Annotated in this window: 50 protein-coding genes and 1 pseudogene (2 of these 51 cut by a window edge); 23 read left to right on the top strand and 28 right to left on the bottom strand. The window is 67.7% G+C overall.

Going from position 1 to position 57291, the window contains the following annotated elements; translation table 11 throughout:
- The 4 genes from AVE30378_RS02690 to AVE30378_RS02675 form a co-directional block, all read right to left on the bottom strand.
- Nucleotides 1-1155 carry the 5' portion of a TonB-dependent siderophore receptor gene (locus AVE30378_RS02690; RefSeq protein ID WP_244234947.1) on the bottom strand. The gene continues 1170 nt to the left of window position 1, outside the view, so 1155 of the gene's 2325 nt are visible here — the first part of the coding sequence; the start codon lies at nt 1153-1155; the stop codon falls past the left edge of the window.
- Nucleotides 1156-1452: 297 nt separating this feature from the next.
- The gene (locus AVE30378_RS02685) at nt 1453-2436 is read right to left on the bottom strand and encodes a FecR domain-containing protein (protein ID WP_129239228.1); all 984 of its coding nucleotides are present in this window, start codon (nt 2434-2436) and stop codon (nt 1453-1455) included.
- On the bottom strand, nt 2433-2945 hold the full coding sequence (locus AVE30378_RS02680) for a sigma-70 family RNA polymerase sigma factor (protein ID WP_129239227.1): 513 nt from the start codon (nt 2943-2945) through the stop codon (nt 2433-2435). The genes AVE30378_RS02685 and AVE30378_RS02680 overlap by 4 nt, the downstream gene beginning before the upstream one ends.
- A gap of 215 nt (nt 2946-3160) precedes the next feature.
- Nucleotides 3161-3865 carry a GntR family transcriptional regulator gene (locus tag AVE30378_RS02675; RefSeq protein WP_129239226.1) on the bottom strand — a complete coding sequence of 235 codons (705 nt, stop codon included), beginning with the start codon at nt 3863-3865 and terminating at the stop codon, nt 3161-3163.
- Between the two features lie 316 nt (nt 3866-4181).
- Here AVE30378_RS02675 and AVE30378_RS02670 point away from each other — a divergent pair, with 316 nt between their 5' ends.
- The 11 genes from AVE30378_RS02670 (at nt 4182) to AVE30378_RS02620 (ending at nt 17685) form a co-directional block, all read left to right on the top strand.
- The gene (locus AVE30378_RS02670) at nt 4182-5285 is read left to right on the top strand and encodes a phosphotransferase (RefSeq protein ID WP_129239225.1); all 1104 of its coding nucleotides are present in this window, start codon (nt 4182-4184) and stop codon (nt 5283-5285) included.
- A gap of 56 nt (nt 5286-5341) precedes the next feature.
- A complete protein-coding gene (locus tag AVE30378_RS02665; RefSeq protein ID WP_129239291.1) occupies nt 5342-6622 on the top strand; it encodes an aspartate aminotransferase family protein in 1281 nt (426 codons plus the stop codon).
- A gap of 80 nt (nt 6623-6702) precedes the next feature.
- Nucleotides 6703-8295, top strand: coding sequence for an ABC transporter substrate-binding protein (locus AVE30378_RS02660; protein WP_129239224.1), 1593 nt, complete (start codon nt 6703-6705; stop codon nt 8293-8295).
- 15 nt (nt 8296-8310) lie between these two features.
- Entirely contained in the window at nt 8311-9282 is a 972-nt protein-coding gene (locus AVE30378_RS02655) for an ABC transporter permease (protein WP_425265772.1), read from the top strand.
- A 2-nt stretch (nt 9283-9284) separates the two neighbouring features.
- A complete protein-coding gene (locus AVE30378_RS02650; protein ID WP_129239222.1) occupies nt 9285-10121 on the top strand; it encodes an ABC transporter permease in 837 nt (278 codons plus the stop codon).
- A gap of 3 nt (nt 10122-10124) precedes the next feature.
- Nucleotides 10125-11723 (top strand): ABC transporter ATP-binding protein, encoded by a 1599-nt coding sequence (locus tag AVE30378_RS02645; RefSeq protein WP_129239221.1) that lies wholly within the window; start codon nt 10125-10127, stop codon nt 11721-11723.
- 31 nt (nt 11724-11754) lie between these two features.
- On the top strand, nt 11755-12804 hold the full coding sequence (locus AVE30378_RS02640; RefSeq protein WP_129239220.1) for a histone deacetylase family protein: 1050 nt from the start codon (nt 11755-11757) through the stop codon (nt 12802-12804).
- Complete coding sequence (locus AVE30378_RS02635) at nt 12801-13523, top strand: SDR family NAD(P)-dependent oxidoreductase (protein WP_129239219.1); 723 nt, start codon at nt 12801-12803, stop codon at nt 13521-13523. The genes AVE30378_RS02640 and AVE30378_RS02635 overlap by 4 nt, the downstream gene beginning before the upstream one ends.
- 165 nt (nt 13524-13688) lie before the next feature.
- The gene (locus AVE30378_RS02630) at nt 13689-14204 is read left to right on the top strand and encodes a sigma-70 family RNA polymerase sigma factor (RefSeq protein ID WP_129239218.1); all 516 of its coding nucleotides are present in this window, start codon (nt 13689-13691) and stop codon (nt 14202-14204) included.
- Nucleotides 14201-15169: a FecR family protein gene (locus AVE30378_RS02625; RefSeq protein ID WP_129239217.1), complete on the top strand. Its 969-nt coding sequence runs from the start codon at nt 14201-14203 to the stop codon at nt 15167-15169. The genes AVE30378_RS02630 and AVE30378_RS02625 overlap by 4 nt, the downstream gene beginning before the upstream one ends.
- 86 nt (nt 15170-15255) lie before the next feature.
- Complete coding sequence (locus AVE30378_RS02620; RefSeq protein WP_129239216.1) at nt 15256-17685, top strand: TonB-dependent siderophore receptor; 2430 nt, start codon at nt 15256-15258, stop codon at nt 17683-17685.
- A 27-nt stretch (nt 17686-17712) separates the two neighbouring features.
- Here AVE30378_RS02620 and AVE30378_RS02615 read toward each other — a convergent pair whose 3' ends face one another.
- Nucleotides 17713-18903, bottom strand: coding sequence for an FKBP-type peptidyl-prolyl cis-trans isomerase N-terminal domain-containing protein (locus AVE30378_RS02615; protein ID WP_129239215.1), 1191 nt, complete (start codon nt 18901-18903; stop codon nt 17713-17715).
- On the bottom strand, nt 18831-19406 hold the full coding sequence (locus AVE30378_RS02610; RefSeq protein ID WP_129239214.1) for a hypothetical protein: 576 nt from the start codon (nt 19404-19406) through the stop codon (nt 18831-18833). The genes AVE30378_RS02615 and AVE30378_RS02610 overlap by 73 nt, the downstream gene beginning before the upstream one ends.
- A 156-nt stretch (nt 19407-19562) precedes the next feature.
- Here AVE30378_RS02610 and AVE30378_RS02605 point away from each other — a divergent pair, with 156 nt between their 5' ends.
- The 3 genes from AVE30378_RS02605 to AVE30378_RS02595 all read left to right on the top strand — a co-directional run bounded on the left by AVE30378_RS02605 (nt 19563) and on the right by AVE30378_RS02595 (nt 21485).
- Nucleotides 19563-20219 (top strand): HAD family hydrolase, encoded by a 657-nt coding sequence (locus AVE30378_RS02605; RefSeq protein WP_129239213.1) that lies wholly within the window; start codon nt 19563-19565, stop codon nt 20217-20219.
- Nucleotides 20220-20343: 124 nt separating this feature from the next.
- Nucleotides 20344-20991, top strand: a complete 648-nt coding sequence (locus AVE30378_RS02600; protein ID WP_129239212.1) for a YiaD family glycine zipper/OmpA-like lipoprotein — start codon at nt 20344-20346, stop codon at nt 20989-20991.
- 167 nt (nt 20992-21158) lie between these two features.
- Nucleotides 21159-21485, top strand: coding sequence for a 4a-hydroxytetrahydrobiopterin dehydratase (locus tag AVE30378_RS02595; RefSeq protein WP_129239211.1), 327 nt, complete (start codon nt 21159-21161; stop codon nt 21483-21485).
- Nucleotides 21486-21489: 4 nt separating this feature from the next.
- Here the strand turns inward: AVE30378_RS02595 and AVE30378_RS02590 are convergent, their stop codons facing one another.
- The 6 genes from AVE30378_RS02590 to AVE30378_RS02565 form a co-directional block, all read right to left on the bottom strand.
- The gene (locus AVE30378_RS02590; protein ID WP_129239210.1) at nt 21490-21945 is read right to left on the bottom strand and encodes a MarR family winged helix-turn-helix transcriptional regulator; all 456 of its coding nucleotides are present in this window, start codon (nt 21943-21945) and stop codon (nt 21490-21492) included.
- Entirely contained in the window at nt 21942-22169 is a 228-nt protein-coding gene (locus AVE30378_RS02585; protein ID WP_129239209.1) for a hypothetical protein, read from the bottom strand. The genes AVE30378_RS02590 and AVE30378_RS02585 overlap by 4 nt, the downstream gene beginning before the upstream one ends.
- Before the next feature lie 11 nt (nt 22170-22180).
- Nucleotides 22181-23809: an FAD-dependent oxidoreductase gene (locus AVE30378_RS02580; RefSeq protein WP_279636173.1), complete on the bottom strand. Its 1629-nt coding sequence runs from the start codon at nt 23807-23809 to the stop codon at nt 22181-22183.
- A gap of 108 nt (nt 23810-23917) precedes the next feature.
- On the bottom strand, nt 23918-24616 hold the full coding sequence (locus AVE30378_RS02575; protein ID WP_129239207.1) for a DUF6776 family protein: 699 nt from the start codon (nt 24614-24616) through the stop codon (nt 23918-23920).
- 148 nt (nt 24617-24764) lie between these two features.
- Nucleotides 24765-25451 carry an N-acetylmuramate alpha-1-phosphate uridylyltransferase MurU gene (gene murU / locus AVE30378_RS02570; RefSeq protein WP_129239206.1) on the bottom strand — a complete coding sequence of 229 codons (687 nt, stop codon included), beginning with the start codon at nt 25449-25451 and terminating at the stop codon, nt 24765-24767.
- Complete coding sequence (locus AVE30378_RS02565; protein WP_129239205.1) at nt 25451-26491, bottom strand: aminoglycoside phosphotransferase family protein; 1041 nt, start codon at nt 26489-26491, stop codon at nt 25451-25453. Before AVE30378_RS02565 ends, murU begins: the two co-directional genes overlap by 1 nt.
- A 168-nt stretch (nt 26492-26659) precedes the next feature.
- On the opposite strand from AVE30378_RS02565, the gene AVE30378_RS02560 reads away from it, so the two are divergent.
- The 3 genes from AVE30378_RS02560 to rsmA are packed head-to-tail and all read left to right on the top strand — an operon-like array spanning nt 26660 to nt 31464.
- Nucleotides 26660-29053: an LPS-assembly protein LptD gene (locus AVE30378_RS02560; protein ID WP_129239204.1), complete on the top strand. Its 2394-nt coding sequence runs from the start codon at nt 26660-26662 to the stop codon at nt 29051-29053.
- A complete protein-coding gene (locus tag AVE30378_RS02555) occupies nt 29050-30654 on the top strand; it encodes a peptidylprolyl isomerase (RefSeq protein ID WP_129239203.1) in 1605 nt (534 codons plus the stop codon). Before AVE30378_RS02560 ends, AVE30378_RS02555 begins: the two co-directional genes overlap by 4 nt.
- An 18-nt stretch (nt 30655-30672) precedes the next feature.
- Nucleotides 30673-31464, top strand: coding sequence for a 16S rRNA (adenine(1518)-N(6)/adenine(1519)-N(6))-dimethyltransferase RsmA (gene rsmA / locus AVE30378_RS02550; RefSeq protein WP_129239202.1), 792 nt, complete (start codon nt 30673-30675; stop codon nt 31462-31464).
- A gap of 33 nt (nt 31465-31497) precedes the next feature.
- On the opposite strand, the gene AVE30378_RS02545 is transcribed toward rsmA, so the two are convergent.
- Nucleotides 31498-32640: a glycerate kinase gene (locus tag AVE30378_RS02545; RefSeq protein ID WP_129239201.1), complete on the bottom strand. Its 1143-nt coding sequence runs from the start codon at nt 32638-32640 to the stop codon at nt 31498-31500.
- Between the two features lie 106 nt (nt 32641-32746).
- Here AVE30378_RS02545 and pyk point away from each other — a divergent pair, with 106 nt between their 5' ends.
- Nucleotides 32747-34189, top strand: a complete 1443-nt coding sequence (gene pyk / locus AVE30378_RS02540) for a pyruvate kinase (protein ID WP_129239200.1) — start codon at nt 32747-32749, stop codon at nt 34187-34189.
- A gap of 39 nt (nt 34190-34228) precedes the next feature.
- On the opposite strand, the gene AVE30378_RS02535 is transcribed toward pyk, so the two are convergent.
- Entirely contained in the window at nt 34229-35458 is a 1230-nt protein-coding gene (locus AVE30378_RS02535; RefSeq protein ID WP_129239199.1) for a nucleoside recognition domain-containing protein, read from the bottom strand.
- A 144-nt stretch (nt 35459-35602) separates the two neighbouring features.
- Here AVE30378_RS02535 and AVE30378_RS02530 point away from each other — a divergent pair.
- Nucleotides 35603-37866, top strand: a pseudogene (locus AVE30378_RS02530) (acyl-CoA dehydrogenase).
- A 38-nt stretch (nt 37867-37904) separates the two neighbouring features.
- Here AVE30378_RS02530 and def read toward each other — a convergent pair.
- The 8 genes from def to glyQ form a co-directional block, all read right to left on the bottom strand.
- Nucleotides 37905-38438, bottom strand: coding sequence for a peptide deformylase (def, locus tag AVE30378_RS02525; RefSeq protein WP_129239198.1), 534 nt, complete (start codon nt 38436-38438; stop codon nt 37905-37907).
- A 392-nt stretch (nt 38439-38830) separates the two neighbouring features.
- A complete protein-coding gene (gene gloA, locus AVE30378_RS02520) occupies nt 38831-39226 on the bottom strand; it encodes a lactoylglutathione lyase (RefSeq protein ID WP_129239197.1) in 396 nt (131 codons plus the stop codon).
- Nucleotides 39227-39237: 11 nt separating this feature from the next.
- Nucleotides 39238-40380: a 2-aminoethylphosphonate--pyruvate transaminase gene (locus AVE30378_RS02515; RefSeq protein ID WP_129239196.1), complete on the bottom strand. Its 1143-nt coding sequence runs from the start codon at nt 40378-40380 to the stop codon at nt 39238-39240.
- A 50-nt stretch (nt 40381-40430) separates the two neighbouring features.
- Nucleotides 40431-41408, bottom strand: coding sequence for a M48 family metallopeptidase (locus AVE30378_RS02510; protein ID WP_129239195.1), 978 nt, complete (start codon nt 41406-41408; stop codon nt 40431-40433).
- A complete protein-coding gene (locus AVE30378_RS02505; protein ID WP_129239194.1) occupies nt 41395-42123 on the bottom strand; it encodes a lysophospholipid acyltransferase family protein in 729 nt (242 codons plus the stop codon). The genes AVE30378_RS02510 and AVE30378_RS02505 overlap by 14 nt, the downstream gene beginning before the upstream one ends.
- A gap of 4 nt (nt 42124-42127) precedes the next feature.
- The gene (gene gmhB, locus AVE30378_RS02500) at nt 42128-42667 is read right to left on the bottom strand and encodes a D-glycero-beta-D-manno-heptose 1,7-bisphosphate 7-phosphatase (RefSeq protein ID WP_129239193.1); all 540 of its coding nucleotides are present in this window, start codon (nt 42665-42667) and stop codon (nt 42128-42130) included.
- Nucleotides 42664-44802 carry a glycine--tRNA ligase subunit beta gene (glyS, locus tag AVE30378_RS02495; RefSeq protein WP_129239192.1) on the bottom strand — a complete coding sequence of 713 codons (2139 nt, stop codon included), beginning with the start codon at nt 44800-44802 and terminating at the stop codon, nt 42664-42666. The genes gmhB and glyS overlap by 4 nt, the downstream gene beginning before the upstream one ends.
- Complete coding sequence (gene glyQ, locus AVE30378_RS02490; protein WP_129239191.1) at nt 44803-45714, bottom strand: glycine--tRNA ligase subunit alpha; 912 nt, start codon at nt 45712-45714, stop codon at nt 44803-44805.
- Between the two features lie 292 nt (nt 45715-46006).
- Here glyQ and AVE30378_RS02485 point away from each other — a divergent pair, with 292 nt between their 5' ends.
- Together AVE30378_RS02485 and AVE30378_RS02480 are read left to right on the top strand one after the other, a co-directional pair.
- Nucleotides 46007-46774, top strand: coding sequence for a crotonase/enoyl-CoA hydratase family protein (locus AVE30378_RS02485; RefSeq protein ID WP_129239190.1), 768 nt, complete (start codon nt 46007-46009; stop codon nt 46772-46774).
- 96 nt (nt 46775-46870) lie between these two features.
- Entirely contained in the window at nt 46871-48394 is a 1524-nt protein-coding gene (locus AVE30378_RS02480) for a fumarate hydratase (protein ID WP_129239189.1), read from the top strand.
- A 93-nt stretch (nt 48395-48487) separates the two neighbouring features.
- On the opposite strand, the gene AVE30378_RS02475 is transcribed toward AVE30378_RS02480, so the two are convergent.
- The 3 genes from AVE30378_RS02475 to AVE30378_RS02465 are packed head-to-tail and all read right to left on the bottom strand — an operon-like array spanning nt 48488 to nt 51517.
- Entirely contained in the window at nt 48488-49738 is a 1251-nt protein-coding gene (locus AVE30378_RS02475; protein WP_129239188.1) for a CaiB/BaiF CoA transferase family protein, read from the bottom strand.
- Nucleotides 49735-50595 carry a MaoC/PaaZ C-terminal domain-containing protein gene (locus AVE30378_RS02470; protein ID WP_129239187.1) on the bottom strand — a complete coding sequence of 287 codons (861 nt, stop codon included), beginning with the start codon at nt 50593-50595 and terminating at the stop codon, nt 49735-49737. Before AVE30378_RS02470 ends, AVE30378_RS02475 begins: the two co-directional genes overlap by 4 nt.
- A gap of 7 nt (nt 50596-50602) precedes the next feature.
- On the bottom strand, nt 50603-51517 hold the full coding sequence (locus tag AVE30378_RS02465) for an SDR family NAD(P)-dependent oxidoreductase (protein ID WP_129239186.1): 915 nt from the start codon (nt 51515-51517) through the stop codon (nt 50603-50605).
- 147 nt (nt 51518-51664) lie between these two features.
- Between AVE30378_RS02465 and AVE30378_RS02460 the strand changes: the two genes are divergently transcribed.
- A complete protein-coding gene (locus tag AVE30378_RS02460; RefSeq protein WP_129239185.1) occupies nt 51665-52564 on the top strand; it encodes a LysR family transcriptional regulator in 900 nt (299 codons plus the stop codon).
- A gap of 187 nt (nt 52565-52751) precedes the next feature.
- Complete coding sequence (locus tag AVE30378_RS02455) at nt 52752-53735, top strand: Bug family tripartite tricarboxylate transporter substrate binding protein (RefSeq protein ID WP_129239184.1); 984 nt, start codon at nt 52752-52754, stop codon at nt 53733-53735.
- 141 nt (nt 53736-53876) lie between these two features.
- Here the strand turns inward: AVE30378_RS02455 and AVE30378_RS02450 are convergent, their stop codons facing one another.
- The 3 genes in view from AVE30378_RS02450 to AVE30378_RS02440 are tightly spaced (at most 54 nt apart) and all read right to left on the bottom strand, a layout consistent with a single transcriptional unit that may run on beyond the window.
- Nucleotides 53877-54860 carry an NAD(P)H-dependent flavin oxidoreductase gene (locus AVE30378_RS02450; RefSeq protein WP_129239183.1) on the bottom strand — a complete coding sequence of 328 codons (984 nt, stop codon included), beginning with the start codon at nt 54858-54860 and terminating at the stop codon, nt 53877-53879.
- A gap of 16 nt (nt 54861-54876) precedes the next feature.
- The gene (locus AVE30378_RS02445) at nt 54877-55854 is read right to left on the bottom strand and encodes a Bug family tripartite tricarboxylate transporter substrate binding protein (protein WP_129239182.1); all 978 of its coding nucleotides are present in this window, start codon (nt 55852-55854) and stop codon (nt 54877-54879) included.
- Nucleotides 55855-55908: 54 nt separating this feature from the next.
- Nucleotides 55909-57291, bottom strand: the 3' portion of a protein-coding gene (locus AVE30378_RS02440; RefSeq protein WP_129239181.1) for a class I adenylate-forming enzyme family protein. 138 nt of this gene lie beyond the right edge of the window; 1383 of the gene's 1521 nt are visible here — the last part of the coding sequence; its start codon lies beyond the right edge, outside the window — the gene reads right to left on this strand; it ends in the stop codon at nt 55909-55911.

The raw sequence follows: 57291 nt of genomic DNA, 5'->3' as shown, positions 1-57291 counted from the left end.
CACGGCGCCGTCGGAGAATGCGTACTTCGAATCGTTGGATTCCTGCGTGGACGTGGCGGTCAATCTGGCCGACCAGTCTTTGTTGAACCGGTGCGCCAATTCGGCGAAGACCGTGGTCTGCTTGCCGTTCCAACGGTTCCAGTCCTGCCCCAGCGAGGTGGACCGCTTCAGCCCCAGGTCGTCGCCGTTGGAATAGTGCGGCAGGCCGTGGAAGAACGGCGTGGACCGTAGTTCCTCGTAGCTGACGCCTGCGGTCAGCGTAGTGTCCGGCCCGAAGTCGTACGACAGCACGCCATACAGCACGCCCGTGCGGCTCTTGGCCTCGTCGTAGAAATATTCGCGGTCGTTATAGCTGGCCACGGCGCGTCCGCGCAACGATCCCGACTCGTTCAACGGACCGGTGGCGTCGATATCGGCGCGGTAGTTGTTCCAGGACCCGCCGCTGGCCATCATCTGCACCTGGCTTTCGGCGAGCGGGCGCTTGCGCACCAAGTTGACCGCCGCGCTGGGCGAGCCCGCGCCTTGCAGCAGCCCCGTGGCGCCGCGAATGATTTCCACGCGGTCCAGGATCACCGTATTGCTGGTGAAGTTGTTGGCCTGCGGATAGTAGAAGGCGCGGTTGACGCCGTCGAACTGATAACTGTCGACCCGGAAACCGCGCGAGAACACGTAGTTGCCGCCCATCGGGCTCTTGTAGAGCGTCATGCCGGTGCTGTTGGCCAGCACATCGTCCAACGTGTTGGAGTTCTGGTCATCCATGCGCTGGCGCGTGACGACCGTGACCGACTGCGGAATCTCTTTGAGCGTCTGCTGGCCCTTGCCGATGGTCACCATGCGGCTGGTGTAGCTGCCGGAGCCTTCGGTCACGGCGCTATCGGCCAGGCCGGTGACCGTGACGGGCGCCAGCGTGGACACGCCTGGCGCGTCTTGCGGGATGCGCCGCAACTGGTAGCCTTCGCCATTGGCGTTGGCGACGGCCTGCAGACCCGTGCCGGCCAGCAATTGCGCCAGCCCCTGCTCGGCCGTATAGCGCCCCGACAAGCCCTGGGTCCTGACGCCGCGCGTCAGGGCGGGGGACGCCACCACGGTGACCTGCGCGGCCACGCCGAACTGGCCCAGCGCCTCGTCCAGCGGCGCCGCGGAAATGGAAAACACGACGCCCTCCGCGGAAGCGGCCTGGGCCCACGACGCGGCGGGCGCGGCCAACGGGACAACTGCCGTCAATGCCAGATGGACGGCAAGCCGCAGGCGGGCGGGCCGCGCCCCCGGCGGTCTGGGCGCGGCGATAGGCGAAGAAGACTGGCGTGGTGCCATGAGAGATTTCCTGGTTCGTCGAATGGATCGGGCAGGTCCGGGATGCCTCGGAGCCTGTCTCTATGTCTAACGAACCAGAATCGATAATCTTCGGCGTGGTTACAACTTTGTTTGCGATGCGCCTTCAGGCAGGGCGGGTCAAGCGCGCCCCACGCTGACCCAATAGCGCGTGCGGTAGCGCAGCGACAAGTGCAGCGCGCTGGCCAGCACTTCCAAGGCGCGGTCGGTGTCGTCGATGCGGAACGCGCCGGTGACCTCGCGATCGGCCACGTCGGCATCGCAATGCAGGAATCCAGGGCGGTAGCGGCCCAGCTCTTCCAGAAACCGGTCGAGCCGCATGCGGTTGGCGACCAGCATGCCTTGCTTCCAGGCGGGTGCGGTGCCTTCCACCGGCACAGCGGGCGACAAGGTGCGGGCATCAAAATCGGCCTGCTCTCCGGCGTGCAGCACCCGCGATGCCTCCACAGATCCCGCGGGATCGATACGCACCGCGCCCTCATGCACGGCGACGCGCGTAGCGCGGCGGGCGTCGTCCAACTGGCGCACGACAAAACGCGTGCCGAGCGGCGTCAGGATGCCGTTGCGCGTCTTCACGCTGAACGGACGCCCGGCCGGATCGCTGGACGTGGCGATCAGGATTTCACCGTCGCGCAGCTCGATCCGGCGTTGCCGCTCGTCAAAATGCAGCGCCACGGCGGAATCCGTATTCAGGGTCAACTGGGTGCCGTCGGGCAAGGTCAGGACGCGCTGTTCGCCCGTCGCCGTGCGGTACACCGTGGCGCCGTCCCACAATCCTTCCCTCATCCCGGCCAACCCCAGCGCGCCCAGGCCGATGCCGCCGGCCATCCACTTCAACGCGTTGCGGCGCGATCGCTGGTCGCAGTAGCGCAGGATGGTCTGCCCCGCCGTGGCCGCAGGCAGGTGCGCGCCGGTCGTGGCGGCGAAGTCCTGGTTGATGCCTTGCAGGCGCTGCCAGGCCAGTTCGTGGCGTGCATCGGCCTGGCGCCATCGCGCACAGGCGGCCTGGGTGTCGGCGTCGGGCGCGTCCGCGGTCCGCATCATCCATTGCGCGGCCTGCTTGATGATGTCGGGATGCAGGCGTTCGGTCTCGTGCGCGCTCATGCGTACAACACGGCGTAGCAATGCTGCCAGGCCTTGACCATGTCGCGCTGCACGGCGGCCACCGAGATGTCCAGTTGCCGCGCGATCTCCAGATACGGATGCCCCTGCACCTGGGCCAGCACGAATACGCGGCGCACGCGCGGCGGCAGTTGTTCCAGCATCTGGCAAACGGCATTCAGCGCTTCCAGCACCAGGGCGTGCGTCTCGGGACTGGGCTCGGTGGCCTCGCTGCGCAACGCCAGGGTCTCCAGATAGGCTTGTTCGATCGCGCGGCGGCGCGATTGGTCGATGAGCAGGCGCTTGGCGATCGTGGTGAGAAAGCCGCGCGGTTCGGCCAAGGCCGCGCGGGACTCGCTGCGCATGACGCGCTCGAACGTGTCGTGCGCCAGGTCCGCGGCGTTGTCGATGTTGCCGCTGAGCCTGCGGCGCAGCATCTGGACAAGCCAGCCATGATGCTCTCGATACAGGCTGACGAATTCGTCAGAGGACGCAAAGTCGACAGGACGCACGCGGGCCTTCCGTTCAAACGATAATGGGAATGATTGTTAATTGTAAACGATCCATTCCCGGCCGATGGCCAGCCTGTGTCGCCGCCGTCCGAAGGCCCGCGGTCTTGCGCTGATCAATCTTGGCATCGGAGGCACACTCATCCGACTGGCATGCGCGGTCGGCGTTCCCGTAGCGTCCGGCTGGCGTCAGCGTGACCGGTCGTTATCGCATCGCCTTACGCCGATGGCCTTGCCGTCGGGGCTGCCGCTGCATCCGCGGCGTCGGCATTTTCGGCGGCCTTGGCCGAGCGTCTCTTGAGTTCCAGGATGACCTGCCCGCCGGAGAGGATGTCGGTCTGGACGGCGATCCGGGCCGCCTGGCTGTCGCGGTTGCGCATCGCGGTCAGCAGGGAGTAGTGGCCGTCGATCATGTCTCGTCCGCCCGCCGTATAGCACTGGGCGATCAACGGGCCCATCTTCAGCCACAGCCGCTCCAGGATGCTCAATAGCACCGGCATGTTGGCGATGCGGCAGTATTCAAAATGGAAGTGCTGGTTCAGGCTGATGGCGCCCAATACGTCGCCGGCAGCCAGCGCCTGTTCGTTCTGCTCGATCAGCGCTTCCATGCGCGCGATGTCTTCGGCCGTGGCGACTTCGGCTGCCCGCGCGGCCGCCATGCCTTCCAGTTCCAGCCGGATGTCGCGGATTTCCAGGTACTCGGGCAGGGCGACTTCGGCTACCCGGATGTCCCGGGCGCTGCGCATGACCAGCGCACCATCCTGCACGAGGCGCAGCACGCCGTCGCGCACGGGGGTGATGCTGGTGCCCAATTCCGCGGCCAGCTCCCGGATACGCAGCCGGTCTCCTGGCCGGAGCTGGCCTTCCATCAGCGCGCTGCAGATTCTGGTGTAGACCCGGTTGCCCATGCTTTCGTACTGCATGGCTGAAAAACGGGCCTCTGCCTGCGGCGGCTGCGCCGACGGCGCGAGAGGTTCAGCAACAGGGCGGGGAGGAGGGCTTGCGCTCGGATGATGCATCAAAGTACGTGCCAAGAGTCATAAGTGCGCCACAGGTGGGTCTGCCCGGGCGGGCGGATGGCGGGCTCGCGGCCCATGCCCTACTTTATCAGTCTTATAGATAAAACCAGCGGCCGAGAGCGGCTTTGCGGGATTTCCCTGTCTCCGGGATTACACCAATGTTGTGATTCCCAGACATTGATGCATGATGCATCAAATATTTTAATCGGGATGTCTAGTGATGCTGTCCGACGCCGCCACCGGCATGGAAGAACCGGTGGACGCCCTGCTGGTCAATTCGCCTCCGCCGATCCGGCTGGAGGATGCCGAGCGCCTGGCCAGAGCCTGCTACCCCGGTTACGCGCAATGCGTTCCGCTGTCGGGTGAGCGCGATATGAATTTCCGGATCAGCCGGGCGGACGGCGGGTCGCTGACGCTGAAGTTCATCAACGGCGCGGAAAGCCTGGATGAAACGCGCATGCAGATTGCGGTGCTGAAGCATCTGGAAGCGCGCCAGGGCGGCCTGGGCACGGTGCGGGCGCCGCATCACCAGCCTGCCGACACCGCGGGCTTGGCGGCGGATTCGGGTATCGGGCCGGGTTGCGACGATGGCGCGGCAACGCAGGATTGGCTGAGCTTTCGCATATCGGAGGTTGCGGGGCCGGTGCGGGTGCGCGCCTATGGCTTCCTGCCGGGCAGGGTAGGAACGGCCATGTCGGCCGGGCCGCAGTCCTGGCGCGCGGTGGGCAGGGCGGCGGGCCAGTTGGACGCGCAGCTTGCCGACTTCGAGCATCCGGCGGCGCATCGCCTGTTTCTGTGGGATGCCTGCCAGGTGGCGCGGGTGCGGCCGATGCTGGAGGCGGTGGAGTCGCTGGACGAACGGGCGCGCATTGCCGCCTATCTGGACGCGTTCGAGCAGGATGTCGTGCCGGCGCTGGCGGCGCTGCCCAGCCAGATCATCCACAACGATCTGTCGCCCAGCAACATCCTGGCGGACGAGGCCGGCACGGACTTGGTGGGCATCCTGGACTTCGGCGACATGGTCCATGCGCCGCGCATCGCCGAGATCGCCATCGCCGCGTCCTACCAGATGATGGTTCCCGGCAATCCCCTGGACGTACTGTCGGCCGTGGTGGCGGGTTACGAGTCAGTGTTGCCGCTGGCGCCGCGGGAGCGGCGCCATGTGCTGGATCTGGTGCTGGCCCGGCTGGTGCAGCGCATGGTGATCCCGTCCTGGCGCGCCTTGCGCTTTCCAGGCAATGGCGCCTACATCCTGCGCAGCCGGGCGGCGGCGACGGCGCTGTTCAACGAGCTGTACGACGAATGGAACCGGGGCGCGCGTTGAGCGCGTCCTCAGTGGAACTGCGCGAGGCTGCGCAAGAATCGACCGAAGGACATGCGATGACGGTGAACCGCAACGATATGCAGCAGGACCTGCTGGCGCGGCGCAAGGCGCTGGGGCCGGCCTACCGGTTGTTCTACGAGGAGCCGGTGGAATTGGTGCGCGGCGAGGGCGTGTGGCTGTACGACGCGTCGGGACGGCGCTACCTGGATGCCTACAACAACGTGCCGGTGGTCGGGCATGCCAATCCCGCCGTGGTGGAAGCGCTGTCGCGCCAGGCATCGGTGCTCAATACGCATACGCGTTATCTCCACGATGGCGTGGTGCGTTATGCCGAGCGCTTGCTGGCGCTGTTTCCGGACGCGCTCGATACCGCCATGTTCACCTGCACGGGCAGCGAGGCCAATGACCTGGCGCTGCGCATCGCCTTCGAGGCGACGGGGCGGCGGGGTGTGATCGTCACCAGCAATGCCTATCACGGCGTGACGATGGCGCTGGCCGACGTGTCGCCGTCGCTGCGTCCCGTCGGCGCGCATGTCCGCACGATACCGGCGCCTTGCCTTCTGGAGGGCACGCCGCGGGAGGTCGCGGCCCAGTTTGCCGCCAGTGTGGATGCGGCGGCCGCCGAGCTGGAAGCCGCCGGCACGCCGGTGGCCGCGCTCATGGTCGATACCGTGTTCGCCAGCGATGGCCTGTACGCCGATCCCGGTGAAGCGCTGACCCTGGCGGCCGAGCGCGTGCGCGCCCGGGGCGGACTGTTCATCGCCGACGAAGTACAGGGCGGCTTTGCGCGGATGGGCGGCAACTGGTGGGCCTTCCAGCGCGACAGCGTGATCCCGGACATGGTGTCCATGGGCAAGCCCATGGGCAACGGACATCCGATAGGCGGCCTGGTGGCGCAGTCGCGCCTGGTCGAGGCCTTCGGCCGCGAGTGCCGCTATTTCAATACTTTCGGCGGCAACACCGTGTCGTCGGCCGTCGGCCTGGCCGTGCTGGACGAGTTGGCGCGTATGGATGCGCCGGCCCATGTCGAGCGCGCCGGCCAGGCCATGGCGCAAGCGCTGGGCGATCTGGCGCGGCGCCACGATTGTCTGGGCGCGGTGCGCGGACACGGCCTGTATTGGGGAGTCGACATCGTCGCGCCCGATGGCGATGCGGCGCATGCCGCCCGCCTGGCCCAGCGCATCGTCAATGGCCTGCGCCAGTCCGGCGTGCTGCTCGGCACGGCCGGCCGCAATGCCTCCACGCTCAAGATCCGTCCGCCGCTGGTGTTCCGGCCCGAGCATGCCGCCATCCTGGCCGCGGCCCTGGACGAGCAGTGCCGCGCGGCGATGCGCTGAGCGGCAGCCAACAAGATAACAAGACGCTACACAAGAAGACCGGTCCCACTCCACCACGTCGAATACGCAAGGGAATCATCATGCGCAACACTAAGTTCTTCAGGAAAACCGCACTGAATGTCCTGCTGGCGGGCGCAGCCGCCATCGGGGCGGGCGCGTCTGCCATGGCGCAGACGCATGGCGGCACGCTCAATGTGATCCTGAACCCCGAGCCGCCCATCCTGATGCTGGGCCTGAACCAGCAGACGCCCACGCAGATAGTCGGCGGCAAGATCTACGAGAGCCTGCTGACCTACGATTTCAAGCTTAATCCCCAGGCCAGCCTGGCCAAGTCGTGGAACGTGTCCGCCGACGGCCTGACCTATACCTTCGAGCTGCAGGAAGGCGTGACCTGGCACGACGGCAAACCGTTCAGCGCCGATGACGTGCTGTTCTCGCTCAAGGAATACCTGCCCGAGGTGCATGCGCGCGCCCGCAACAACCTCAGCCATGTGGCCAGCATCGAGAAGACCGGTCCGCTGACCGTCGTCATCACGCTCAAGGAACCGTACTCGCCTTTCATCAACGCCTTTGAAGTGTCGTCCGCGCCCATCGTGCCGGCCCACATCTACCAGGGCACGGACTTCCGCAACAACCCGGCCAACCAGACGCCCATCGGCACCGGGCCGTTCAAGTTCAAGGAATGGCAACGCGGCCGCTTCGTGCTGCTGGAGCGCAACGACAAGTATTGGCGTCCCAACCTGCCGTACCTGGACAAGATCTACTTCCAGGTGATTCCGGACGCCAATTCGCGCCTGGTGGCGCTGGAAAGCGGTTCGGTGCAGGTGGCCAGCTTTGGCGACATCGACTTTGCCTTCCTGCCGCAGATCAAGGCCAATCCCCAACTGGAGGTCACGACCCAGGGCTACGAGTTCACCGGCTCGCACGCCGCGATCGAACTCAACCATCGCGCCAAGCCGCTGGACGACGCGCGCTTCCGCCAGGCCATCCAGTACGCCATCGACCGCAAGTTCCTCGCCGACCGCATTTTCTTCGGCGCCGCGCGTCCGGCCACGGGTCCGGTGTCGTCGGTGACGCGCTTCTACGACGACAAGCTGCCGCGCTATGACTACGATCCGAAGAAAGCCATCGCGCTGCTCGACGAAATGGGCCTGAAGCCCGATGCCGGCGGCAAGCGCGCCAGCATCAAGCTGCTGGGCTTGCCGTATGGCGACACCTGGAACAAGGTGTCCGAATACGTCAAGAATTCGCTCTCCAAGGTGGGTGTCGAAGTGGTGCTGGAAAACACCGATGCCGGCAGTTGGGCGCGCCGCTACTCCAATTGGGAGTTCGACTCGGTGGTCGAATACCTGTACCAATACTCGGATCCGGCGCTGGGCGTGGATCGCACCTATCGTTCGGACAACATCCACAAGGGCGGCTACGGCACCAACACGTCGGGCTATGTGAACAAGGACGTGGACGCCGCGCTGATCGCCGCCGCGAAGGAAGTCGATCCCGCCAAGCGCCAGCAGCTTTATTCGCAGGCTTACGGCCAAGTCGCCAAGGACGCGCCGACCGCCTGGCTGGTGGAACTGGCCTTTCCCACGATCACCAACAAGAAGGTCAAGAATGTGACGACGTCCGCCATCGGCGTGGCGGAAACCTTCGCGACGACCTACATCGAGAAGTAAGCGGAGGAACGGATGATGAGGTGGCTGCGGCCCTTACTTTCCGTGCTGGGCAAATCGGTCACGGTGCTGATCGCAGTCGCCGTCATCAACTTTGCCCTGGTGCACATGGCGCCCGGCGACCCGGTCAGCGTGCTGGCCGGCGAAGCCGGGTCATCCGACGCGAAGTTCCTGGAGCAGTTGCGCCAGGAGTTCAAGCTCGACCAACCCCTCGCGGTGCAGTTGGGGAGCTATCTGCAATCCATCGCCACGCTGGATCTGGGCTACAGCTATCGGCAGCAGCGTCCCGTCTGGGACATGATCGCCGACCGCCTGCCCGCCACGCTGGTGCTGGCGATCCCGGCATTCCTCATTGCCCTGCTGGGAGGAATCCTGATGGGGGCGCTGGCCAGCCGCTACCGGGGATCGTGGCTGGATTCAGCCATCACCGCGGCGTCGCTGGCCTTTTACGCCACGCCCATCTTCTGGGTCGGGCTGCTGCTGGTGCTGGGGTTCTCGGTCAGCCTGGGCTGGCTGCCGGCTTTCGGCTACGAGACCATGGGGTCGTCGCTGACCGGCATTCCGCGAATGCTGGACATCGCCAAGCATGCCTTGTTGCCCATCGTCACCCTGGCGGGCTTCAACCTGGCGGTCTATACCCGCCTGGCGCGCGCCTCCATGAACGAGATCCAGGGCGCCGATTTCGTCAAGACGGCCTGGGCCAAGGGCCTGTCGTCCGGGCGGGTGGTGTGGGTGCACCAGTTGCGCAATGCCGTGCTGCCGGTCATCACCCTGGCCGGCATGCAGGCGGGCCAACTGATCGGCGGCTCGGTGCTGGTCGAAACCGTGTTCGCCTGGCCAGGCATCGGCCGGCTGGCCTTCGATGCCTTGCAGCAGCGCGATTATCCCGTCCTGTTGGGAGTGTTCTTCTGCACTTCGGTGGTGGTGGTGGCGTTCAACCTGCTTACCGATCTGATCTACCGCCTCGTCGATCCCCGCATGCAGAGTTAATCATGAAGACATTGATCAAGCGATATTTCAGCAATGCCGGCGCGGTGGTCGGACTGGCCTGCCTGGCCGCCATCGTGCTGATGGCCCTGAGCGCCCAGTGGCTCTATCCCGTCAATCCCTGGGACACCACCGAAGCGCCATTCCTGCGGCCGTTCGAAGAGGCCAGCGCCTGGCTGGGGGCGGACTCCATGGGCCGCAATATCGCGGCGGGCATCGTGCATGGCGCGCAGGCTTCGCTGCTGGTGGGCGTGGTGGCGACCGTGGTGGCGGTGTTCATCGGCATGCTGGTGGGGGTGCCCGCCGGTTATCTGGGAGGCCGCTGGGATGAATTGCTGATGCGCCTGACCGAGATATTCCAGACCATTCCCAGCTTTCTGTTCGCGATTGTGCTGGTGGCGATTTTCCAGCCGTCGTTCGGTTCGGTCATAACCGCCGTGGCGCTGGTGAGCTGGCCGCCGATCGCGCGGCTGGTACGCGCCGAATTCATGCGGGTCAAGTCCAGCGAGTTCGTGGAAGCCGCCACGGTGCAGGGCTATTCGCGCGCCCACATTGTGTTTGCCGAGATCCTGCCCAACTGCGTCTCGCCGCTGATCGTGATGGCTTCGCTGATGGTGGCCAACGCCATCTTGCTGGAAAGTGCCATCAGCTTTCTGGGCCTGGGCGATCCCAATCTGATGACCTGGGGCTACATGGTGGGCGCGTCGCGCACTTTCCTGCGCCTGGCCTGGTGGATGTGCCTGTTCCCGGGCGTCGCGATCTTCGTCACCGTGCTGGCGGTCAACCTGATGGGAGAGGGGCTCAACGATGCGCTCAATCCTCGTCTTCATCGCAAGGGGTGAGCCGTGACGCCGTTGCTTCAGATTGAAAACCTGTCGATCTCGCTACCGGCGGGCGGCGACCGCAAGTTGGCGGTGGATGGCGTCAGCCTGACCTTGAATCCGCACGAAATCGTGTGCGTGGTGGGCGAGTCCGGGTCAGGCAAGTCCACGCTGGCGCATGCCGTGCTGGGCCTGCTGCCGCGCGGCCTGCGGATCGCCGGCGGCGATATCCGGCTGGGCGACCTGCAACTGGCCGGCATGCCCTTGGGCGAGTTGCGCAAGGTGCGCGGCAAGCGCATTGCCATGGTGTTCCAGGAGCCGCTCAGCGCGCTCAATCCGCTGATGCGTTGCGGCCGCCAGATCGGCGAGATGCTGCGCACGCATGGCATGCGCGACGCCGGCCAGGTGAATGCGCGCGTGGCCGAGCTGCTGGCCTCGGTCGGTCTGCCGGACCATGCCCGCATCGCCGATTCCTACCCCTACCAGTTGTCGGGCGGACAACGCCAGCGCGTCATGATCGCCATGGCTCTGGCGCTGGAGCCCGATATCCTGATCGCCGACGAACCGACCACGGCGCTGGACGTCACCACGCAGGCGCAGATCCTGGCGTTGATCAAGGACATCCAGCAGCGCAAGGGGCTGGCTGTGCTGTTCATCACGCACGACTTCGGCGTGGTGTCTGAAATCGCCGACCGCATCGTCGTGATGCAAGGCGGGCGCGTGATCGAATCCGGCACCGCGCAGCAGGTGCTGAACGATCCCCAGGCGGCGTATACGCAGTCGCTGCTGGCCGCCGTGCCGTCGTTCCGGCCGCCGCCTGCCGGCAAGTTCCCGCCCGATGCCTTGCTGACGGTAAAGGACCTGCGCAAGACGTATCTGCGCAAGGGCAAGTGGTTCGGCCCAGCCCAGCAGTTTCCGGCCGTCAAGGGCGTTTCGTTCGATATCCGGCGCGGCGAGACGGTGGGACTGGTGGGCGAGTCGGGTTCGGGCAAGTCGACCATCGGCCGCATGCTTGCGGGCCTGGTTTCCGTCGATGGCGGCGAGTTGCGGCTGCGCGGCGCCGACCTGCTGGCCGAAGGCGCGTTCGCCGATCCGGCGCGGCGCCGTTCGGTGCAGATGATCTTTCAGGATCCGTATGGCTCGCTGAACCCTCGCCATACCGTGGCCCGCATCCTGACCGGCGGTATGCGCCGTCACGGCATGTCGGCCGGCGCGGCCATGGACAGGGCGCGCGAATTGATGCGACTGGTGAAGCTGGATCCGTCCGCGCTGGATCGCTATCCGCATGAGTTCTCGGGCGGCCAGCGCCAGCGCCTGGGCTTCGCCCGCGCCATCGCCGTGACGCCGGAGCTGATCGTGGCGGACGAACCGGTGTCGGCGCTGGACGTTTCGGTGCAGGACCAGGTGCTGGCCATGCTGCGGCAACTGAAGCAGGAGCTGCATCTGTCCATGCTCTTTATCACGCATGACCTGCGCGTGGCGTCCCAGTTGTGCGATCGCGTCATCGTGCTCAAGCATGGCGAGATCGTCGAGCAGGGTCCGACCGCCCAGGTCCTGGAGAATCCGCAGCACGCGTATACCCGCGAACTGATCGCCGCGGTGCCCGGAAGAAGCTGGAAGTAAACATACCCACACGCCCTTATAGGATCGCGCAGTGAAAGCCTTCATCTCTCCGACCCATGACGTGCCCTGGCCGGGCAATGCCATGATCCGTGGCTTGCTCAAGCAGCACCACGACCGCGCCGAACGCAGCGTCGAAATCCTTGCCGCGCTGAAGGATGACCTTCGCCTGGATTGCCAGTTCGTCGAGCGCGCGGCCGAACGCCCGATCGAATTGTTCGAAGTTCACGCGCCGGACTATCTGCGCTATCTGGAAACCGCCTGGGACGAATGGTCCAAGGCGCCGGACGCGTCGTTCGAGGTGCGGCCGTACCTTACGACCAATCGTTATTTTCCGACGCTGCGCACGCGCATCCCGGTGACGCTGGCCGGCCAATACCTGGGCGACGGCGGTTCGCCGCTGGTCCAGGATGCCTGGGCCAACATGAACGGCAGCGTGGATGCCGCGGTGGCGGCGGCCGACGCGCTTATCGGCGGCGAGCGCAGCGCGTACGCGCTGCTGCGTCCCGCCGGCCATCACGCCATGCGCGACCTGGCGATGGGCGGCTGCCACATCGCCAATACGGCGATCGCCACGCAACGCCTGGCCAAGCGCTTTGGCCGCGTGGCGGTGCTGGACATCGACGTGCACCATGGCAACGGCACGCAGCAGATCTTCTATGACCGCGACGACGTGCTGACGGTGTCGTTGCACGGCAAGCCGGAAACGCTGTTTCCGTTCATCTGCGGCTATGCCGACGAGGCTGGGACCGGCGCGGGCGAGGGCTACAACCTCAACCTGCCCATCGAAGGCGGCACGGAGATTGGCGGCTACCTTGGCTACTTCGACCAGGCGCTCGAACGGATCAAGGATTTTGCGCCCGGCGTGCTGGTGGTGGCAGCGGGCTACGACACGTTCCGCCACGATCCGTTCGGCAACCTCTGCATCGATACGGCCGACTATGCGGTGCTGGGCGACCGCATCGGCCAGCTTGGCTTGCCGACCTTGTTCGTGCAGGAGGGGGGCTACAAGGTGGATACGCTGCGCGCCAACGTCAATTCGCTGGTCGAAGGCTATCTGAAGCGCCAGGGAGCCCAGGCATGACGGCTGCCGCATGCGAGGCCGGCGCCGGCCGTGTCGCGTTGATCAGCGGCGCCAGCCGGGGCATCGGGCTGGCCATCGCGCGCGAATTGCTGGCGCATGGCTGGCGGGTGTCCGCGGGGACGCGCCAGCCCGTGGCGGCGCTGGCGGAATATGGGGCGGATCGTTGTCATTGGTCGCCTTTCGATGCGCGCGACCCGGCGAGCGAAGCCGCCTGGGTGGCGGCCGCGCACGGCCATTTCGGAGGCATCGACGCCATCGTGCACAACGCGGGCATCCTGAGCGACAAGTCCGTGATCGAGGCCAGCGACCAGGACTTCGACGATATCTTCGCCGTCAACGTCAAGTCGCCCATGCGCCTGACACGGCTGGTGTGGCCGCATTTGCGGGCCGCGCCGGAAGGCAAGGTGCTGGTCATCGCCTCGCTGGCCGGCAAGCGCGTGCGCGCGGCGGAAGGCGGGCTGTATTCCATGAGCAAGGCGGCCGCGCTGATGCTGGCCCATGGCATCCGCCATGCCGGCGATCCGGATCGCATTCGTTGCACCGCGATTTGCCCGGGTTTCGTGGCCACCGACATGGCCGATGGCGTGGACGAGTCCATCAAGTCGCAACTGACCCAGCCCCAGGAAGTGGCGCGGATCGCCCGGCTGGCGCTGGAGCTTCCCGCCACGGCCAGCGTGGCGGAAATCCCGGTGAGTTGGCGGGTGGAAACGGCGTTCTGACGCCGGGCAACCCCTCGGCGCAGGCATGGCATGGGTGTTGACCGCGCCGACGGATCGGCGCCTTTTTTTTGTAAACAGCCAGCGTGGCACTGGCAGCCTGGAACGTGGCGTTCTTTGCTATTATTGCTAATCATTCTTATTTCCAGCCATTCCAGCGCGCGCGCCATGTCTCCGCCCGATACCGCCCGTCATGCGGCCTTGTTGACCTGGTACAGCGATCATCATGGCTGGCTGGTCGGCTGGCTGCGCCGCAAGCTGGGTTCCGCCTGCGACGCGGCCGATTTCGCGCAGGACACGTTCCTGCGGCTGCTCGGCCGCGATGACCTGGCCGCCATCCGCACGCCGCGCGCCTATCTCACGACCACGGCGACCCGCCTGCTGATCGACGACGCCAGGCGGCGCAAGCTCGAGGCGGCGTGCCTGGAAAGCTGGGCCATTCTGCACGGCGGCGAGGCGGCGCCCGCGCCGGAACAGCTACTTGAAACCATCGAGGCCCTGGCGGGGCTGGCGCGCATGCTCGATACGCTGCCCGCGAAGCCGCGCAGCGCGTTCCTGCTGCATCGGCTCGATGGCTGGAGCTATGGCGAGATCGCCGCGGAACTGGGCGTGTCCACCAGCATGGTGAAGCAGTACGTCGCGCGCGCGCTTGCCCATTGCTATCTGGCGATGGAGGCGGCGTGACGGCCGCGGCGGCTCCTTCCGTGCTGGCGCACGCCGCCCAATGGATGGCCACGCTGCGCGACGAAAGCGCCAGCGATGCCGACCGCGAGGCCTGTCTGCGCTGGCGCGCCGCCGATCCGGAGCACGAGCGGGTGTACCGGCGGCTCGAGGCCCTCTGGGGCGATTTCGACCGCGCCGCGGCCTTCGATTCGCCGGCCGCGGCCAGGCGCATCCTGGAACAGGCGGTGCGCAAGCGCCGGACGAGCCGCCGCGCGTTGGGCGCCAGCGCGCTCGCGCTGCTGATCTGCGGGGTGGGCCTGTGGCGCATGGCGCCGCCCGCCTGGCTTCTGGCCGATCACCATACCCGCGTCGGCGAGTGGCGCGTCATCGAACTGGACGACCACAGCCGCATCACCTTGAATACCGATTCCGCGATCGACGTGCGCTTCGATTCCCGCCGGCGCCTCATTACCTTGCGGCAGGGCGAAATCCTGGTGGACGTGGCGCACGAGGCGGCGGGGCGGCCGTTCGTGGTGGAGACGCCGGACGGCACCGCGCAGGCGCTGGGCACGCGCTATGCCGTGCGGCGCGGCGACGGCCATACCGACGTCACCGTGGCGGAATCCCGCGTGCGCGCCTGCGCCCGGGCGCCCGAACCGGTTTGCGCCGACCTGGCCGCGGGACAGCGCGCGCGCCTGGCGGGCGGCCGGGTCGGCGGGACCGAGGCCGTCGACGCCGAACAGGCGCTGGCCTGGACCCGGCGCAGCCTGGTGGTGGACAACCAGCCGCTGGCCGACGTGCTGGCCGAACTGGGCCGCTACCGTGCCGGACGTCTGCAATACGACGCGGGCGCCCTGGCCGGCCTGCGGGTGTCGGGGGTCTTCCCGCTGGAAGCGCCCGACCAGGCGCTGGCTTCGCTGGCGGCCAGCCTGCCAATCGCGGTCAGCCGGTATACGCCATGGCTGGTCATTGTGCGGCGGCGCTGAAAAAAAACCTGTCTCCGCTGTCCCTTTCGCGGTTTGCTTCGTCATCACTCATGAGAAGTCGTCAAACTGGAGAGGATCGTCCGCTCATGAGTCATTCCCACACCACCGCGCGCGCATTGCGCGCGCTGTCCCTCGCGGCCGCGCTGGCCGCCGTCCATCCCGTCTGGGCCCAGCCCTCGGGGGCGCCCGCCGCCGCCGCGCGCGCCGTCGAGGTTCCGGCGGGCCCGCTCACGTCGGCACTGAACCGCTACGCCGAACAGGCGGGGCTGACCTTGTCCTTCGACCCGGCGCTGACGGCCGGGCTGCAAAGCGCGGGCCTGTCGGGCACGCTCACGCCCAGGCAGGCCTTCGCGGGCCTGCTGGCCGGCACCGGGCTGGAAGCGGTCGCGCGCGGCGGGGCCGGCTACACGCTCCGGCGCGCGCCCGGCGTCCCGGCTAGCACGCTGGATCCGATCACCGTGCACGGCAGCGGCGAACAGGCCTGGGGGCCGGTCGACGGCTACGTGGCGCGCCGGAGCGCCACGGCCACCAAGACCGATACTCCGCTCATCGAGACGCCGCAGTCCATCAGCGTCATCACGCAGGCGCAAATGGCGGCGCAGGGCGCCAACCGCGTGGACGAGGCCCTGCGCTACAGCGCCGGGGTGCGCACCGAGCCCATCTACGACACGCGCCGCGGCACCTACTATGTGCGCGGTTTCAACGTCGCCAACAATGGCCAGTACCTCGACGGCCTGAAACTGGCCTACTCGGGCGGCTACGGCGGCTGGGAGGTCGATCCCTATACGCTTGAACGCCTGGAAGTCCTGCGCGGCCCTTCGTCGGTGCTGTACGGCCAGACCGTGCCCGGCGGCCTCGTCAACCAGGTCAGCAAGCGTCCGCTGGACACGCGCAGCGGCGAGCTGGCGGTGCAGTACGGCAGCTTCGACCGCAAGCAGATCTCCGGCGACTTCACCGGCCCCCTGGACGAAGACGGCCGCTGGCTCTACCGCCTGACCGCGGTGGGGCGCGAGGGCGGCACGCAGACCGATCACGTCGACGACGACCGCGTGTTGCTCGCGCCGTCGCTCGCGTGGCGGCCGAGCGCCGATACGTCGATCACGCTGCTGGCGCAGTATCAGCGCGACCGCACCGGCAATACCGCCAACTTCCTGCCGGCCGCGGGCACGCTCTGGTCCGTCGCCAACGGCCATATTCCTGTGGACTTCTTCACGGGCGATCCGTCCTTCGACAAGACCGACCGGCGCAAGGCGCAGATCGGCTACCTGGCCGAGTATCGGGTCAGCGACCAACTGACCCTGCGCCAGAATCTGCGCTATTCGACGCTGGACGTCGACTACCGCAGCCTGGGCGCGAACGGCGGCTGGGTGCAGACGCGCGAGCCCTACACGGACCTGCGCCGCATCTCGCTGGTCAGCAAGGAAGGCTTCCACCTGTTCTCGGTCGACAACCAGGCCCAGTTCAACCTGAAGCACGGGCAGGTGGCGCACACGCTGCTGCTGGGCGCCGACTACCAGGAGTCGCGCTTCGACCGGCTCTACGGCTTGCGCACCGCCGCGGTGGACCCGATCGACGCCTGGGATCCGGCTTACGGGCGCCCGTTCCCCGGCGCAACGCCGCAGGCGTCCAACGACACCGACCAGGTGCGCCGGCAGTTCGGTCTTTATGCGCAGGACCAGATCAAGTTCTACGACAAATGGGTCCTGCAACTGGCCGGCCGCTACGATTGGGCGCGTTCCACCACGGGCGAGACCATTCTGCGCACCGGCGCGGAGACGACGACGCGCACGGACGATGAACAGTTCAGCGGCAAGGTCGGCCTGGTCTACCTGGCCGACAACGGCCTGGCGCCCTACGCCTCGTACACCGAGTCGTTCGAGCCGGTCGCGGGCGCGGGCTACGGCGGCACGCCGTTCGAGCCCACGCGCGGCAAGCAGTACGAGATCGGCCTGAAGTACCAGCCGAACGGCGCCCGCAGCTTTGCTCAGATCTCGCTCTTCGACTTGCGGCAGACCAACGTTTCGACGGCGGACCTGGACCATCCCGGTTTCAGCGTGCAGACCGGCGAAATCCGTTCGCGGGGCATCGAGCTGGAGGGTACCTGGGAGGTCACGCCCCAGTTGAACCTCCTTGCGTCCTATACGTACACCGACGTGAAGGTCACCAAGGCCGCGGAAACCGCGGTCAACCGGGGCAAGCGTCCGCCCTACATTCCCGACCACATGGCGTCGCTGTGGGCCGATTACCGCCTGTCGGCGACCGGACCGCTGGCTGGCCTGTGGTTCGGCGCGGGCGTGCGCTACATGGGGTCGACCAACGACATTCCCGACGCCGTGCGCGTGCCCGCCTACACGCTGGTCGACGCCGCGCTGCGCTACGACATGGGGCGCTACCAGTTCTCGCTGAACGCCAGCAACCTGTTCGACAAGCGTTATGTGGCGGCTTGCGACAGCGTGACCAACTGCTATTACGGCCTGGAGCGGACCGTCATGGCGCGGGTGGCGTATCGGTGGTAGCGCCTGGCCTCGGGCGGGAGGGGCGCCTTACTTGATTCCGACGATCTTGATCGTCATGATCGAGATCGCTCCGGGCGGAATGCCGCTGTTGCCCGAGCCGCCGTCAATCAGCTTCGCCGGGATGTGGAATTTCGCGGAGCCGCCCAGCCCTAGCTGAATGACGGCTGCCTGGAATGCCGGCGGCAGATCCGCGACCTTGCTGGTGGCCTCTTCCCGGGTGGAAAGCACTTCGCCGGAGCTCAGCTTTTCTTCCAGTTCGAAGAGGATTTCGGTTTGGGCGGTCACCATGGGCGGCTTGCCCTTCTTCAGGATGCGATACACGGTGCCGTCCGGCATCTTGACGGCGTCTTTTTCTTTCGCGGCCTCCGCCAGCAGGGTCTTGCTCAGCTTTTCGTTCTTGGACAGCATGGCGGCATCCAACTGCTGGCCCACGCTGGCAAGCTCGGCGGAAACCTTGTCCTGCGGCAACTGCATGCTGTTGGCGACCCTGTCGTTGAATCCCTGCGCGAACGCGGGCAGGTCCAGCTTCCTGCCGATGGATAGCAGCTTTTGTGTTTCCTGCGGCGCGCTGTCTCCGTACCAGGCGCCCAGCGCGTAGCTGATGCGGACATCCTTCGGGGCTGCGTTGTCGATGGTGACACGCCTTGCCGGGCCCGGGCTTTCTCCCTTTGCTTGGCCGGCCTGTTGCGAGGCCAGCTTTTCGCCGGCCTGCTGGTTGGCCTTGCGCAAGTCCGCCAGCGCCCGTTCCTGTTCCTCGCGCTGCTGCGCCAGGATCTGGTTTTGCGCGAGCAGCTCGGCGACCTGCTTGTTCAGGCCGATGATTTCCTTCCCGGCCGCGTCGGATCCCTCTTCGGATGCGTAATGGGCGGGGCGGTTGTCAGCCGCCGCCCGCAAGGCGGCAAGTTCGTTCTCGAGCGCGTGCTTTTGCGCCAGCGCGTCGTTCAATTGCTGGGTCAATTCGCCGATTTGCCCGGCCGCCTGCTGCGGCGCGGGCGCGGGGACAGGCGCTGGGATCGAGCGGCGATGGGAATCGCTGCCGATGATTCTCTCTTCCACCAACCTATCCAGCAGGCTGGTTTCGGAAGCGGATGCCTTTGCACCGGAAAACACGAGCGCGCAGCACAGCGCGGTGCCGATAGGTTTTCTCATAGCTGGTTGTGCAGGCCCTGCGCACGCTGCATCATGTTGGAATAGATGGCGTTGTTGATGCGGAAGCACACCAGGGAAAGCACCCTGTCGATTTCGGTCTGCATGACTTCGGCCGCCTTGCCGTCGATTGCCGAAGCGTTGGATTTGTAGAGAACGTAGTTTTCGTTGATGGCGGCGAGCTGGGCCCTGTAGGTTTCGTAGGCGTCCGGGTTCAACTGCCTCAGCGCGGAAAATTCCTGGTAGCACTGCTGGTTCTTGTCGATGGCATCGCTGTTCTTGGCGACGACGGCGGTGGGGCGGGCGCTACAGCCTGCCAGGGCTAACGCGGCAGACAGAATGGCTGCACCGGCTGGGAGAAATTTCATGAATGCTGGTCCACGGATGAGTGCGAAACCGCCTGCCGAACTGGCGGACTGCTGATCGCGCCGCGGCGGCGATGGCAATCGCATCGATTCGCGGGGTATCGAGGTTTTGACCAGCAATAGACCACAGATGCCTGCGCGCTGAATATCGGACTCGTCTGATTTTGTGGGCTCGATTCCTGCGGCTTGCCTGGACGCAACCCTGTTCATTCGAGGCGCTTGCAGCCCGGTACGATGGAAGGGAACGCCGGCTGCGCCGAGCGTGGCGTATTAAGGTGCGGCTTAAGTATGGGTAAACGGGCCGTGAATCACGGCGGGCGCGGGACTATTTATAGTGGCCCCATCGTCATTCCGAGAGAGCGCCGAATGTCCAGCCCCGCCGTTACTTCCGCCTACCCCCGCGCCGTGCTGTTCGATCTGCTTACCGCCTTGCTCGATTCCTGGACGGTCTGGAACCGCGCGGCGGGCTCCGAGGCCGCCGGCCGGGCCTGGCGCGCGGATTACCTGCGCCGCACCTACGGTTGCGGCGCCTATCGGCCCTACGAGCAATTGATGCAGGAGGCCGCGTCGGCGGTGGGCTTGCCCGGCTCGGCGCCGGCGGCGCTGGAGGCCCTGTGGGACGAACTGCCGGCCTGGGATGGGGCGCACGAGTTGCTGCAGGCGCTGCGTCCGCATTGCCGATTGGGCGTGGTGACCAACTGTTCGGACCGGCTGGGGCGCCGCGCGGCCCGCCTGCTGGGCGTGGACTGGGACGTGGTGGTGACGTCCGAGGAAGCCGGCTACTACAAGCCGGATCCGCGTCCCTATGCGCTGGCCCTGGCGCGCCTGCAGGCGGAAGCGTCGCAGGCCGCCTTCATCGCCGGGTCCGGCTACGACATGTTCGGCACCGGCAAGGTGGGGCTGCGCACCTATTGGCACAACCGGGCCGGGCTGTCCCTGCCGGACGGGGCGGCGCGGCCGGAACGGGAGTCCCCCCGGCTCGAGGACGCGCTGCCCTGGCTGGCCCGGTTCAACGCGGGTTGACCGGATTGCGCCGCCGCGAACCCCGGCCCGGGCAGTACAAAATGTTGCGGGTCGCCGCGCCAGCGCTTGCTAGCATGGGCTGGCCGGAATATTCCGGCATACCGACGGGATAGTGGAGGTTGCCATGCGTTCAAGAACAATATTCAACCGTATCGCAATTGTCGCGGCATCGGGGGCGTTGCTGGCGGGGTGCGCCACGCAGCAGCAGACCAATACCGCCGTGGGAACGGGCGCCGGAGCGGCAATCGGCGCGGGGCTCGGCGCCTTGATCGGCCACGGCACGGGCGCGGCCATCGGCGCCGGCATCGGCGCGGTGGCGGGCGGGCTGGTCGGTTACAACTGGAAGGTCGTCAAGGAAGACGTGCAGAATTCGGGCGCGTCTTCGCTGGGGATCGACGTGGTGGAAATGCCGGACGGCAGCCTGAAGGTCAATATTCCCAGCGGCGTGTCGTTCGATACCGACAAGACGCAGCTCAAGCCCGCCCTGCTGCCCGTGCTGGACAGCGTGGCGCGTTCGCTCAACCAGCACCCCGAACTGCGGGCGAAGGTCGTCGGGCATACCGACAGCACGGGCGCGCTGGCGCACAACCAGACGCTTTCCGTCAACCGGGCCAAGAGCGTGACCGACTACCTGAGCAAGCAGGGCGTGGCCGCCGGCCGCCTGTCCGTGGAAGGGCGCGGCCCGAACGACCCCATCGGCGATAATGCGACCGCCGAAGGCCGCGCGCTGAACCGGCGGGTGGAGATCTACCTTTACGCGGTGAAGCAGTAATCCAGGTCCTGGTCCCCGTGTTCAAGGCGGCTGGCGCATCGCGCCGCCGTCTTCTCGGCGAGGGGGGACTTTTTGTCGCCGGGCCGCCCCAAGACAAAAACGCCCCCTTGGGGGGCAGCAAGCACGCGTAGCGTGTGCGGCGTGGGGGCATTTTTTTGGAGTCCGCCATGAGCATGTTTCCTCCCGCCCGTGTCGGCACCGATACCGCCGTGGCCGCATTGTCCGGCTGGCAGGCGGTGGCGATGCGCGACGCCATCGAGAAGCGCTTCCGCTTCGCCAATTTCAACGCCGCTTTCGGTTTCATGGCGCGCGTGGCGATGTTCGCGGAAAAACTGAACCACCACCCCGAATGGACCAATGTCTACAACCGCGTGGACGTGGTCTTGACCACCCATGACGCGGGCGGCGTGACCGAATTGGACGTGCGCATGGCGCAGTTCATGGACGAGGCCGCCGCGCAACTGGGCGCGACCGCGCCGAAGGCCGGGGCCTGACGGTTCAGTCTTCCTCGTGGTCCGTACCGGCCTGCAGGTGCCCGATCAGACGGTCCAGCATGCCGCCCAGGAGCCGCTGCTCGTCCGCGCTCAGGCAGCCGAAGATTTCCTCGTTGCGGCGGGCGATCAGGCCGATGATGCGCTGGTACTGGGCAATGCCCGCCTGGGTCGGCGCCAGCACCACGCCGCGCCCGTCCGACGCGGAATGGCTTTTCTCGACCAGGCCGCGTTCGACCAGCGCCTGTGCCGAGCGGCTGGCCTGGCCCTTGTTCAGGTTGGCCGCGCGCGCCAGGTCGTTGACGGACAAGGGGGCATAGCGGCCGATGGCCGCCAGGCAGCGCGCTTCGCCCAGCGGGATGCCGCAGTCGGCCAGGTAGGCGCGATTCGTGTCCCGATCCGTGATCTTGTTGAGCGCGTGCAGGCGATAGGTCAGGAATCGTTCGAGGGCGGGCTGGGTCACGTCGGGCTGGCGGGGGTGGCGGCGGGATAGTTTGCCACAGGGCCGTTGGCCAGGCAGGCGGCCTCGGCCTGCGCCAGCAGGGCGGCGGCTTCCTTCGCGTCCGACAGCCGGGCGAGCAGCGACAGGCTCAGGATGGACAGGAGAAGCGGCGCCTGCGCTTCGCCGACGCGCGAGAGAGCCTGCGCCATGCCGGTGTAAGCCTGGTCCAGTTCGTCGTTGTTCATGTTGGGTCTTCCTAGTGGGCGTTCAGGTCGATCGAGGGATAGTAGGGTTTCAGCGCCGCCCGCAGGGCGGAGGCCTCGGGCGTGGTCCAGCGGCCCAGCACGTAGCCGTCCGGACGCATCAGGTAGACGGTGCCGGCGTCGCCGCCAAACCGCTGGCGCAATTGTCCGTGGGTGTCGCGCAGGCCGCCTTCGCCCGCGTCGACGCGCAGCACGCGCAGAGGATGGGGGGCGCCCTGGGTGGACGCGGCCAATGCATCCAGTTCCGCCGCCTGCGCGGCGTCGGGCGAGAACGCCAGCGCCACGAAGCCGGCGCCGAAGTATTCGCTGAGATGGCGCGGCGTTTCGCCGTCGTGCAGCAGCGCTTCGGGGGCGGGCTGGCCAGGCGCGGCGTCTCCGGCCCGCGGCGCCCGGTCTTCCAGGTTCAGCGGCGAGGTGTCGTACGAGATGGGCGCGGACTGCCGCGGATTGATGAGCGACCGGACGGAATCGTCCACCAGCGACAGGCGCAGCGCCGCTTCGCGCATCAGGCGAAAGCCGTAGTCCGGCGGGGCCATGAACTCGGTGCTCTTCGCGCCATAGGCCAGGTTCTGCCGGGTGGCGTGGACGCGTTCGACGCTGTAGCTGTCCAGCAGGCCGTCGGGCGCCTGGCCCTTCAGCACCCACGCCAGCTTCCAGGCCAGGTTGCCGGCGTCGTCCAGCCCCGAGTTCAGGCCGCGCACGCCGAAGATCGGCACCAGGTGGCCCGCGTCTCCCGCGAACAGGACGCGGCCGTGGCGGTAGCTGTCCAATGTCAGGCACTTGGCGTTGTAGATGGAGATCCACAGCGGTTTCCAGGGCGCCGTCTCGCCGATCATGTCCAGGTGGCTCTGGACGCGCGGCAGCACGTTTTCCGGCTTGACGGCTTCCTCGGGGTCTTCATCGTCCCGGATCTGGTAGTCCACGCGCCAGACGTTGCCGGGCTGCCGGTGCATGAGCAGGGTGGAGCCGGGGTTGGACGGGGGATCGAACCAGGCCAGGCGTTCCACCGGGCGCTGCGATTCCTGCTCGATGTCGACGATGACGTAGCGCCCTTCGTACTGCATGCCTTCGAGCTTCAGGCCCATCGCTTCGCGCACGGTGCTGCGGCCGCCGTCGCAGGCGATCAGCCAGTCGGCGCGCACGGTCTGGCGCTGGCCTTCGGCGTCCACCTCGACGGTCACGCCGTCGGCATCGGTCCGCAGGCCCGCGACGCGGGCCGACCAGCGCAGCGAGGCCAGTTCCGGGTGCCGCTGCATGGCCTGGTGGGCATATTCCTCGACCGAGTACTGCTGGATGTTGACCATGGGCGCATAGCGCTGCAGAGGGTCGTGCGGCATCTCGAAATGCAGCACTTCGCGGTCGCGGTAGTAGCTGCGTCCGCCGGTCCAGGCCAGGCCGGTGGCCATGAGGGGGCGGTCCGCGCCGGCCCAGCCCATGATTTCCTGCGACCGCCGCGAAATGCAGATAGCGCGGCTGCCGCTGCAATAGTCGTCGTCCGCCTCCAGGGTCAGCGAGGCGATGCCGTATTCGGCGAGCAGGGCGGCCAGCATCAGGCCGACGGGACCGCCGCCGGCGATCAGGACGGGAACGTGAGAGGGGAGGGCCATGTGTTGTCTCCGCAGTTTGGTTGTTTGCGCAACTATATGTCCGATTGGTTGTGTGCGCAACTACTTTCGACGGGCAAAAAAAACCCGCCACGGCGGGCGGGTCTGGCGGGCGGCGCGGGCCGGTCAGTTGCGCACGTAATAGATGCGCATCGCGTGCTGCTTCTGAGCGCCGTCCATGACGCGCAGCACCACGACCTTGGGCGTGAAGCCGTCGGGCAACTGCAACTGGCCGATCGCGTAGTCGTAGCGGTCCACATTCAGGGTGGGCCCTTCGGGCGTGACGGTGGCGGCGCGGCCATTGGGGTAGCTGCCGTCGATGGAGAAGGTGAGGGTGCCCTTGAACGGCGCGCCCTGGCGGTCTTCGCGCATGACCAGGACCTGGAAGTCCAGTTGGCCCGGCACGCGCTTGAAGGTGGCCGAACGGATGCCCAGGTTGCCGCCGCGCGGGTCGGCGGGCATGGCGTCCTGGAACAGCACCAGTTCCTTGTTCAGGGTGTCGATCTTGCTGCGGGCCTCGGCCAGGTCGCTGGTCAGCTTTTCGTGGCCGGACTTGTTGGCGTCGCGCTGCTGCGTGGCTTCCTCGAGCTGGCTTTGCAGGCGCTGGCGTTCGAGGTTGGACGCGCTGAGCTCGGTGTGCAGTTGTTCGGATTGCTCGACGGTCAGCCGCTGCGGACCGTAGTTGGTCTGGAGGAAGAGCACGCCGCCCGCGCCAAGAGCAATGCCCACCAGCAGCAGGACCAGCCAGCGCGGCATGCGGCGCGTGCGTTGGCCCGGCTGGTATACGGAGGGCTTGAACACGGCCCGTTGCGATCTTCCGAACATCCCCATTTCCTAGAAAACTTCCTGTATGTGTAGGCTTGTCCGCGCGCTGCGCGCGGGTCAAAGCGTCAGAGAATACCCCGTTAGCCGGGGGGCTTGGGTGCGCGGACAAGCCTGGTTGCGCACGTTGATATTGTGAAATATGTGGACATCAACGGGCCGGGCCGCCAAGCTCGGCGTCCAGGCCGGCCAGCCGCTGCGGCGTGCCGACATCCGTCCATCGGCCCGCGTGGCGCGCGCCGCGCGCGAGGTCCCGGGCCATGGCCTGCCTGAGCAAGGGCGCCAGCGGCGCCGCCGTGCCCCGGACGACGTCCGCGAATAACGAGGGATGGTAGACGCCGATACCGGCGAAGGTCAAACGGGGTTCGCCCTGGGCATGGACGCGGCCGTCCGCCGCCAGATGGAAATCGCCCGCCGGATGCTGGGCCGGGTTGTCCACCAGCAGCAGCCAGGCGCCGCCTTCCGGCAGGTCCCGCGCAAGGCCGAAGGCCAAGGCCGGATCCCAGTCGCACCAGACGTCGCCGTTGATCACCAGGAAAGGCGCGCCGCCCAGCAGGGGCAGGGCCTGGGCGATGCCGCCGGCGGTTTCCAGGGCGGCCGCCTCGGCCGAATAGCGGATCCGCACGCCGTATTCGCGGCCGTCGCCCAGCGCCCGCTCGATTTCGTGGCCGAGCCAGGCGTGGTTGATGACGATGTCGCGGATGCCGGCCGCGGCCAGCCGTTGCAGATGCCAGACGATCAGCGGCTTGCCGCCCACGGACAGCAGCGGCTTGGGCAGGCGATCCGTCAGCGGGCGCATGCGCTCGCCGCGGCCCGCCGCAAGGATCATGGCCCGCATCAGAACGTATACCCGACGGAGACTTCGCGGTTGTCCAGCTTGTCCAGCAGGCGCAGCAGCGGAGTGAAGACGCCGTAGCGCTGGGCCACCTGGCGGACGTAGCCGTTCACGCGCGGCATGTGGGCCAGGTAGTGCGCCTTGCCGTCGCGGTGATTGAGCCGCGCGAAGACGCCCATGATGCGCAGGTTGCGCTGCAGCCCCATCCATTCGTAGGCGCGATGGAATTCCGCGAAGTCGGCGTCCACGGGCAGGCCGGCGGCGCGCGCCATCTCCCAGTAGCGGATGGCCCAGTCCAGTTGCTGGGGTTCTTCCCAGGTGGTGCGGGCGTCGGTGACGAGCGAGGCCAGGTCGTAGGTGATGGGGCCGGCCAGCGCGTCCTGGAAGTCGATGACCCCGGGGTTGGGGCCATATTGCGGCTGGTCGCAGACCATGAGGTTGGGCGAGTGGAAATCGCGGTGGACCAGCACCCGGGCCTGGCCGCCGTTGCTGGCCGAGAGCAGCGCGAAGATCTTGTCCAGGGCGTTCGCGGTCTTGTCATCCAGCGCGACGCCATGGTGTTTCCCCACATACCACTCGGGAAACAGTTTCAGCTCGTCGGCCAGCCGGGCCGTGTCGTAGGTGCCCAGCCCGGCGGTGGATGCCTGCTGCAGCCGGATCAGCGCGGCGAGGGCATCGCGGTACAGCGCCTGGAGCTGGCCGTCCGAAAGCCCGGCCTGGATGCGCTGGTAATAGGTCTGTTCGCCCAGGTCGGTCAGGAGCAGCAGGCCCAGATCCAGGTTCTTTTCCAGTACGGCGGGCACGTTGAGGCCGGCGTCCGCCAGCAGTTGGCCCACCTGCAGGAACGGGCGCGAGTCTTCGTGCGCCGGAGGGGCGTCCATGACTATCAGGCTGCGTTCGCCCGCGTCCAGCCTGAAATAGCGCCGGAAACTGGCGTCGGCGGACGCCGGGCGCAGCGTGTCCACGGCGAGGTTCAGGGCGGCGGGCAGGCTGCCCAGCCAGGCGCGGATCTGGTCCAGGCGGGGGTCGTGATCGATTTTCAAGGAAGATCCGTGTCAGAAAGGCAAGATTGCTGAAAATTGTGTCGTCCGCACTTAAGGCTGGGCCGATGGCGCGGCTTCTCTATAATACCGGCTCGTTTCCGTTAGCATTGGCCCTTCGCGGGTGCCGGTGTCGGGTTTCCCCATCGTCGAAAAGGGCTGTTTTCACTCGTGCGCAAGGTTCGGTGGTTGATCCTCTCTGCTGTCAGCGTGGCCGCCGGAGCCGTCCAGGCTCAAGGCAGCCAGGGCACCGCTCCCGCAGCATCGTCGGCCACGGCGGCGCCGGTGCTGCGCACATCGCCGGGCCTGCGGGTGCACCGCCTGCCCGACGACAACATTCCCGCCTTCATGGAGGCGGACTCGATCGAGGGCGATCCCGATTCCGACCTGACCCTGACCGGCAACGCCCAGGTGCGCCGCATCGACGGCGTGATCAAGGGTGACCGCATCAATTACCGCAAGGACACGGGCGAGGTCGACGTCCAGGGCAGCGCCCGCATGATGCGCGACGGCACCCTGGTGACGGGGCCGAACGCCAAGTTCAACGTGGACAAGTATTCGGGCGAGGTCGAGAAGCCCAATTTCTGGATGGGCGCGACGGGCGGCTTCGCCGTCGCCGAACACGCGGACATCTTCAGCAAGTCGCAGATGCGGCTGCACACGGTGACTTACAGCGGCTGCTCCTGCGAGACGCCGTCCTGGTACATCAAGGCCAATACCGTCGACATCGATTTCGACGAGAACGAAGGCGTGGCGCGCAATGGCGTGCTGTATTTCAAGGACGTCCCGATCCTGGCCTCGCCCTACATGACCTTTCCGGTCAAGAAGGAACGCAAGTCGGGCTTCCTGATGCCGACCTACGGCACGACCAGCCAGGGCGGCATCGACATTTCGCTGCCGTACTACCTGAACCTGGCGCCCAACTACGACATGACGGTGCAGCCGCGCTACTTCTCCAAGCGCGGCCTGCAATTGGGCGGGGAGTTCCGCTACCTGGGGTCGACGTACGCGGGCACCTTGAATGGCACCTACCTGCCCGACGATCATGTCACGGGCGAGGACCGCTGGATGTACTGGTGGCGCCACCAGCAGCGACTGTCCCATGGCTTCTACGCCGACTGGGACGTCGCGAAGGTCTCGGACGACGACTACTTCCGCGATATTTCCCAACTGGGCCTGAACCAGGCTTCCACGACCTACCTGCCGCAGCGCGCGCGGGTCGGCTGGAGCTCCAAATACTGGAGCGCCTATGCCCAGGTCTACAAGTACCAGACGCTGCAGGATCCCGACGCGCCGCTGGTGCCGCCGTACGACAAGGTCCCCGAACTGTACCTGCGCGGCGCGCGCTACGATTGGGGCGGCTTCGACGTGGACTGGACCTCCACCGCCGTGCGTTTCAGCATTCCCACGGTAGGTGGGGCGCGGCAGGGGCCGCAGGGGGACCGACTCCAGAGCTACCCGACGGTCTCCTATCCGATCGTGAGGCCGGGCTGGTTCCTCGTGCCGAAGGCGGGCGTGAACTACACGCAATACCAGACCGACTGGTACGGCCGCGACTGGCTGAGCCTTAACTCCGGGGCCGCCGCGGGCACCTCGGCGGGTTATCCCCGTTCCCAGTCGCGCACCGTGCCGATCATGTCGCTGGACACCGGGCTGATCTTCGAACGCGATACCTCGCTGTTCGGCAAGGCGTCCATCCAGACCCTGGAACCGCGCCTGTACTACCTGTACGTGCCGTACCGCGACCAGTCCAAGATGCCCGTCTACGATACGTCGCTGGCGGACTTCAGCTTTTCGCAGGCCTTCGAGGAAAACATCTATACCGGCGGCTGGGACCGGATTTCCAATGCCAACCAGCTCACGGCGGCGCTGACCTCGCGCTGGCTGGACGCCAATACCGGTTTCGAGCGCATGTCGCTGGCCGTGGCCCAGCGGCTGTATTTCGCGGACCAGAAGGTCACGCTGCCCGGCGAGACGCCGCGCGAGAACGTGCGCTCCGACTTCCTGGTGGGCGCCAGCGCGGCCCTGACCGACTCGCTCACCACCGAGGTCGCGGCGCAATACAATCCGTACGACAGCAACTGGTCGCGCGGCCTGGTGAGCGCGCGCTGGTCGCCCCAGCGCCTGACCACCGTGGCCCTCTCCTATCGCTACCAGCGCGATCCCCAGCCGGGCGTTTCGTACCAGCCCCAGGGACAGAACCAGGTCAGCCTGGCGGTCCAATGGCCGTTCAGCAAGCGCTGGTACGGCGTGGGCCGGGTGGACTATTCCTTGCGCTCCGGTTCCTCCAGCACGATCGCCAACACGACGGAAGAACCGCGCGTGACGCAGGCCATCGCCGGCCTGGAGTACAAAGGAGATTGCTGCTGGGTCGGCCGGGTGGTCTACCAGCGCTATGCCGTTTCGGCGGCCGACACCAATTCCGCGGTGTTCCTGCAGCTTGAGCTGACCGGTCTGGGCTCCCTGGGAACCGACCCGATGAACCTGCTGAACAGAAGTATCCCCGGCTACTCGCGCATCACGCCGCCTGTGCCTACCGGGACCACATTTGAAAGGTATGAATAATGCGTAGGTTGCACTCTTTGCGCCGCCTCTCCGGCAATGCGTTGCTGCTGGCCGTGTGCGCCGGCTTGCCCGCCGCGTATGCGGCCGAGCAGAACGGCAAGGGCTCGAACAATGGCGCCAAGGCCGCTTCCGCGCAGAACGGCGCGAAGGCCCCGTCCGCGCAGAAGAACGCCGCCCCGGCTCCCCAGGGCGAGCAGTTCGTCGACGGGATCGCCGCGGTCGTCGACAAGGACGTGATCACGCTGCGCGAGCTGCGCGACGCGTCCCAGCGCATCGCGGGCGAGCTGAAGTCCCGCGGCATCCAGGTGCCCGACGACCAGACCTTGCAGCACCAGGTGCTGCAGCGCCTGATCATGGAGCGCGTGCAGCGCCACGAGGCGGACCGCATGGGCATCCGCGTGGAAGATGCGCAGGTCGACCAGGCCATCCAGACCATCGCCGGCCGCAACAAGATCAGCGTGGACCAGTTGCGCCAGGAACTCGAGAAATCGGGCACCACCTGGGACGCCTACCGCAAGTCGCTGCGCGACGAGATCCGCACGGATCGCCTGCGCCAGCGCGCGGTGGATTCCACCATTGTCATTTCCGACGCCGAGGTCGACGCTTTCCTGAAGGACCAGCGGCGCAATCCGGCGTTCGGCGCCGAGCCGGCGCCCCAGCCGCAGCCCCAGGCCCGGCCGGAACCCGCGCCCGAGCAGGCCGCCGCGCCAGCGGGCCCGATGCTTTATGCCCTGGCCCAGATCCTGGTGCGCGTGCCCGAGGGCTCGTCGCCCGAACAACTGGCCGCGCTGCGCAAGAAGGCCGAAGGCCTGCTGGCCCAAGCCAAGCGCGGCGACGATTTCGCCAGCCTGGCCGCCGCCGCCTCGGACGGCCCCGAAGCCTTGCAAGGCGGCGTCATGGGCGTGCGCCCGCTCGACGGCTGGCCCGACCTGTTCGTGAAGGCCGTCGGCGGCCTGCAGAAAGGGCAGGTCAGCAGCCTGATCCAGAGCGGCAACGGTTTCCACATCATCAAGGTGATGGACCGCGGTTCCGCCCAGCCCGCGCCCAGCCGCACGGCCCGCGCGCCGGCACCGGCACCGGCGCCGCAACCCGCCGCGCGTCCGCAGCAGGCGCAGCAGGGGCCGGTGGAAGTCGTGCAGACCCGCGCGCGCCACATCCTGATCAAGACCTCCACCGTCATGAGCGACGATCTGGCGCGGCAGCGCCTGGAGCAGGTCCGCCAGCGGCTGGTGAGCGGCGGCGCCAAGTTCGAAGACATGGCGCGCCAGTACTCGCAGGACGCCACGGCCCCGCAGGGCGGCGAACTGGGATGGCTGAACCCCGGCGAAACCGTGCCGCCGTTCGAGGCCGCCATGAACGCGCTGCAGCCGGGCGAGATCAGCCAACCGGTCCAGTCGCCTTTCGGTTGGCACCTGATCCAGGTTGAAGAGCGCCGCCAGCACGACGCCTCCGACGACGTGGCCCGCATGAAGGCCCGCCAGGTGCTGTTCGAGCGCCGCGCCCAGCCGGCGTTCGAAGACTGGCTGGACCAGTTGCGCGCGCAGGCGTATGTCGACAACCGCCTGGAAAAGCAGCAGAAGATCCAGCAGAACAACCGCTAAACGCATTACGGGCTTTACATGTCTCAACACCAGGCGCGCAAGCGCTTCGGCCAGAACTTCCTGACCGACGAGAGCGTCGTCGAGTCCATCGTCAGGGCGGTTGCTCCCGCCCGCGGCGATGCCGTGGTCGAGATCGGGCCGGGCCTGTCCGCGCTGACCCGGCCGCTGCTTGACCGCCTGGATCACCTGACCGCGGTCGAGATCGACCGCGACCTGGCCGCCCGCCTGCGCAAGCAGTTCGAGGAAAGCCGCCTGACCGTGGTCGAGGCGGACGCGCTGACGGTGGATTTTTCCCAGTTCGGCAGCGCATTGCGGATCGTGGGCAATCTGCCCTACAACATTTCCAGCCCCCTGCTGTTCCACCTCATGACGTGGGCCGAGCATGTCCGCGACCAGCACTTCATGCTGCAGCGGGAGGTGATCGACCGCATGGTGGCCCAGCCGGGCTCGGGCGAATTCAGCCGCCTCTCGGTGATGCTGCAATCGCGCTATCGCATGCACAAGCTGTTCGACGTGCCGCCCGAGGCCTTCGACCCGCCGCCCAAGGTGGTGTCGGCGATCGTGCGCATGGTGCCCTTGCCGGCCGAACGCCTGCGTCCGGCCAGCGAGCGCGCGTTCGAGACCGTCGTGGCGCGCGCGTTTTCGCAGCGCCGCAAGATGTTGCGTCGGGTGCTGGCCGACTGGGCCGCGCACGTGCCCTGGGAAGCCCTGGACATCCCGCCCACCGCTCGCGCCGAGGATATTTCGGTGGACCGGTACATCCGCCTGTCCGACGCGCTGGTCGAAGCCGGCGTGTTGCAGCGGGGCTAGGCAAGAAAACCGCGCAAGCGGTTTTTTTTATCGTTACAGCATGCGTTTCTGCGCCGCCATCCACAGTTGCATGACGTCGCGGGCGCGTTCGCTCAGCAATTTCTCGGCGTCCGCCAGCGCCTGTTGCAGGGTGATGGGGCCGGGCGCCAGGCTGAACGCGGCGCTGATGCCGCCCGCGTGCAGCGCTTCATAGCCTTCTCCGAGCGAACCGGCCAACGCCACGACGGGCACGCCCGCCCGCTGCGCGATCTTCGCGACGCCGGCGGGCGTCTTGCCCCGCAGCGTCTGCGCGTCCATGCGGCCTTCGCCCGTGAACACCAGCGCGGCGCCTTCGACCGCTTCGGCCAGGCCGCCCAGTTCCGCCACGATTTCGACGCCGGGCCGGAAGCGGGCGTTCAGGAACGCCTTCGCCGCGAAGCCCAGCCCGCCGGCCGCGCCCGCGCCGGGCTCGTGGCGATGGTCCGCCGCCAGGTGCCGCGCGCACACGTCGGCGAAATTCGCCAGCATCCGGTCCAGGTCCCGCACCTGTTCGGGCGTGGCGCCTTTTTGCGGGCCGAACACGTGCGACGCGCCTTGCGGGCCGCACAGCGGATTGTCCACGTCCGACGCGACGTCGATGCGGAGATCCGCCAGGCGCGGATCCAGGCCGCGGGTGTCGATGCTGGCCAATTTGCCGAGCGCGCCGCCGCCCGGCGGCAGGCTGCGGCCTTCCGCGTCGAGCAGGCGCACGCCCAGGGCCGTCAGCATGCCGGCGCCGGCGTCGTTGGTGGCCGATCCGCCCAGGCCCAGGATGATGCGCGTGGCGCCCGCGTTGACGGCGGCCAGCATCAGTTCGCCCACGCCGTGGCTGCTGGCGCGCATCGGGTCGCGCCTGGCGGGCGTGATCAGTTCCAGGCCCGCCGCCGCGGCCATTTCGATCACCGCCGTGCCGTCTTCCAGCAGGCCCCACGTCGCGTCGACCTTATAGCCCAGCGCGTCGTTCACCGCCAGTTGCCGCGCCTTGCCGCCGGTGGCCGCGAGCACGGCCTCGACCGTGCCTTCGCCGCCGTCGGCCATCGGAATGCACACCGTATGGGCGCCGGGAAAAGCGGCCTTGACGCCGCGTGCAATGGCCGCGGCCGCGTCGGGCGCGGAAACGCTTTCTTTGAACGAGTCGGGAGCGATGACGATTTTCACGGATTCGAACGGGCTGGTTTTGGGGTTGGCGTGACGCCCATGATACCCGCCTGTACGCAGGCGGCGTACCATAACGCTTCCGTTGTTTTTGCGAGAGTGGACCGCCATGCCCGTATTGCGCCGCACCAAAATTGTCGCCACCCTGGGACCCTCGACTTCGACGCCCGAACGCATCGAAGCGATGATCCGCGCGGGCCTGGACGTCGCCCGCCTGAACTTCTCGCACGGCAGCGCGGACGACCACCGCGAGCGCGCCCGCCTGGTGCGAGAAATCGCCGCGAAGCAAGGTCGTTTCGTGGCCATCATGGGCGATCTGCAGGGGCCCAAGATCCGCATCGCGCGCTTTACCGACAAGCAGGTCCAGTTGCAGGCCGGGCAGCCCTTCACCCTGTCGCGCGCTTATCCCAAAGAGGCCGGCACGGCCAGCATCGTGGGCATCGATTACCCCGAGCTGGTGCAGGACTGCCGCGTCGGCGACGAACTGCTGCTCGATGACGGCCGAGTGGTGCTGGTGGTGGACCGCGTCGAGGGCGACGAGGTCCACACCACGGTGACCGTGGGCGGCCCGCTGTCGAACAACAAGGGCATCAACCGGCGCGGCGGCGGCTTGTCCGCGCCCAGCCTGACCGACAAGGACCGCGTCGACATCAAGCTGGCCGCGGAAATGGAACTGGACTATGTGGCGGTGTCGTTCCCGCGCTATGGCAGCGACATCGACGAGGCGCGCACGCTGCTGGCGGCGGCCGGCAGCCAGGCGTGGATCATCGCCAAGATCGAGCGCGCCGAGGCCGTGGCCGACGACGAGGCGCTGGACGCCCTGATCCGGGCGAGCGATGGCGTGATGGTCGCGCGCGGCGACCTGGGCGTGGAAGTGGGCGACGCCGAGCTGGTGGGCATCCAGAAACGCATCATCCAGCACGCGCGCACCTTGAACAAGGTCGTCATCACCGCGACCCAGATGATGGAGTCGATGATTTCCAGCCCCATGCCGACGCGGGCCGAAGTGTCCGACGTGGCCAACGCGGTGCTGGACTACACCGACGCCGTCATGCTGTCGGCGGAAAGCGCGTCCGGGCAGTACCCGGTCGAAACCGTGCAAGCCATGGCGCGCGTGTGCCTGGGCGCGGAAAAGCATCCGACCTCGACCGTTTCCCATCATCGAATGGGCGAGACCTTCACGCGCTGCGACGAGACCATCGCGCTGGCCGCCATGTACGCGGCCAACCATTTCCCCGGCGTAAAGGCGATCATCTCGCTGACGGAAAGCGGCCATACGCCGCTGATCATGTCGCGCATCCGCTCGGGCGTGCCGATCTACTGCTACAGCCCGCACAGCCTCACGCAGAACCGGGTGGCGATGTTCCGCGGCGTCTATACCATTCCGTTCGCGCCGTCGGACTACGAGCCCGCCGACCTGAGCAATGCCGCCATCGACGAATTGCGCCGCCGCAGCCTGGTCCAGACCGGGGACTGGGTGATCCTGACCAAGGGCGATTTCTACCGCGACAGCGGCGGCACCAACGGCATGAAGATCCTGCTGGTGGATTGAGCGCGCGGCACCCGGGAGGCCTTCCCGGCCGCGCGGGCTTCAGCCGAAGAACCAGTAGCACACGCCGATGGCCGCCAGCACGCCGGCCAGGTCGGCGATCAGCGCGCAGCCCACGGCGTGGCGCGCGCGCAGGATCCCCACCGATCCGAAATACACCGCCAGCACGTAGAACGTGGTCTCGGTGCTGCCCTGGACGACGGCCGACAGCAGCGCCGGGAAACTGTCCACGCCGAAGTGCGTCATCGTCTCCAGCATCATGGCGCGCGCCGCGCTGCCCGAGAACGGCTTGACCAGGGCGGTGGGCAGGGCGTCCACGAAACGCGTGTCCCAGCCCGCGTGCTGGGCCATCCAGCGGATGCCGTCCAGCAGGAAGTCCAGCGCGCCGGACGCGCGCAGCACGCCCACCGCGCACAGCATGGCCACCAGGTATGGCAGCAGGCTCTTGGCGATGTCGAAGCCTTCCTTGGCGCCTTCGATGAAGGCTTCGTAGACCGGCACTTTCTTCCAGGCGCCGGCGATCAGGAACGCCAGCAGGATGCCGAACAGGGCCAGGTTGCCCATCAGCGACGACAGCGAGGCGATGGCGGCGGCCGACATGCCCGCCAGCAGCGCCATGAACCCGCCCATGAGCAGCGCGGCGCCGCCCAGCCACAGCATGACGACCGGGTCGGCCAGCCGCAGGCGCTGGCAGGCCGCCACCGCCAGGAAACCCGCCAGGGTCGACGCGCTGGTGGCCAGCAGGATGGGCAGGAACACAAGGGTGGGATCCGGCGCGCCCTGCTGGGCCCGGAACATGAACAGGGTGACCGGCAGCAAGGTCAGCGACGAGGCGTTCAGCACCAGGAAGAGGATCTGCGCGTTGGTGGCGGTCTCGGGCGTGGGGTTCAGGGATTGCAGTTCGCGCATGGCGCGCAGCCCGATCGGCGTGGCGGCATTGTCCAGCCCCAGGCCGTTGGCGGCGAAGTTCAGCGTGATCAGGCCGATGGCGGGATGGTTGCGAGGCACTTCGGGCATCAGGCGCGCGAACAGCGGGCCCAGCATCCGCGCAAGCCATTCCACCAGGCCGGCGCCTTCGGCGATGCGCAGAAAGCCCAGCCACAAGGTCAGCGTGCCGAACAGCAGCACCATCACTTCCACGGACACGCGCGCCATGTCGAACAGGCTGGCCACCATCAGGCGGAACACTTCGGGATCGCCGACGGCCAGCCAGCGGTACAGCGCGGCCGCCGCCGCGGTGAGGAAGAAGCCCAGCCAGAGTTTGTTCAGCATGCGGAAATTGCCCGGGTAGCGATTCGGTGCGCGCCAGCGCGACGCCGCCCATTGTCGCATCCCGGCAAGCCGCAGCTTGGCCCGCGGCCGCCAATTCTGGTACTTTGGCCCCAGGGAAATAACACATAACAGTGAGAGATACTCATGGATTTCAATGCCTGGCGCCGGCGCCGCATCTCGGAACCCGCGTACCGCTGGGCGCGCAACGCGCTGCCGGCCATGTCGGCGACCGAGCGCGAAGCCATCGAGGCCGGCGACACCTGGTGGGACGCCGACCTGTTCACCGGCAATCCCGATTGGCGCAAGCTGCTGGACGTGCCCGCCGCCGCGCTGACGCCGGACGAGCAGCGCTTCATCGACGGCCCCGTGGCCCGGCTGTGCGCCATGCTGGACGAATGGGACATCACCTGGAACCGGCGCGACCTGCCGCCCGGGGTCTGGGCCTTCCTGAAGGCCGAGCGCTTCTTCGGCATGATCATTCCGAAGCGCCATGGCGGCCTGGGGTTCTCGCCCTACGCGCATTCCGAAGTGGTGCGCCGCATTTCGGCCTATTCCATTACGGCGGGCGTGACGGTCATGGTGCCCAACTCGCTGGGCCCCGGCGAACTGCTGATGCAGTTCGGCACGCCCGCCCAGCGCGACTACTGGCTGCCGCGGCTGGCGGACGGCCGCGAAGTGCCGTGCTTCGGCCTCACCAGCCCCGAGGCGGGCTCGGACGCGGCGTCCATGGTGGACACGGGCGTCGTCTGCCGGCAAGTGGTGGACGGCCGCGAGCTCATCGGGATCCGCCTGAACTGGCACAAGCGCTACATCACGCTGGGGCCCGTCGCCACGGTGCTGGGCCTGGCGTTCAAGATGTCGGACCCGGACGGCATCCTGGGCGGCCCCAAGGACATCGGCATTTCGGTCGCGCTGGTGCCGACCGAGGCGCCCGGCGTCGAGATCGGCCGCCGCCACCTTCCGGCCATGCAGGTCTTCCAGAACGGCCCCAACCGGGGGCGCGACGTGTTCGTGCCGCTGGACGCGCTGATCGGCGGCGCCGAGCGCGCCGGCCACGGCTGGCAGATGCTGATGAGCGCGCTGGCGGCGGGCCGGGGCATTTCCCTGCCGTCGCTGTCGGCCGCCGCCGCGGTGATGTGCGCGCACACCACCGGCATGTACGCGCGCGTGCGCGAACAGTTCGGCATCCCCGTCGGCAAGTTCGAAGGCGTGCAGGAGCGGCTTGCCAACCTGGCGGGCAATGCCTATCTGGTGGAGGCCGCCAGGCGCCTGACCTGCGCCGCGCTGAACCAGGGCGTGAAGCCGGCGGTGGTGTCGGGCATCATGAAGTACCACGCCACCGAACGCATGCGCGGCTCCGTCAACGACGCGATGGACATCCACGCGGGGCGCGCGGTCATCGACGGCCCCAGCAATTACCTGGGCGCGCTGTACCGCGCCGTGCCCATCGCCATCACGGTCGAAGGCGCCAACATCCTGACGCGCAACCTGATCATCTTCGGGCAGGGCGCGATCCGCGCCCATCCCTACCTGATGCCGGAAATCCTGGCGCTCGGCAATCCCGACGAAGAGCGCGGCATCGCCGTGTTCCACGACGTGTTCTGGCGGCACCTGCGCCACACGGGGATCAACGCCCTGCGCGCCATCGGCCGCGCCTGGACCGGCGGGGTGCTGGCGCCCGCGCCGGCGTCAGGCCCCACGGCCGGGCATTACCGGCGGCTGGGCCGCTATGCGTCGGGTTTCGCCTTGCTGGCGGACGCGACGCTGGCGCAATTGGGCGGCGGCCTGAAGCGGCGCGAGATGATCTCGGCGCGGCTGGGGGACATCCTGTCGGAACTGTACCTGCAGTCCGCGGTGCTCAAGCGCTGGGAGGACGAAGGCCGCAAGCACGATGACCTGCCCCTGGTGCACTGGTGCCTGGAACAGGGCTATGCCAGCATCGAGAAAAGCATGGACCAGGTGCTGCGCAACCTGCCGGGCCGCGTGCTGTCCTGGGGCCTGCGCGCGGCCATCCTGCCGCTGCGCCTGGCCCGGGGGCCGAGCGACGCCCTGACCCGGGAATGCGCGGAGCTGCTGCTCAAGCCGTCGCCCACGCACGCGCGGCTGGCCGCCGATCTGCACCGGGAGCCCGGCGGCCCCCATTCCGGCGGCGATCCGGTGGGCCTGCTGACCCGCGCGTTCGCGCTTGCGGACGCGGTTCAGCCGCTGCGCGACCGCCTGCGCCAATCGGGCGTGCGCGATTGGCGCGAGGCACACCGGCGCGGTGCGATCACCGACGCGCAGGCGGCGCAGTTCGAGGAGGAGAAACCATCGTGTCGCAAGTCCTGCAGGTGGACGATTTCGCGCCCGAGGACTTGTCCCCGTCGGCCGCGCAAACGGGCGCGGCGGATGAGGGAGGGGGCGCCTAGCCGGGGGCGCCTCAGCCGGGGGCGCCTGGCCGGGACGCCTAATCGTCCTGGTTGGGGTCCATGTCCGGAAACAGGATCTCGGTGAAGCCGAACTTCGAGAAATCCTGGATGCGGGACGGATAGAGGCGGCCGATCAGGTGGTCGCACTCGTGCTGCACCACGCGAGCGTGGAAGCCTTCGGCTTCCCGCTCGATGAGCTGGCCATAGGGGTCGCGCCCGCTATAGCGGATATGGCGGTAGCGCGGCACCATGCCGCGCAGGCCCGGCACCGACAGGCAGCCTTCCCAGCCGTCCTCCATCTCGTCCGACAGCGGCGTGATGACGGGGTTGCACAGGATCGTCTGCGGCACGGGCGGCGCGTCGGGATAGCGTTCGTTGCGGTCGAAGCCGAAGATCACCAGTTGCAGGTCCATGCCGATCTGCGGCGCGGCCAGGCCCACCCCTTGGGCGGCGGCCATCGTTTCGAACATGTCGTCGATCAGCGCGTGCAGTTCGGGCGTGTCGAAGCGCTCCACGGGCGCGGCCACGCGCAGCAGCCGGGGATCGCCCATTTTGAGGATGGGATGGATCATGGGAGTTCCTTGCTTGTTTGCCAGTGTTCAGTGCATCAGTGTCTGACACCCTTGCGGGATGCCAGGCAAGCTTGAAGCAGCCGGTCCGGGTGTCAGACACCGGCGCAGTGCATCAGTGTCTGACACCCTTACGGGACGCCAGGCAAGCTTGAAGCAGCCGGGCCGGGTGTCAGACACCTGCGCAGTGCATCAGTGTCTGACACCCTTACGGGATACCAGGCAAGCTTGAAGCGGCCGGCCCGGGTGTCAGACACCTGCGCAGTGCATCAGTGTCTGACACCCTTACGGGAGACCAGGCAAGCTTGAAGCAGCCGGCCCGGGTGTCTGACACCTGCGGCGCCGTTCAAACTTGGCTGGGTGTCAGACACACAAGGTGTCAGACACCAGAGTATTTAGTCTTCACGTCCTTTCTTTTCGATGAATTCAATCTTATAGCCATCCGGGTCTTCGACGAAGGCGATGACGGTCTTGCCGTGCTTCATCGGGCCGGCCTCGCGGGTGACCTTGCCGCCTTTTTCCTTGACCTTGTCACAGGCTTCGTAGGCGTTGTCCACTTCCAGGGCGATGTGGCCGTAGCCGGTGCCCAGGTCGTACTTTTCCGTGTCCCAGTTGTGGGTGAGTTCGATGACGGCGCCTTCGGACTCGTCCTGGTAGCCCACGAAGGCCAGCGTGAACTTGCCGTCGGGGTAGTCCTTGCGGCGCAGGACGCGCATGCCGAGCACGTTGGTGTAGAAGTCGATGGACTTGTCGAGGTTGCCGACTCGCAGCATGGTGTGGAGCATACGCATGGATGTCTTCCTTAAGCGGTGAGGGGGAGCGGGAAGAACCCGCCGCTCGCGGCGGATTCCCGGGAGATGCCGATGTCGCCCAGCGCGGCGCCCATGGCGTCGACCGCCAGGCGCATCCGGTCCGGGCCGAAGGCGCCGATGCAGCCGACCCGGAACGTGGGCTGTTCGGTGTTGTAGAAGTTGCTGAGCACGTAGCCGCGGCGCTTGAGCGCATCGACGAACAATTGCAGGTTCCAGGTCGGCGCGTCCGGGGCCAGGACGTTGACGACGATGGGGCCTTGCAGGGCGGGCGGCAGGTACGGGGTCAGGCCCAGGGCGCCGATGCCGTCGTACAGCGCGCGCATGTTCGCCGTGTAGCGCGCCAGACGGGCCTCGCGGCCTTCTTCATGATACAGGTCCAGCGCCACGGCCAGCGCGGCCAGCGTGGGCGCGGGCGGGGTGAAGCGCGGGCCGGCGTTGGGCTGCAGGGTGTGCTGGTAGATGTCGGCCAGGTCCAGCGACCAACTGCCGGCATTGCCGCGCGCGGCTTCCAGGCTGTCGCGCCGGGCCACGACGAACGCGGCGCCGGGCAGGCCTTCCAGGCACTTGTTGGCGGTCAGCACCACGGCGTCCACGGCGGGCAGGCCGCGCAGGTCCAGGGGTAGCGCGCCGAAGGCGGACACCGCGTCGACGATGACGCGGCGGCCCAGCGCGTGGGCGATGCGCGCCAGTTCCGGCACGTCGTGGCAGATCCCGCTGCCGGTTTCGCTGTAGACCAGCGCCAGGTGCGTCAGCGTGGGATCCTGTTCCAGCGCCGCGGCGACCGCCAGCGGGTTCACGCGTTCGGCCGGGCCCACGGCCAGGGGCACCGCGATCCGGCCCGCGTCGCCCGCCAGTTTCTGCAGGCGGGCGGCGTAGGCGCCGGTGGAGGGCGCCAGCAGCCTGCCGCCCTGCGGGACAAAGGTGCGGATCGCGGCTTCCACCGCAAAATGGCCGCAGCCGGGCAGCGCCAGCGCGGCGTGTTCGTCGGGCGAGGCCTGCGCAACGCGCAGCACGCCGTCGCAGACCTGCCGGTAGGTCTGGCGGAAATCGTTGTCCCAGGGCGCGTAGTCCTGCGCCATGGCGGCTTTCACCCGCGCGTCGGTCGTGACCGGGCCCGGAATCAGCAGCAACATTTCAAGGCTCCTTGTGTGGGAACAGGACAAGCACCCCTCTTCAAGCCGCCTCAGAACTGGGGCAGGGAAGCGGGGTCGTGACGCCGCAGGATGTTCTTGGCGTCTTCGAAGCCGGGCAGTATCTGCCCCACTTCGCGCCAGAAGTCCTGACTGTGGTTCATTTCGCGCAGATGGGCAAGCTCGTGGGCGATGACGTAGTCGATGATGGCGGGCGCGAAATGGATCAGGCGCCAGTTCAGCATGATGTTGCCGTCGCTGGTGCAGGACCCCCAGCGCGTGGCGGCGGACGACAGGCGCCAGCGCTGGATCTTCAGCCCGCTGATCTGCAGGAAGTGCGCGAGGCGGGCGCCGAACCAGGCGCCGGCGCGCTGCTGCAGCCAGGCCTGGGCGGAATCGCGGATGCGGCCCTGGTCCGCCGAGGACGGCAGCGCCAGCCACAGCGTGTCGCCGTCCTGGGGCGCTTCGGCGTCGCCGGACAGATAGGCCTGGCGGCTGTCGCCGCTCACGCCGATCACGATGCGCTTGCCCAGGTAGGGCAGTTCGCCGCCCGGCTGCCAGCGCGTGTGCGCCATGGCCAGTTGTTGCTTGCGGGCATGCCATTCACGCAGCTTGGCCAGGATCCAGCGGGATTTTTCGCGCACGGCGTCGTCGATCTGCGCCAGCGTGACCCAATTGGGGGCCGTGACGCGCAAGCCGTCGTCCGTCACCACGAAACCGATGCTGCGGCGGCGCGAGCGCAGCAGCACGAAGCCGATGGGCTGCTGCTCGGTCGGGACCTCGCGCCAGCGCGCGCCGGGCGGCAGCGGATCGGGGCAGGGCGTGGGGACGCGCGACGAGGCGTTGGGCGAGAGCGTCAGCAGCGGTTCGCCCGCGGGGGCGGAGGCGGGCGGGGCGCCGGGGTAGAGGGGCTTGGGGGGCGTAGGCTGAAGCGGGGCCGGCCTGGGCGTGGCGGCCAGCGGCGGCGCGCCCGCGGGCGCGCCGTTTGGCTGTACGTCGAACAGGAGTTCGAGCTGATCAGGGCTGGACATACCTTTCAGGATTGAGACGCCGCATTTCCCCTTCGATCCAGTCCTGAACCTTCTGGTTCAGTTCATCGGGGGAGAGTCCCTTGGATTCTATCGCGGGACCGATGGACAGGGTGACGAGGCCCGGATATTTCACGAAGGCGTTGCGCCGCCAGCACTCGCCGGCGTTATGCGCCACGGGAATGACGACGGCGCCGGTGCGGGACGCCAGCAGCGCGCCGCCCATCTTGTAGCGGGCGACCTTGCCCGGCGCGACCCGGGTGCCTTCCGGAAACAGCAGGGGCCAGCGGCCTTCGTCCAGGCGGGTCTGGCCTTGCTTGACCACCTGTTCGAAAGCGTCGCGCCCTTTCGCGCGGTCGATCGCGATCATGCGCAGCAGCGCCAGGCCCCATCCGAAGAACGGCACCATGTGCAGTTCCTTCTTGTAGACGAAGCAGACTTCGCGGGGCATGTAGGCCGGGAAGAACAGCGTTTCCCAGGCCGACTGGTGCTTGGACAGCAGCACGGCCGGGCCGTCGGGCAGGTTTTCCCAGCCCTTGACCTGCCAGCGGATGCCGCAGAAGACCTTGGCGCCCCAGATGGCCAGGCGCGGCCAGCCCACGGTGAGCCGGTAGCGCCAATGCAGCGGCAGCGGCGCCCACAGGATGCAGGCGAAGGCGTAGGGGATGACCGTGACGGCCAGGAACAGGAAGTACAGCAGCGAGCGTAGCCGGGCCATCGGATCAACTGTCCTGAAGCAGGGCGTCGGCCACGGCCGACAGGTCATCGAATACGCGCGCGTTCTCGGGCAGGCCGCCCTTGGCCAGCGTCTTCTTGCCGTTGCCGGTCAGCACCAGCCAGGGCGAGCAGCCGACCGACGACGAGGCCTGCAGGTCGCGCAGCGAATCGCCGACCGCCGGCACGCCGGCCAGGTCCACGTCGTAGCGGTGGCCGATCTGCTCGAACATGCCCGAGCGGGGCTTGCGGCAGGTGCAGTTGTCGTCCGGACCGTGCGGACACATGAAAACGGCGTCGATGCTGCCGCCGGCGGCGGCCAGCTCGCGCCGCATCTTGGCGTGGATGGCGGTCAGCGTGTCCATGTCGAACAGGCCGCGCGCCAGGCCGGACTGGTTGGTGGCGACCACCACTTTCCAGCCCGCCTGCGTCAGCCGGGCGATGGCATGCAGGCTGCCGGGCAGGGCGATCCATTCGTCGGGATTCTTGACGAAGGCGTCGCTGTCCTGGTTGATGACGCCGTCGCGGTCGAGGATGATCAGCTTCACTGTGCGAGCCTGGAAATATCCGCCACCTGGTTCATCAGGCCGTGCAACTGGCCCAGCAAGGCCAGCCGGTTGGCGCGCACGGCCGGGTCTTCGGCCATGACCATGACGTCGGCAAAGAAGGCGTCCACCGGTTCGCGGACCTGGGCCAGCGTGGTGAGGCTGCCGGCGAAGTCGCCGGCGGCCCGTTGCGCCTCGGCCTTCGGGCGCAGGGCGGACACGGCGGCCGCCAGCGCTTTCTCGGCCGGTTCCACCAGCGCGGCGCCGTCGACCGCGCCGATCTCGCCTTCGGCCTTCTTCAGCAGGTTGCCGATGCGCTTGTTGGCGGCGGCAAGGCTGGCGGCTTCCGGCAACTGCGCGAACGCGGCGGCGGCGCGCACGCGCTCGGCCACCTGGTGCAGGGGCGGGGCCAGGGCGACGACGGCTTCCACCGCATTGCGGTCGAACTCGTTGATGAGCTGGTTGCGATAGCGCTCGTAGATGAAGGCGCGGACTTCGGCCAGCGTGCCGGCCGGGACCTTGCCGGCCGGGAACGTGCCCGCCGCCAGTTCCAGCAGGCCGTCCAGCGACAGGGGGCCGTCCTGGCTGATCTTCAGCCAGCCGCCCGCGGCCAGTTGTTCGAACGCGCTGATCAAACCCAGCGCGGCGCGGCGCAGGCCGAAGGGGTCGCGTTCGCCGGTGGGCGCCAGGCCGATGGCCCAGATGCCGACCAGGGTTTCGACGCGCTCGGCGATGAACAGCACGGCGGCGGTCAGCGATTCCGCGGTGACGGGCGTGTCGTAGCGGTTGCGGTACTGGTTGCGCAGGGCCTGCACCACGCTGTCGGGCTCGCCGTCGCCGGCCGCGTAGTACGCGCCCATGACGCCTTGCAGTTCGGGGAATTCGCCGACCATGTTGGAACCCAGGTCGGCCTTGGCCAGCATGGCGGCGCGGTCGGCGGCGGACACGTCGCCGCCCAGTTGCCCGGCCACGCCGCGGGCGATGGCGCGCACGCGCTCGACGCGCTCGAGCTGCGTGCCCAGCTTGTTGTGATAGACGATGGAGCCCAGTTGTTCGACGCGCGCGGCCAGCGGCGTCTTGCGGTCGGTCTCGAAGAAGAACTGCGCGTCGGCCAGGCGGGGGCGCACCACGCGCTGGTTGCCTTCGACGATGTTCACCGGGTTGTCCGTGCGCATGTTGCTCACGATCAGGAAGTGGTGCGTCAGGCGGCCGGTGGCCGGATCGAACAGCGGGAAGTACTTCTGGTTCAGCCGCATGGTCAGGATCAGGCATTCCTGCGGCACCTGCAGGAACTGTTCTTCGAACTCGCCCACGTAGACGGTGGGGTGTTCGACCAGCGCGGTGACTTCATCCAGCAGCGCGGCCACTTCCGGGTCGTCGCCCAGGGTGGCGGACAGGCGGCCGGCATGGTCCAGCAACTGGCGCTTGATTTCGTCGCGGCGGCCTTCGAACGAGGCCACGACGCTGCCGCGCTCGGCCAGCGTGGCGGCGTAGGCGTCGGCGTCGGCGAAGGCCACCGGGCCCGCGCTCATGAAGCGGTGGCCCAGCGTCTCGCGGCCGGCCGACAGGCCCAGCGCCGAGACGGGCACCACGTCGGCGCCGAACAGCGCCACCAGGCCGTGCGCCGGACGCACGAACTTGACGGTGGTGACGCCGTCCGCCAACTGGTAGCGCATGACCTTGGGGATGGGCAGGCCGTCGATCGCGGCGTCGATGCCTTCCTGCAGGCCGGCGGCCAACTGGGCGCCGGGGGCCGTGCCGCGCGCGACCAGGTAGTCCTGCTTGCCGTCGGATTCGCGGTCCAGGGTGGAGACGTCGATGTTCTCCAGGCCCTTGGCGGCCAGCTTCTTTTGCAGCGCGGGGGTGGCTTTGCCGTCCTCGGTCAGGCCGATCTTCACCGGCATCAGCTTTTCGGCATAGGGCTGGTCGGGCGCCTGCGCCAGCACGGCGGACAGGTGCACGGCCAGGCGGCGCGGCGTGGAATAGGCGGTCGCGGCGCAGCCGCCGGCCAGCAGGCCGTGGCGGTCCAGCGTGGCGCGCACGCCTTCGGCAAAGGCCTGGCCCAGCTTCTGCAGGGCCTTGGGCGGAAGTTCTTCGGTCAGCAGTTCGACCAGCAGCGGGCGGATGTTCGTCGTCATTTATGCAGCCTCCCCGGCGGCCTTGCCGCGGCCCAGCATGGGAAAGCCCAGTCGTTCGCGGGAATCGTAGTAAGCCTGCGCGACGGCGCGCGACAGGTTGCGGATGCGGCCGATGTAGGCGGCGCGCTCGGTGACGCTGATCGCGCCGCGCGCGTCCAGCATGTTGAAGGTATGGGCGGCCTTCAGCGCGGCCTCGTAGGCCGGCAGCGCCAGCGGCACGTCCATCAGGCGCTTGGCCTCGGCTTCGTAGTCGTTGAAGTGCGAGAACAGCATTTCGGCGGACGAATGCTCGAAGTTGTAGGTGGACTGCTCCACCTCGTTCTGGTGGAACACGTCGCGGTACAGCACGCGGTTGCCGTTGACGCCTTCGGTCCAGACCAGGTCGTACACGCTTTGCACGTCCTGGAGGTACATGGCCAGGCGTTCCAGGCCGTAGGTGATCTCGCCGGTGGTCGGCGTGCAGTCCAGGCCGCCCACTTGCTGGAAGTAGGTGAACTGGGTGACTTCCATGCCGTTCAGCCAGACTTCCCAGCCCAGGCCCCAGGCGCCGAGCGTGGGGTTTTCCCAGTCGTCCTCGACGAAGCGGATATCGTGCTGCGTGGGGTCGATGCCCAGCGCCTTCAGCGAACCGATGTAGAGGTCCAGGATCTCCGGGGGAGCCGGCTTCAGCACGACCTGGTACTGGTAATAGTGCTGCAGCCGGTTGGGGTTTTCGCCGTAGCGCCCGTCCTTGGGGCGGCGCGAGGGCTGCACGTAGGCGGCGCGCCAGGGTTCCGGGCCGATCGCGCGCAGGAACGTGGCGGTGTGCGAGGTGCCGGCGCCGACTTCCATGTCGTAGGGCTGCAGCAGGGCGCAACCCTGCTTGTCCCAGTATTCCTGGAGCGTAAGGATGATTTGCTGAAAGGTGAGCATAGGATTCTTGGAATTCGGCCGCCGGGCAAGGCTTGCCCTGGGCGTGGGAAACCCGGCATTTTAACTGGCCCGGGCCGGTCCTGTTCCCGAATGGCCGGCGGGCGGTTACATCTATGCCTTTCGGGCGCCGCCGAGGGGAATCCGCCGCGCCCCGGGTGGACGCTCCGGGGCCCGCGGCTGCGCCTGGAAACCAATGGTCGTATGATTCCGGGTTGAGTCCCAAGTCTTATATAAAACCCGGAATCCGATCAAAACCCGCGATTTCCGAGAAATCCCGAGAAGGAGCAGCCCCATGTCCGACCTGATCACGGTGGAAGTCACCGACGGCATCCAGATCATCACGATCAACCGCCCCGAAGCCAAGAACGCCATCAACCTGGAAACCGCGCAGGCCATGGCCGCCGCGCTGGACCAACTGGACAGCCGCGACGACATCCGCATCGGCATCCTGACGGGCGGCGGCGGCACGTTTTCGTCGGGCATGGACCTGAAGGCCTTCGCTAAATCGGGACAGCGTCCGTACGTGGAAGGCCGCGGTTTTGCCGGCCTGAACGAAAAGCCGCCGAAGAAACCGCTGATCGCCGCCGTCGAAGGCTACGCGCTGGCGGGGGGCTGCGAAATGGCCCTGGCTTCCGACCTGATCGTGGCCGCCAGCAACGCCAAGTTCGGCCTGCCCGAAGTCAAGCGCGGCCTGGTGGCCGGCGCCGGCGGCATGCTGCGCCTGCCGCGCCGCCTGCCGTACCACATCGCCATGGAAGTCATCCTGACCGGCGAAATGCTGACGGCCGAGCGCGCCCACGCTTTCGGCCTGGTCAACCGCCTGACCGAGCCGGGCGGCGCCCTGGCCGGCGCCCTGGAACTGGCGCGCGCCATCGTCGAGAACGGCCCGCTGGCCGTGCAGACCGCCAAGAGCATCGTGTCGCAGTCCGGCGATTGGGACCAGGAAGGCATGTTCGACCGCCAGCGCCCGCTGATCGCCCACATCTTTTCGTCCGCCGACGCCAAGGAAGGCGCGACCGCCTTCGCCGAGAAGCGCAAGCCCGTCTGGCAAGGCAAGTGAAAAGGCCTCCAGGCAAGAAAAGAACGTTCCATCCCTAGCGCGCGGCCGGCCCCGCCGGCCGCGTTTTCACGTTTTCCATCCAGACAGTCAATTGCCATGTCCGTCATCATTAAAGAAGAAGACTTCATCCAGTCGATCGCCGACGGGATCCAGTTCATCAGCTATTACCACCCCGTGGATTACATCCGCCATCTGGCGCGCGCCTACGAGCGCGAGGAAAGCCCGGCCGCGCGCGACGCGATGGCGCAGATCCTGACGAATTCGCGCATGTGCGCCGAAGGCAAGCGTCCGCTGTGCCAGGACACCGGCATCGTCAACGTCTTCCTGAAGATCGGCATGAGCGTGCGCTTCGACACCAAGCGCACCCTGCAAGAGCTCTGTGACGAAGGCGTGCGCCGCGGCTACCTGAACCCGGACAATCCCTTGCGCGCCTCGGTGCTGGACGATCCGCTGTTCGCCCGCAAGAACACGCGCGACAACACGCCCTGTATCCTGCACGTCGAACTTGTCCAGGGCGACAAGGTCGACGTGCAGATCGCATCCAAGGGCGGCGGTTCGGAAAACAAGACCAAGTTCGCCATGCTGAACCCCAGCGATTCGCTGGTGGACTGGGTGCTGAAGACCGTTCCGACGATGGGCGCCGGCTGGTGCCCCCCGGGCATGCTGGGCATCGGCGTCGGCGGCACCGCCGAAAAGGCCATGCTGATGGCCAAGCAGTCGCTGATGGAAGACATCGACATGTACGAGCTGCTGGCCCGCGGCCCGCAGAACAAGCTGGAAGAGCTGCGCATCGAACTGTATGAAAAGGTCAACGCGCTGGGCATCGGCGCGCAGGGCCTGGGCGGCCTGACGACCGTGCTCGACGTCAAGATCAGCACCTTCCCGACGCATGCGGCCTCCAAGCCCGTCGCCATGATCCCGAACTGCGCCGCCACGCGCCACGCGCATTTCGAGCTGGACGGCTCGGGCCCCGCGCGCCTGGACCCGCCGTCGCTGTCCGAGTGGCCGGAAGTGCACTGGGCGCCGGACTACAACAAGTCCAAGCAGGTCGACCTGAACACGCTGACCAAGGAAGAAGTCGCCAGTTGGAAGCCGGGCCAGACCCTGCTGCTGTCGGGCAAGATGCTGACCGGCCGCGACGCGGCGCACAAGCGCATCCAGGACATGCTGGCCAAGGGCGAGCCGCTGCCCGTGGACTTCACCAACCGCGTCATCTACTACGTCGGCCCGGTCGATCCGGTGCGCGACGAAGTGGTCGGCCCGGCCGGCCCCACCACCGCCACCCGCATGGACAAGTTCACCGACATGATGCTGGAGCAGACCGGCCTGATCTCCATGATCGGCAAGTCCGAGCGCGGCCCGGTCGCGATCGAGTCCATCAAGAAGCACGGCTCGGCCTACCTGATGGCCGTCGGCGGCGCCGCCTACCTGGTGTCCAAGGCGATCCGCGGCGCCAAGGTGCTGGGCTTCGCCGACCTGGGCATGGAAGCCATCTACGAGTTCGACGTGAAGGACATGCCGGTGACCGTGGCGGTCGACGCCCAGGGCACCTCGGTCCACACGACGGGCCCGAAGGAATGGCAGGCCAAGATCGGGAAGATCCCGGTCGCCGTGGCGTAAGCCGACCTGACAGGAAAACGGCCGCTGGTTTCAGCGGCCGTTTTTTTTTTGCGCGGGTGTCTGACACCCCTGAGATATCCCTGTGAACTGAAGTCAGTCTCGTCGGGTGTCAGACACTTTTTCTGTGGCCGCCTTGAACGCGGCAATCGCCTGGGGCGATTTCCCCAGCACGTCGCGCAGCACTTCTTCGGTGTGCTCGCCCAGCAGCGGCGGGGCGCGGCGGTACGCGACCGGCGAGGCCGAAAACCGCAGCGGACTGGCGGTGACGGCGGCGGCTCCGCCGGCCGGATGGGGCAGGTCGCGGCGCAACTGGCGCGCCTGCGCCTGCGGGTGCGCGAAGGCCTGCGCGATGTTATTGATGGGGCCGCAGGGCACGCCTACGGCTTCCAGCCTGGCAATCCAGTCGTCGCGGCGGCCCTGCCGCATGATCGCCGCGAGGATGCCGACCAGCGTTTCGCGGTTGGCCACGCGCAGGCGGTTGGTGGCGAAGCGCGGGTCGTCTCCCAGCTCGCGCGCGCCGATGGCGGCGCAATATGCGCGGTATTGCGATTCATTGCCCGTGGCCACGATCAGGTGGCCGTCGCTGGCGGCGAACACCTGGTAGGGCACCACGTTCTGGTGCGCGTTGCCGGCGCGCGTGGGCGCCACCCCGGAGTTGAAGTAGTTGGAGTTCTGGTTGGCCAGCAGGGCCACGTGGCTGTCCAGCAGGGCGATGTCCAGGTGTTGCCCCAGGCCGCTGCGGTGGCGCTCGTGCAGGGCCGCCAGCACCGCCACGGTGGCGTACATGCCGGTGACGATGTCCGTCACCGCCACGCCCGCCTTCTGCGGGCCGCCGCCGGGCAGGTCGTCGCGTTCTCCGGTGATGCTCATCAGGCCGCCCATGCCCTGGATCATGAAGTCGTAGCCGGGACGCTGGGCGTAGGGGCCGTCCTGCCCGAACCCCGTGACCGAGCAATAGATCAGGCGCGGATTGATCGCCTTCAGGCTCTCGTAGTCCAGGCCGTACTTGGCCAGGCCGCCCACCTTGAAGTTCTCGACGAGGATGTCGCTGACTGCCGCCAGTTCGCGGATCAGCGCCGCGCCTTCCGGCGTGGCCATGTCGGCCTCGATCGAGCGCTTGTTGCGGTTGGCGCTGAGGTAGTAGGCGGATTCGTTGGTGTCCTGGCCGTCGCCGTCCTTGAGGAAGGGCGGGCCCCAGGCGCGCGTATCGTCGCCCACGCGCGGACGTTCGACCTTGATGACGTCGGCGCCCAGGTCGGCCAGGTTCTGCGTGCACCACGGGCCGGCCAGGATGCGCGAGAGGTCCAGCACGCGGATGCCGTCGAGAGCGGGCGGCCGCGTCATGGCCGCAGCTCCGCGGTGCCGTTGTTCAGCACGACGACATTGCGTTCGCGGGCTCGCGCCAGGAAGCGGATCTGCCCGTCCGGCATCCGCCACAGGTCGCATTGCAGGGTTTCGCCGGGATACACGGGCGCCGAGAAGCGCGCGTTCAGGCTGGCCAGGCGCGAGGCGTCGTAGCCGCAGCAGGTTTTCACGATCGCGTGCGCCGCCACGCCGTACGAGCACAGCCCGTGCAGGATGGGCCGGGGATAGCCGGCCCGCCGCGCCACCTCCGGGTCGGCGTGCAGAGGATTGCGGTCGGCGTTCAGCCGGTACAGCAGGGCGGCGTTGGGCGGAATGCGGAGTTCGCAGCGCAGGTCCGGTTCGCCGCCGGGCGCGGCGGGCAGGGCCGGCGGGCTGGCGTCGCCCTGGCCGAAGCCGCCGTCGCCGCGGCAGAAGGTGCTTTGCTGCAAGGTGGCCAGGCAGGCGCCGTCCTCGCCGTGCAGGGTGCGTTCGGTGACGACGATGGCGCCCTTGTCCGCGCCCTTGTCGATCACGTGCGTGTTGCGGCTCTTGCCCGTGACCAAGCCCGCGGCCGGCAGCGGCGCGTGCAGGGTCAGCCGCTGTTCGCCGTGCACCACCTTGACCCAGTCGATGCCGGCGCGGGGGTCCTGGACCCAGAAGCCCGGGTAGCCCAGCACCACGCTCAGCGTGGGAAAGGCCTGCAGGCCCTTTTCGTAGACATAGCGCAACTGGCCGGCGTCTTCGGGGTCCTGCCCCAGGCCGATGCCCAGCGCATACAGCATGGTGTCTTTCTCGTCGTAGCGCTGGCGCACGTCGTCGAAGCGCCAGTCCTTCACGGTTGCGTAGTCCAGGGGCATGGCGGCCTCAGATGGGATCCCAGTCGATCACGTCGGGCGAACGCTCCAACGCGTAGAAGTGCTTGCGCATGGCGGGCACCGCGATTTCCGCGATGCGCTCGGGCGTCCAGCCTTCGCCGTGGTGCACGGTGCGCAGCGGCCGCGGCTGGCTCATCAGCATGATCTCGTTGGCGCGCACGGCGAAGATCTGCGCGGTGATCTCGCTGGCCGCGTCGCTGGCGAGATAAACGGCCATGGGCGCGACCTTGCCGGCCTCCATTTTCTTCAGCTTCTCGACGCGCGCTTTCTCTTCGTCGGTTTCCGCAGGGATCGAGCTGGTCATGCGGCTCCAGGCGAACGGCGCGATGCAGTTGGAGCGGACGTTGTAGCGCGCCATGTCGAGCGCGATGGATTTGGACAGGGCCACGATGCCGAGCTTGGCCGCCGCGTAGTTCGCCTGTCCGAAATTGCCGATGAGTCCGGACGTGGACGTCATGTGCACGAACGCCCCGGATTCCTGTTCGCGGAAGTAGGGCGCGGCGGCGCGGCTCATGAAGAACGAGCCGTTCAGGTGCACGTCGAGCACCTGGCGCCATTCCTCTTCGCTCATCTTGTGGAAAACCCGGTCGCGCAGATTGCCGGCGTTGTTGACCACGGCGTCGAGGCGGCCGAACGCGTCGATCGCCGTCTGCACGCAGCGGCTGGCGCTGTCGTAGGCGGCCACGCTGTCGGTGTTGGCCACGGCCTGCCCGCCCGCCGCGACGATTTCCTTGACCACCGCCTGCGCCGGGCCTTCCGCGCCGCCTTCGCCGGTCAGCGATACGCCGATATCGTTCACGACCACCTTGGCGCCGGCCTGCGCCATGGCCAGCGCGATGCCGCGGCCGATGCCGCCGCCCGCGCCCGTAACGATCACTACCTTGCCGGAAACTATGCCGCTCATTGAAGCTGACTCCTGTGCTGCGGCAGATGCCGCGTGGAAAACAGTTCCGCATCAACCCGTCTGGTTTACGGGAATGCCCCATGGTAGATTCGGCAAGGCATTCGCAGAATTCAAAATTAGAAATGCCCCCCTTCTGCGTGGTGGAACATGAGACATGACCTGACCGACCTGCGTTTGTTTCTGAACGTGGGGGAAACACTCAACCTGACCCGCGCCGCGGAACGGACCTTCCTGTCCCTCCCGGCGGCGAGCGCCCGGGTGAAGAACATGGAAGAGGCGTTCAAGGCGCGGCTGCTGGTGCGCATGGCCACCGGCGTCGCGCTGACGCCGGCCGGCGAGGTGCTGCTCAAGCACGCCAACGCCGTCTTCCGCCAGCTCGAGTGCCTGCACGCGGATCTCCAGCCTTATGCGAGCGGCCTGAAGGGGCGCTTGCGCCTGCTGGCCAACACCACGGCCACCAATTCCTTTCTTGCCGACGCGCTGTCCACGTTTCTTGCGGAAAACCCCGACGTGGACGTGGAACTGGAAGAGAAGATCTCGGGCGACATCGTCATCGCGATCCGCGCGGGCGCGGGCGATCTGGGGCTGGTGGCCGGCAACATCGACGTGGAAGGCCTGGACGTTACGCCGCTGTTCCGCGACGAACTCACCGTGGTGACGGCGCTGGACCATCCGCTCGCGTCGCAGGAATCGGCGCATTTCGCGGACCTGGTGGATGCCTACCAGTTCGTGGGCATCCACCCGGACAGCGCCATCCAGACCTTTCTCGAAGACATCGCCAGCGGCCTCGGAAAGCGCATCTGCCAACGCGTGCACGTGGGCAGCTTCGAGGCGGTATGCCGGATGGTGGCGGCTGGGGCCGGCATCGCCGTGGTGCCGCGCGCCTGCGCGGCGCGCTACAGCCGCCCCGACGCGCTGCACGTGCTGAAGCTGAACGATCCCTGGGCCTTGCGCGACCGGCTGCTGTGCCGCCAGCGCGGCCGCGACCTGCCCAGTTTCGCGGAGTGTTTCATCGGCCATCTGCAGCGCGCCGCGCGCGGGCAGTAGCGGGCGGGGCCTGTCCGCGCCGCGCCATCCGGCAGATAGTGTCCGGTGACCGAACGCCGGCGTCATGCGAAAGAGGGGCTTCCGGAAATGTGTAGCGGCGGCCGCGCGCATTCGGAAAATAATAAGCGGCGCGGCAGGCGCGGGTCCCCGGGTCCTGGCCGTGAAAAAAAAGACCCAGGAGACAGCCGTGATCGATACTCAACGCCGCCGCGCCATCGCGGGGCTGGGCGCCGCATGCGCCGCCGCCGTTCTTCCGTCCTGGGCCCGGGCCGCTGCCTGGCCGGGCCACGCCGTGACCTTCATCGTGCCTTTTCCGGCGGGCGGGCCGGTGGACACCACCGCCCGTTTCACCACTCAGCCGCTGGGCCAGTTGTGGTCCGTTCCCACCGTCGTGGACAACCGCTCCGGCGCGGGCGGCATCGTGGGCGCGCAATTCGCGGCCAAGGCCGAGCCCGACGGCTACAGCTTCTTCTTCGCCTCCATTCACCACGCGGTGCTGCCCAGTCTGCGCGAGAACCTCAGCTACGACATCCGCCGCGATTTCGAGCCGGTGGGCATGGCGGCGGTGTTTCCCATCGTGCTGGTGGTCAACCCGTCGCTGCCGGTGAATTCCGTCGGCGAACTGATCGCCTACGCGAAGGCCAATCCCGGCAAGCTGTCCTTCGGCTCGTCCGGCACCGGCGGCGGCACGCACCTGGCGGGTGAACTCTTCAACGCCATGGCGGGGGTGAAGATCCAGCATGTTCCGTACCGGGGCAGCGCGCCCGCGATGCAGGACCTGCTGGGCGGGCAGGTGCAGGTGATGTTCGCCGACGGCCCGTCCGCCGTGCCGCACCTGAAGGCGGACAAGGTGCGGGCCCTGGGCGTCGGCAACCCGCAGCGCTCGGACATGCTGCCCGATGTGCCCACGATCGCGGAGTCGGGGCTGCCGGGCTACGAGGCGTATTCGTGGAGCGGCGTGATGGCGCCGAAGGGCACGCCGGCCGACATCGTCGGCCGCCTGAACGCCGACATGGTGAAGGTGCTGTCGGATCCCGCCACGGCCCAGGGCATGATCGCGGCGGGAGCGGAACCCCGGCCCGGCACGCCGGCGCAGTTCGGCGAATTCGTCCAGGCCGAGATCGTGAAGTGGCGCGACGTGATCAAGACGGCGGGGATCAAGCTGGAATAGGAGCGGCTCCGTGTCTGACACCCGTACGAGACGACCGTCGCTCTGATCCGACGCCTCCCGGGTGTCTGACACCATACGGCACAGAATGTGTCAGACACCCGGGAGACGACAGGGCGAAATGGAGTGCGTCTCGTACGGGTGTCAGACACTGAGGTGTCCGGCACGAAGGGCTACCGCTTCTCGCGCGCCCAGGTATTCCGCTTCCAACTGCGCCACCAGCGTTTCCACCGGAAGGATCTCCTGCGCCGCGCCCACGCCCTGGCCCGCGCTCCAGACGTCTTTCCAGGCCTTGGGTCGGGAGTTTTTGTCCAGGTTCGGCGGCGGGGCTTCGCCATGCGCGGCCAGCGCGGCGGGGTCGAGCCCCGCCGCCACGATGCTGGCCGCCAGGTAGTTCGCCGGCACGCCCGAGAAGTACGGGGTATAGACCACGTCGGCCGCCTGGGCCCGCAGCACCATTTCCCGGTAGGCGTCGCCGGCCAGCGACTCCCGCGTGGCGATGAAGCGCGTGCCCATGTAGGCGAAATCGCAGCCCATCACTTGCGCGGCCAGGATGTCCTTGCCATGGCTGACGCAGCCCGACAGCGCCAGCGGGCCGTCGTAGAAGGCGCGGATCTCGTTCACCAGCGCGATCGGGTTCACCTGGCCGGCGTGGCCGCCCGCGCCGGCGGCCACGAGGATCAGGCCGTCCACGCCGGCATCGAGCGCGCGCTTGGCATGGCGCACGTTGGTGACGTCGTGAAAGACCAGGCCGCCTTGCGGATGCATGGCGCGGACCGCCGCCTCGGGCGCTTGCAGCGAGGTGATGAGCAGCGGCACGCGGCGCTCGGCGCAGATGTCGAGATCGCCTTGCCAGCGCGCATTGCTGGGATGGACGATCAGGTTCACGCCATACGGCGCCACCTTGGCCGCGGGATCGGCGCGGCGCCGCGCCGCCAGGCCTTCCTCGATGCGGGTGATCCAGCCGTGCAGTTGTTCCCGCGGCCGGGCGTTGAGGGACGGAAACGTTCCGATGATGCCCGCGCCGCATTGCGCGATCACGAGTTCGGGGCCCGATACCAGGAACATGGGGGCGCCGATGACCGGCAGGCGGGTTTGGGCGCGCAGCGCGAGCGTCGGGTTCTTCATGGCGCTCCAGAGGGCTTCAGTTGGCCTGGATATTGGCGTTGCGGATGACGTCGGACCACAAGGCGTACTCGCGGTCGATGCGGGCCTGCAAGGCTGTCGAATCGCCGTTATTGATGGCGTAGCCGCCATCGGTCATGGCCTGGCGGAACGCGGGGTCCTTGGAAACGTCCGCCAGGGTCCGGGCCAGGCGCGCCGAGACGGCGTCCGGCAGTTGCTTCGGCCCGACCAGCGCGTACCAGCCGACGACTTCATAGTCCTTCATGCCGGCCTCGATCATCGTGGGCACGTCGGGCAGTTCGGGGTTGCGCGTCCTGGACGTGACCGCGAGCGCGCGGGCCTTGCCGCTCTTGATGAAGGGAATGGCGGTGCTGGTGATGTCGAACATGAACGTCACCTTGCCGCTCACCACGTCCATCATGGCGGGGGAATTGCCGCGATAGGGCACGTGCAGCATCGGCGCCTCGGCCTGTTTTTTCAGCAGCTCCGCGGACAGGTGGTTGGAGGCGCCGATGCCGGCCGATCCGAAGGAGACCGCGTCGGGATGCGCGCGCGCGTAGCTGACGAGTTCGCCCACGTTCGTGGCGGGAATCTGCGGGCCGATCAGCAGCACGTTGGCATAGTCCACGACCAGCCCGATCAGCGAGAAGTCCTTGCGCGGGTCGAACAGCTTGCTGCGCTGGACCAGCGGCGACATGGTGAGGGTGGGGCTGGCGGCGAAGCCCAGCAGGTAGCCGTCGGGAGCCGCCTTGGCGGTGGCGTCCGAGGCGATCATGCCGCTGGCGCCGGCGCGGTTCTCCACGACGACGGCCTGGCCCAGCTTGTCGCCCAGGTACTTGGCGAACACGCGGGCCGTGGTGTCCACGGGGCCGCCGGGGGCGTAGCCCACCAGCAGGCGGATGGGGCGGTCCGGGTAGGCGGCCTGGGCCCAGGCCGACTGGCCGATGGCGATCGCCGCCGTGGCGGCTGCCGCGGCGAACAGGGTCTTGATGCGCATGCTCATGTCTCCTTGTGTGCTTGGGCCGGTCGCCGAGCGGAGCTTCCGTTCGCTCTACGCCAGCCTTTCTCTCAGCGGCTGCTTCAGGATCTTGCCGCTGACGGTGGTGGGAATCGTGTCGATGGGAATGATCTGGGCCGGCCGCTTGTAGGGCGCCAACTGGGCGCGCAGGTGCAGCGTCAGCAGCCGGATGTCGAGCGCGGCGCCGGCCAGGGGTTCCACGAAGGCGATGACTTCCTCGTTCTGGTCTTCCGTTGCGCGGCCCACCACGGCGGACAGGCGCACGCCGGGAAAGGCGTTGATGACCGATTCGACTTCGATCGGATAGACGTTGAAGCCGGAACGGATGATCAGGTCCTTGGAGCGGCCCGAGATGAACAGCGCGCCGCCGGCGTCGATGAAGCCGATATCGCCGGTATCGAGCCAGCCTCCGGGCAGCAGGGTCTGCGCTGTCTGCGCCGGGTCCCGGTAGTAGCCGAGCATGACGCCGGGCCCCCGGATCAGGATGTTTCCGCGTTCGCCCGGCTGGGGCGTGCCGCTGTCCGGCGTTCCGATGCGCAGCTCCACGCCCTCCACCGCGAAGCCCGCGGAGCAGTCGGCGCGGGGCGCGTCGATGTCGGTGATGAACATGGAGCCGGCGTATTCGGTGATGCCGTAGCCATGGTGCATCGGCACGCCGAAATAGCGTTCGACGTCGCGCTTCTGGGTGGGATCCAGCGCCGCGCCGCCGGTGTACACGTACCGCAGCGCGGGCGCGCGCAGCTCGGTCCGGGGCGGCGCCGCGGCCATCATGCGGCTGAACATGGTGGGCACGCCCTGCAGAATGCTGACGCCGGGGCATGCCAGCGCCTTGAACGCGTCCGCCGGATCGAAGCGGCTGCGCAGCACCAGGCTGGCGCCGGCATGCGCGGTGGCCATCAGCACGGTGGCGATCCCGAAGATATGCGACATGGGCAGCGCCGCGTAGCCGATGTCCTGCGGGGTCAGGCGGCGCGACGCCGCCGACACGCGGGCGAAGTGCAGCAGGCCCCGGTGCGGAACCATGACGCCCTTGGGCGCGCCGGTCGTGCCGGACGTGTAGATCAGGGTGGCGACTTCGCCCGCCTGCCCATCCGCTTCCGGGGCCGTGGGCGTGTCCGCCCGGGAGACCTGCACGCCCGGCCCCCAGACGGCGGGCGCGGCGTCGCCCGCGCCCGCGGCGTCGGCATGGGCGAGCGCGGCCGGGGAGGCGCCGGTGGTGTAGAGCGTCAATTCCGGCCGCGCATGCAGGCGGATGTTCTCGATTTCGCGGGCGGAAAGGCGGGCGTTCACGCCCACCGGCCAGGCCCCCGCCAGGCTGCAGCCGAACAGGGCCGCGATCATGGCGCCGCAGTTTTCGCCCACCGTCATCACGCGGTGGCCGGGGCGCACACCCTGTTGTTCCAGCCATCGGGCCAC

Source organism: Achromobacter veterisilvae, assembly GCF_900496975.1.
Lineage (GTDB): Bacteria > Pseudomonadota > Gammaproteobacteria > Burkholderiales > Burkholderiaceae_B > Achromobacter > Achromobacter veterisilvae.
Note: the sequence above shows the minus strand (reverse complement) of the source record. Positions and strands in the feature narration are given on the sequence as shown.

Bases quoted from the DNA above. Each gene is read 5' to 3' on its own strand.
- AVE30378_RS02510 (WP_129239195.1), bottom strand. From the start codon at position 41,408: ATGTCCAGCCCTGATCAGCTCGAACTCCTGTTCGACGTACAGCCAAAC.
- AVE30378_RS02670 (WP_129239225.1), top strand. From the start codon at position 4,182: ATGCTGTCCGACGCCGCCACCGGCATGGAAGAACCGGTGGACGCCCTG.
- AVE30378_RS02620 (WP_129239216.1), top strand. From the start codon at position 15,256: ATGAGTCATTCCCACACCACCGCGCGCGCATTGCGCGCGCTGTCCCTC.
- AVE30378_RS02475 (WP_129239188.1), bottom strand. From the start codon at position 49,738: ATGACGCGGCCGCCCGCTCTCGACGGCATCCGCGTGCTGGACCTCTCG.
- AVE30378_RS02485 (WP_129239190.1), top strand. From the start codon at position 46,007: ATGTCCGACCTGATCACGGTGGAAGTCACCGACGGCATCCAGATCATC.
- gloA (WP_129239197.1), bottom strand. From the start codon at position 39,226: ATGCGTATGCTCCACACCATGCTGCGAGTCGGCAACCTCGACAAGTCC.
- AVE30378_RS02675 (WP_129239226.1), bottom strand. From the start codon at position 3,865: ATGCAGTACGAAAGCATGGGCAACCGGGTCTACACCAGAATCTGCAGC.
- murU (WP_129239206.1), bottom strand. From the start codon at position 25,451: ATGCGGGCCATGATCCTTGCGGCGGGCCGCGGCGAGCGCATGCGCCCG.
- rsmA (WP_129239202.1), top strand. From the start codon at position 30,673: ATGTCTCAACACCAGGCGCGCAAGCGCTTCGGCCAGAACTTCCTGACC.
- AVE30378_RS02450 (WP_129239183.1), bottom strand. From the start codon at position 54,860: ATGAAGAACCCGACGCTCGCGCTGCGCGCCCAAACCCGCCTGCCGGTC.
- AVE30378_RS02630 (WP_129239218.1), top strand. From the start codon at position 13,689: ATGTCTCCGCCCGATACCGCCCGTCATGCGGCCTTGTTGACCTGGTAC.
- AVE30378_RS02575 (WP_129239207.1), bottom strand. From the start codon at position 24,616: ATGTTCGGAAGATCGCAACGGGCCGTGTTCAAGCCCTCCGTATACCAG.
- AVE30378_RS02465 (WP_129239186.1), bottom strand. From the start codon at position 51,517: ATGAGCGGCATAGTTTCCGGCAAGGTAGTGATCGTTACGGGCGCGGGC.
- AVE30378_RS02635 (WP_129239219.1), top strand. From the start codon at position 12,801: ATGACGGCTGCCGCATGCGAGGCCGGCGCCGGCCGTGTCGCGTTGATC.
- AVE30378_RS02460 (WP_129239185.1), top strand. From the start codon at position 51,665: ATGAGACATGACCTGACCGACCTGCGTTTGTTTCTGAACGTGGGGGAA.
- glyQ (WP_129239191.1), bottom strand. From the start codon at position 45,714: ATGCTCACCTTTCAGCAAATCATCCTTACGCTCCAGGAATACTGGGAC.
- AVE30378_RS02665 (WP_129239291.1), top strand. From the start codon at position 5,342: ATGACGGTGAACCGCAACGATATGCAGCAGGACCTGCTGGCGCGGCGC.
- AVE30378_RS02535 (WP_129239199.1), bottom strand. From the start codon at position 35,458: ATGCTGAACAAACTCTGGCTGGGCTTCTTCCTCACCGCGGCGGCGGCC.
- AVE30378_RS02470 (WP_129239187.1), bottom strand. From the start codon at position 50,595: ATGCCCCTGGACTACGCAACCGTGAAGGACTGGCGCTTCGACGACGTG.
- AVE30378_RS02585 (WP_129239209.1), bottom strand. From the start codon at position 22,169: ATGAACAACGACGAACTGGACCAGGCTTACACCGGCATGGCGCAGGCT.
- AVE30378_RS02605 (WP_129239213.1), top strand. From the start codon at position 19,563: ATGTCCAGCCCCGCCGTTACTTCCGCCTACCCCCGCGCCGTGCTGTTC.
- pyk (WP_129239200.1), top strand. From the start codon at position 32,747: ATGCCCGTATTGCGCCGCACCAAAATTGTCGCCACCCTGGGACCCTCG.
- AVE30378_RS02515 (WP_129239196.1), bottom strand. From the start codon at position 40,380: ATGTTGCTGCTGATTCCGGGCCCGGTCACGACCGACGCGCGGGTGAAA.
- AVE30378_RS02480 (WP_129239189.1), top strand. From the start codon at position 46,871: ATGTCCGTCATCATTAAAGAAGAAGACTTCATCCAGTCGATCGCCGAC.
- AVE30378_RS02505 (WP_129239194.1), bottom strand. From the start codon at position 42,123: ATGGCCCGGCTACGCTCGCTGCTGTACTTCCTGTTCCTGGCCGTCACG.
- AVE30378_RS02600 (WP_129239212.1), top strand. From the start codon at position 20,344: ATGCGTTCAAGAACAATATTCAACCGTATCGCAATTGTCGCGGCATCG.
- AVE30378_RS02660 (WP_129239224.1), top strand. From the start codon at position 6,703: ATGCGCAACACTAAGTTCTTCAGGAAAACCGCACTGAATGTCCTGCTG.
- AVE30378_RS02685 (WP_129239228.1), bottom strand. From the start codon at position 2,436: ATGAGCGCGCACGAGACCGAACGCCTGCATCCCGACATCATCAAGCAG.
- AVE30378_RS02595 (WP_129239211.1), top strand. From the start codon at position 21,159: ATGAGCATGTTTCCTCCCGCCCGTGTCGGCACCGATACCGCCGTGGCC.
- def (WP_129239198.1), bottom strand. From the start codon at position 38,438: ATGATCCATCCCATCCTCAAAATGGGCGATCCCCGGCTGCTGCGCGTG.
- AVE30378_RS02650 (WP_129239222.1), top strand. From the start codon at position 9,285: ATGAAGACATTGATCAAGCGATATTTCAGCAATGCCGGCGCGGTGGTC.
- AVE30378_RS02655 (WP_425265772.1), top strand. From the start codon at position 8,311: ATGAGGTGGCTGCGGCCCTTACTTTCCGTGCTGGGCAAATCGGTCACG.
- AVE30378_RS02445 (WP_129239182.1), bottom strand. From the start codon at position 55,854: ATGCGCATCAAGACCCTGTTCGCCGCGGCAGCCGCCACGGCGGCGATC.
- AVE30378_RS02610 (WP_129239214.1), bottom strand. From the start codon at position 19,406: ATGAACAGGGTTGCGTCCAGGCAAGCCGCAGGAATCGAGCCCACAAAA.
- glyS (WP_129239192.1), bottom strand. From the start codon at position 44,802: ATGACGACGAACATCCGCCCGCTGCTGGTCGAACTGCTGACCGAAGAA.